This is a genomic window from Bacteroidales bacterium, from assembly GCA_012519055.1.
Classification (GTDB): domain Bacteria; phylum Bacteroidota; class Bacteroidia; order Bacteroidales; family Salinivirgaceae; genus JAAYQU01.
On sequence record JAAYQU010000014.1, the window covers coordinates 57672 to 112247 of the forward strand.

Annotated in this window: 37 protein-coding genes (1 of these 37 cut by a window edge); 25 read left to right on the forward strand and 12 right to left on the reverse strand. The window is 36.6% G+C overall.

What is annotated here, in order from left to right; translation table 11 throughout:
- The 5 genes in view from GX311_02995 to rpiB are tightly spaced (at most 17 nt apart) and all read right to left on the reverse strand, a layout consistent with a single transcriptional unit that may run on beyond the window.
- Window positions 1–812, reverse strand: the 5' portion of a protein-coding gene (locus tag GX311_02995; protein NLK15342.1) for a hypothetical protein. Its footprint begins 241 nt before the window's first position; only the first 812 of its 1053 coding nucleotides appear in the window; it begins with the start codon at window positions 810–812; the stop codon falls past the left edge of the window.
- 7 nt (window positions 813–819) lie between these two features.
- A complete protein-coding gene (locus tag GX311_03000; GenBank protein NLK15343.1) occupies window positions 820–2604 on the reverse strand; it encodes a hypothetical protein in 1785 nt (594 codons plus the stop codon).
- A 17-nt stretch (window positions 2605–2621) separates the two neighbouring features.
- Window positions 2622–3104, reverse strand: coding sequence for a hypothetical protein (locus tag GX311_03005; GenBank protein ID NLK15344.1), 483 nt, complete (start codon window positions 3102–3104; stop codon window positions 2622–2624).
- A gap of 12 nt (window positions 3105–3116) precedes the next feature.
- Window positions 3117–3557, reverse strand: coding sequence for an Rrf2 family transcriptional regulator (locus GX311_03010; protein NLK15345.1), 441 nt, complete (start codon window positions 3555–3557; stop codon window positions 3117–3119).
- Window positions 3558–3560: 3 nt separating this feature from the next.
- Window positions 3561–3995, reverse strand: a complete 435-nt coding sequence (gene rpiB / locus GX311_03015) for a ribose 5-phosphate isomerase B (protein ID NLK15346.1) — start codon at window positions 3993–3995, stop codon at window positions 3561–3563.
- A 370-nt stretch (window positions 3996–4365) separates the two neighbouring features.
- Here rpiB and rpoN point away from each other — a divergent pair, with 370 nt between their 5' ends.
- From rpoN to GX311_03060, 9 genes are all read left to right on the forward strand, one after another.
- On the forward strand, window positions 4366–5847 hold the full coding sequence (rpoN, locus tag GX311_03020; GenBank protein NLK15347.1) for an RNA polymerase factor sigma-54: 1482 nt from the start codon (window positions 4366–4368) through the stop codon (window positions 5845–5847).
- A gap of 10 nt (window positions 5848–5857) precedes the next feature.
- Entirely contained in the window at window positions 5858–6466 is a 609-nt protein-coding gene (locus GX311_03025; protein ID NLK15348.1) for a hypothetical protein, read from the forward strand.
- A 176-nt stretch (window positions 6467–6642) separates the two neighbouring features.
- On the forward strand, window positions 6643–8949 hold the full coding sequence (gene rnr / locus GX311_03030) for a ribonuclease R (protein NLK15349.1): 2307 nt from the start codon (window positions 6643–6645) through the stop codon (window positions 8947–8949).
- 156 nt (window positions 8950–9105) lie between these two features.
- Window positions 9106–9660, forward strand: a complete 555-nt coding sequence (locus GX311_03035; protein ID NLK15350.1) for a DUF3575 domain-containing protein — start codon at window positions 9106–9108, stop codon at window positions 9658–9660.
- A 300-nt stretch (window positions 9661–9960) separates the two neighbouring features.
- Window positions 9961–10800, forward strand: coding sequence for a pantoate--beta-alanine ligase (locus tag GX311_03040; GenBank protein ID NLK15351.1), 840 nt, complete (start codon window positions 9961–9963; stop codon window positions 10798–10800).
- A gap of 35 nt (window positions 10801–10835) precedes the next feature.
- On the forward strand, window positions 10836–11189 hold the full coding sequence (locus GX311_03045; GenBank protein NLK15352.1) for an aspartate 1-decarboxylase: 354 nt from the start codon (window positions 10836–10838) through the stop codon (window positions 11187–11189).
- A gap of 6 nt (window positions 11190–11195) precedes the next feature.
- Window positions 11196–12206 carry a flippase-like domain-containing protein gene (locus tag GX311_03050; protein NLK15353.1) on the forward strand — a complete coding sequence of 337 codons (1011 nt, stop codon included), beginning with the start codon at window positions 11196–11198 and terminating at the stop codon, window positions 12204–12206.
- 114 nt (window positions 12207–12320) lie between these two features.
- Complete coding sequence (gene rfaE2, locus GX311_03055; GenBank protein ID NLK15354.1) at window positions 12321–12809, forward strand: D-glycero-beta-D-manno-heptose 1-phosphate adenylyltransferase; 489 nt, start codon at window positions 12321–12323, stop codon at window positions 12807–12809.
- A gap of 13 nt (window positions 12810–12822) precedes the next feature.
- Window positions 12823–14772, forward strand: coding sequence for a sulfatase-like hydrolase/transferase (locus GX311_03060; GenBank protein ID NLK15355.1), 1950 nt, complete (start codon window positions 12823–12825; stop codon window positions 14770–14772).
- Window positions 14773–14877: 105 nt separating this feature from the next.
- On the opposite strand, the gene GX311_03065 is transcribed toward GX311_03060, so the two are convergent.
- On the reverse strand, window positions 14878–15897 hold the full coding sequence (locus tag GX311_03065; GenBank protein ID NLK15356.1) for an acid phosphatase: 1020 nt from the start codon (window positions 15895–15897) through the stop codon (window positions 14878–14880).
- Between the two features lie 45 nt (window positions 15898–15942).
- Entirely contained in the window at window positions 15943–18894 is a 2952-nt protein-coding gene (locus GX311_03070) for a TonB-dependent receptor (GenBank protein ID NLK15357.1), read from the reverse strand.
- A 324-nt stretch (window positions 18895–19218) separates the two neighbouring features.
- Between GX311_03070 and GX311_03075 the strand changes: the two genes are divergently transcribed.
- Window positions 19219–19362: a hypothetical protein gene (locus GX311_03075; protein ID NLK15358.1), complete on the forward strand. Its 144-nt coding sequence runs from the start codon at window positions 19219–19221 to the stop codon at window positions 19360–19362.
- A gap of 251 nt (window positions 19363–19613) precedes the next feature.
- Here GX311_03075 and GX311_03080 read toward each other — a convergent pair whose 3' ends face one another.
- Window positions 19614–20033 carry an OsmC family protein gene (locus GX311_03080; protein ID NLK15359.1) on the reverse strand — a complete coding sequence of 140 codons (420 nt, stop codon included), beginning with the start codon at window positions 20031–20033 and terminating at the stop codon, window positions 19614–19616.
- Between the two features lie 208 nt (window positions 20034–20241).
- Here GX311_03080 and tilS point away from each other — a divergent pair, with 208 nt between their 5' ends.
- The 10 genes from tilS (at window position 20242) to GX311_03130 (ending at window position 34181) form a co-directional block, all read left to right on the forward strand.
- Window positions 20242–21582, forward strand: a complete 1341-nt coding sequence (gene tilS, locus GX311_03085) for a tRNA lysidine(34) synthetase TilS (protein ID NLK15360.1) — start codon at window positions 20242–20244, stop codon at window positions 21580–21582.
- A gap of 330 nt (window positions 21583–21912) precedes the next feature.
- A complete protein-coding gene (locus tag GX311_03090) occupies window positions 21913–22803 on the forward strand; it encodes a M23 family metallopeptidase (protein ID NLK15361.1) in 891 nt (296 codons plus the stop codon).
- An 11-nt stretch (window positions 22804–22814) separates the two neighbouring features.
- Window positions 22815–23978 (forward strand): 1-deoxy-D-xylulose-5-phosphate reductoisomerase, encoded by a 1164-nt coding sequence (locus GX311_03095; GenBank protein NLK15362.1) that lies wholly within the window; start codon window positions 22815–22817, stop codon window positions 23976–23978.
- Between the two features lie 5 nt (window positions 23979–23983).
- A complete protein-coding gene (gene rseP, locus GX311_03100) occupies window positions 23984–25300 on the forward strand; it encodes an RIP metalloprotease RseP (GenBank protein ID NLK15363.1) in 1317 nt (438 codons plus the stop codon).
- Between the two features lie 57 nt (window positions 25301–25357).
- Entirely contained in the window at window positions 25358–27838 is a 2481-nt protein-coding gene (locus tag GX311_03105; protein NLK15364.1) for a YfhO family protein, read from the forward strand.
- Window positions 27839–27883: 45 nt separating this feature from the next.
- Window positions 27884–28909: a Holliday junction branch migration DNA helicase RuvB gene (gene ruvB / locus GX311_03110; protein NLK15365.1), complete on the forward strand. Its 1026-nt coding sequence runs from the start codon at window positions 27884–27886 to the stop codon at window positions 28907–28909.
- Window positions 28909–29835 (forward strand): tRNA epoxyqueuosine(34) reductase QueG, encoded by a 927-nt coding sequence (gene queG, locus GX311_03115; protein NLK15366.1) that lies wholly within the window; start codon window positions 28909–28911, stop codon window positions 29833–29835. Before ruvB ends, queG begins: the two co-directional genes overlap by 1 nt.
- Before the next feature lie 95 nt (window positions 29836–29930).
- Window positions 29931–31010, forward strand: a complete 1080-nt coding sequence (locus GX311_03120; GenBank protein ID NLK15367.1) for an OmpA family protein — start codon at window positions 29931–29933, stop codon at window positions 31008–31010.
- Window positions 31011–31240: 230 nt separating this feature from the next.
- Complete coding sequence (locus tag GX311_03125; GenBank protein ID NLK15368.1) at window positions 31241–31828, forward strand: non-canonical purine NTP diphosphatase; 588 nt, start codon at window positions 31241–31243, stop codon at window positions 31826–31828.
- 43 nt (window positions 31829–31871) lie between these two features.
- Complete coding sequence (locus tag GX311_03130; GenBank protein NLK15369.1) at window positions 31872–34181, forward strand: T9SS type A sorting domain-containing protein; 2310 nt, start codon at window positions 31872–31874, stop codon at window positions 34179–34181.
- Here the strand turns inward: GX311_03130 and GX311_03135 are convergent.
- Both GX311_03135 and GX311_03140 read right to left on the reverse strand, forming a co-directional pair.
- Window positions 34178–35143: a radical SAM protein gene (locus GX311_03135; GenBank protein NLK15370.1), complete on the reverse strand. Its 966-nt coding sequence runs from the start codon at window positions 35141–35143 to the stop codon at window positions 34178–34180. The genes GX311_03130 and GX311_03135 overlap by 4 nt on opposite strands.
- Window positions 35144–35229: 86 nt before the next feature.
- Entirely contained in the window at window positions 35230–38097 is a 2868-nt protein-coding gene (locus GX311_03140) for a T9SS type A sorting domain-containing protein (protein ID NLK15371.1), read from the reverse strand.
- 667 nt (window positions 38098–38764) lie between these two features.
- Between GX311_03140 and GX311_03145 the strand changes: the two genes are divergently transcribed.
- The 5 genes from GX311_03145 (at window position 38765) to radA (ending at window position 52611) form a co-directional block, all read left to right on the forward strand.
- On the forward strand, window positions 38765–49297 hold the full coding sequence (locus GX311_03145) for a T9SS type B sorting domain-containing protein (protein NLK15372.1): 10533 nt from the start codon (window positions 38765–38767) through the stop codon (window positions 49295–49297).
- 84 nt (window positions 49298–49381) lie between these two features.
- A complete protein-coding gene (locus GX311_03150) occupies window positions 49382–50314 on the forward strand; it encodes a type IX secretion system membrane protein PorP/SprF (protein NLK15373.1) in 933 nt (310 codons plus the stop codon).
- A 29-nt stretch (window positions 50315–50343) separates the two neighbouring features.
- A complete protein-coding gene (locus GX311_03155; protein ID NLK15374.1) occupies window positions 50344–50739 on the forward strand; it encodes a DUF4296 domain-containing protein in 396 nt (131 codons plus the stop codon).
- Window positions 50740–50816: 77 nt separating this feature from the next.
- The gene (locus GX311_03160; GenBank protein ID NLK15375.1) at window positions 50817–51254 is read left to right on the forward strand and encodes a hypothetical protein; all 438 of its coding nucleotides are present in this window, start codon (window positions 50817–50819) and stop codon (window positions 51252–51254) included.
- Between the two features lie 7 nt (window positions 51255–51261).
- On the forward strand, window positions 51262–52611 hold the full coding sequence (radA, locus tag GX311_03165; GenBank protein ID NLK15376.1) for a DNA repair protein RadA: 1350 nt from the start codon (window positions 51262–51264) through the stop codon (window positions 52609–52611).
- On the opposite strand, the gene hflX is transcribed toward radA, so the two are convergent.
- Together hflX and GX311_03175 are read right to left on the reverse strand one after the other, a co-directional pair.
- Complete coding sequence (gene hflX, locus GX311_03170) at window positions 52608–53837, reverse strand: GTPase HflX (protein ID NLK15377.1); 1230 nt, start codon at window positions 53835–53837, stop codon at window positions 52608–52610. The two genes, radA and hflX, sit on opposite strands and share 4 nt — an antisense overlap.
- A gap of 125 nt (window positions 53838–53962) precedes the next feature.
- On the reverse strand, window positions 53963–54576 hold a 614-nt coding region (locus GX311_03175), incomplete at its 5' end, for an energy transducer TonB (GenBank protein NLK15378.1).

The following is a 54576-nucleotide window of genomic DNA, read 5'->3' on the forward strand; positions in this document are numbered from 1 at the left end:
GCAAGCGCAACCACTATTTTTGAACATTTTACTACGCGATAAAAATCTTCGGTGTTGAGATGACCATAAATATCAATGTTTTCGTAAACGTCTGATTTTTCACGATTAGTGTAGCCTAATACTGCAAGTTTCCCGTCACATTTTGAAAGAATGTCAATAAACTTCTTTGCCAAACGGTTTCTGTAAGGCTGAGGACCCGATGTAATATAGACCATATCATACTCAAACTTAGTGTCGACACTTTTATGGCCTATTGACGTAAAACGGCTTAGTGGTCCGCAATAAAACGATTTTATTTTCAGATTTTTTGAATTGGAAAGTTTTCCTGCCAATATGCTGTTTGGAAAATCGGGAATAAGAGCGTAATCGAATTTGTTAACTATTCGCGTGTAAATTTTATTTATTAGCTTGCCCGTCAACCCTTTAACAGGGAGATTTGTTTGATGACTTAAATAACACGAGACACTATTACGTGAACGGAAAAAGGGTCTGTTATCGCTTATAATTACATCAACAGCGTTGGCTTTTGAGATTTTTTTTGCTATAAACAGTTCCCTTATAAAAACAAAGGAAATTTTAGGTAACTGTAATATAAGCGACTGAATAGGAGTTAGGTGGGGGTAATACCTTATATTATATCCAACAACTTTAATTTTCTTAAACGAATACCCTTCAAGTAAAAAAAACTGCTTTTGGGGTAATGCAAATATTATTTCATAATTCCTTTTCTGCAATTCTTCGGCAAGGGCAATCACTCTTGTTGTGTGTCCCATGCCCCAATCTAAAGGCGCAAATAAAACTTTGGTAGACAAATGCTTGTTATTTTAAGTTCCAAGTTATCTCTGTGTCCCAATTTGCTCGTATAGTAATATCTTTACCATACGTCAGAACCAATTCGGGCAATAACTTTTTATAATAGTCTCCTGTATCCCATTTTTTATTTCCATTTGAATCAACAAAAAGCCTTAGAGTGTATTTTCCGGGTTTCAAGTCGCTTATTGTTAATGTTTGAGATATTGGATAAAAACTTTGCCATACAACATTTTTTGAGTTGTCGTAAAGCTCTATTACAGAGTTGTTTTCAATCTCTCCGATAATGTTTACTGCTAAAATTCCATATTCCGACTCGTCGGGAACTCTAAATTTTAAGCTTTTTGGATGTAAGTACTGTTCGTAAATATCTGAAATGGCTAATGTGTCGAAAACCATCTCATAATTGTTGTCTTGAACAAACTGGTAATCAACAATTAATAGGCTTTTTGTTGTGTCCAATTTAGCGTTGAAGCTAACAGCCTTTTTCACTGTGTCTTCCAAAGTTAAGAGCTTGATTTTTTCATAGTCAATTGAATCAATTGGATGATTAAAGTTTAAAACAAGTTTTTTGTTTTTGTCTAAAACGTTGCTAACAACATTTGATGTGAACGTAACAATGGTATCATCATCAAACATCTTGTTTTTTTCCACTACAAGTGTTACAGTATCCTTTTGCGTTGTCAGATTTTCTAAGGAATCGAGGATACCGTATTCTATGACAGCCTTTAATGTATCAGATAGTGTCATTTCAAAACTTGGAACAGCAAACAACAGTGAGTCAGCACGTTGTGAATAAATCTGAACAAAACTAGTGTCGTCAAAAGTTCTAAGCGTTGTTTCGCAGTATGGCTCACGGTTTAGCACAATGTTAGCGAGATTTCGCCTTGGGCGTGATGAGGTTTTTACGAACTGTTTTTGATAATCAGGCTCGAACAGATTTAAACGTATCTTCTCAACAGTTGAAGCAACAATACTTTTGTGAATTACTGTATCAGCAAATATTGTGTCGCCACTCTCTGTAGATATCTCTTTTATTACTTTTAATGTATCGTATGAAATATCGGTATAGGTTTTGGGCTTTAAAGTTTTGTCAATGAATGCAACTTTTTCGTTTGGCAATTTATAAAGCATGTCGTTTGCAATATCTGAAAGTGCAAATATTTTATACTCACCCTTTTTTATATTATTAATTGTAAATTCTCCTGCTTTATTCGTAATCGAATAGTATAGCGGTTTTTCTTTGGCCACAACTGAGTCGTAAATATTGTCATATAAGCCAACTTGAACATTTTCGACTGGCAAACCTGTCGCTGCATTTTTAACTACTCCAGAGATAAAAATAGTGTCGATTTCGCCTCCTGTTGAAAACACGTACTGAAAATTATCCTTAATGTTTCCCTCAGTATAATCGCGGATTGCATCGCGAAAATTGATATTGTATGTGGTGTTTGGGCGAAGGGTGTCGTTCAGTTCCACTATAACAGTTTTACCTTTCAGTCTTACTTCGGGCTTTTTGTTGAGAGGTGGCGATATCGTAACTTTTTGTGAAGCATCTCTTAAACTCAGGAATTCGTTAAAAGTTATAGATATTTTTTTCGAATCAAAGTGTAAAGAATTAAACTTAGGACTCGCTTTTTTTACTTCGGGTGCGTAGGTATCCTTGGGTCCACCCGTAGGAGCCATCTCTTTTGCACAACCCGTTAAAATTAAGGCTGCTACAAACAATACTATTTCAATTTTTTTGTAAAAAGTCATTAAAAAGAGATATCGGGTTACTTGTATTGACTTCAAAAGCAGAGAACTTAAAGTTAATTACTATTTTGTTCGTTAACTACTATAGGGTCGCATTTGAAAGATTGTCTCGAATTGGTTATTTGTAAAATTTTCCAACCTTTATTGGTCCTGTATAGTTGATACGCGTTTATTCCGCAATATGAAATCTTTTTACCGTCATGACATACATATTTACACCATGCTGTAGCTATAATGTTATTTGTTTCAATTGTACATCCTGCCTGCTCTCTATGATATGTTTTTCCCTTTGCTAAAGAATTAATAAACATTTCCATAGTTTCTGCTGCCACAATATTTTTTCTGCCGTCATGAAAAACGGTCAGTAGTCCTAAGTTAGGATCGGTTATTTTTTTCAATAAAACGGTATCCTTGTTGTTCAATCCTTCTATAAACGCATCAATAGTTTGTTGTATGCCGTCGTGTGTTGGCGGATTTTGACCGTTTAGACCAGCGAACGAAACAAGTATTATAACAAAAGTTGCAAATTTTTTTAACATATGTATATTGTTTTATATTCTGATATTTCCTCCCGAATTGCTTATTTCAACGGCCAAAAGGCCAATTGTTTTTTTTTCAAACAGATTTTTGAGTTCTTTTCTTACTGGCGAAAAGTCATTGTGAATAGGGCAGTGAGCGTGTTCAAGAGTCTCATCACATCTGTTTAATCCTATTATACAGGTCTCAAAAAAATTGGAACCATCAATTATTGTCACAATATCCATTAAGGATATTTCTGAAGCAGGCTTTGCAAGCATAAATCCTCCGTTTGGTCCCTTGTTTGATAAAAGTAGCTTGTGTCTGGTAATTTGCTGTAAAATCTTACTTAAAAATGGTTGTGGAATATCAAGATCAGATGCAATTTGCTTAATCCCAATCATAGAGTTTTTATCTTCGTTTAAAGCAAGATAAATCATGGCTCGGATAGCGTATTTGCATGTGTTTGATATCATCGGCTACTTTATATTAATTTTATCAATTCTGTTTTGATGCCTGCCACCTTCAAAACTCGATGTTAGAAAAGCTGTTACAATTTTTTCAGCGTCTGTAAGTGATAAAAATCGTCCTGAAAGTACACAAACATTAGCGTTATTGTGTTGGCGTGAAAGAGTTGCCATTGTTTGATTCCAACACAGTGCTGCCCTAACGTTGCTGTGGCGGTTTAATGCAATGCTTATTCCAATACCACTACCACAAACGGCAATGCCAAAGGTTTGTTCATTTATATTTTTGGCTAATTTGTGCGCATAATCGGGATAATCGACAGATTGTTCTGAATCGGCACCATGATCAACAATCGAATAGCCCTCTTTTTGTAGGAAACTAATCACATGTCGCTTTAGAAGATATCCTGCATGATCTGATGCTAAGTGTATAGTTGTAAGTTTCATATCGTGGCAATTTTAATGTGCTGTTGTGGCATTTTAAATCAATAGCAAATATACTCTAATTGAGCCTAATAATAAAATGATTATATGTCTATAATTTTTTGTTTAAGGTAATGTGAGACTCACATATTTTATAGTCATCTATTTGTGTGCCAAGTTTAATGAATTATGTAAAATATTTTTTTAATAATCACATTGTAAATACGATTATTATTCATCACTCTTTGTAAATCATGAACAAAAAGTTGTAATAGTTGTTGTTTTTTAGTATTATTAAGTAGTTATAAAAAAATATTTTCAAAAAAATATAGTAACTTTACACAAATTATAACCTATAATTTATACCGTTGTTTAAACGATTGTAACGATAAAGATGTTAAAACAGAAATTACAACAGAAAATTTTACAAAAACTTTCTCCGCAGCAAATTCAACTTATCAAGCTGCTGGAAATCCCTACGTTACAGTTTGAACAGCGAGTAAAAAAAGAGATAGAAGAAAATCCCGCTCTAGAAGAAGCTGAAAACAACGGCAGTGACGATTTACAATATGAAAAAGAAGAAATCGACCACAACGACAGCTCCGATGCTGAAGACGATTACAACAGTGAAGACGAATTCAGTCTTGAAGATTACCTGCCTGATGATGATGACATTCCAGAATATCGTTTAACCGCAAACAACTATTCAAGAGACGACGAACAACGCGAAATCCCCTATTCAGGCGGAATAACATTTCATGAAAACCTTATAACCCAACTGCGACTAAAAAGAAATCTATCGCACGAAAGGCGTGAGTTAGCCGAGTATTTAATTGGCAACATTGACGAAGATGGATATCTACGACGTAAATTGTCGTCTATAGTAGATGATTTAGTCTTTACAATGAATATCCGTACGACTGAAGATGAATTGTATCAAGCACTTAAGGCAGTACATGAATTAGACCCTGCTGGTGTTGGAGCGCGCGATTTGCAAGAGTGCCTTTTACTTCAAATAGAACGACAAGACACATCAAAACCAGAGGTTGCCATTGCCGATAAAATATTAAGAAATTATTTTAACGAATTTACTCGCAAACATTACGATAAAATAATGAGTCGGTTGTCAATTGATGAAGATACACTTAAAGACTCAATTGATGAAATATTGCGATTAAATCCTAAGCCCGGCACTTCGTTTACGGATCCCACAATACGTGACACTTCGACAATAATCCCAGATTTTATTTTAGAGACAGAAGATGGAGAATTAACAGTTTCAATGAATTCGAGGAATGTTCCTGACTTACGAATTAGTCGCACTTACATTGATATGCTGGAGGAGTATTCAAACAGTAAAAACAAAACCCGCTCAGATAGAGAGACAATAGCATTTGTAAAGCAAAAATTAGATTCGGCACGTTGGTTTATTGATGCTATCAAGCAACGACAAGACACTCTGCTACTTACAATGGAAGCAATATTGGGATATCAGAGGGAATATTTCCTGACCGGAGATGAGAAAAAACTTAGACCCATGATATTAAAAGATATAGCCGACATTACAGGGCTAGATATTTCAACGATATCGAGGGTTGCAAATTCGAAATATATACAAACAGAGTATGGAATTCTCTCTCTCAAATCGTTTTTCTCAGAATCAATGACAACCGATTCTGGCAAAGAGGTCTCAACGCGTGAAATAAAACAGTATCTGCAAGAGTGTATCGATAATGAGAATAAACGTAAACCGTTAACAGATGAAAAACTCACACAATTGTTATGTGATAAGGGTTATAATATTGCGCGCCGAACAGTTGCGAAATATCGCGAGCAATTAAACATTCCGGTTGCACGTTTGCGAAAAGAAATTTAAAAATTACAGTATGCTTAAAAATTTGGCTCAGGCAGTTTCGGTTGTTTTTCACCCTATTTGGATGCCGATTATTGGCGCATTTATACTTTTAAATCATTCGCAACTTTTAATGTTGTTGCCCAATCAAGTGCATAGAGCAATATATATTATTATTGCGTCAAGCACAATAGGTTTTCCTCTGTTAATGCTTCCAATTTTTATATTCCGTAAAACCTTTAAGATGTTCCAAATGACCCAAAAACAAGAGCGTTATATACCTCTGTTTGTAATGGCAATTTTCTATTTTTTCTCTTACTATACTTTAAGTCGTCTAAATGTACCCGGAATATTGACAGGATTTATTCTAGGTGTTTTCATTTCAACCTTAATAGCTGCCGTGGTTAGTATTTGGTGGAAAATATCGTTACACGGAGTAGGACTTGGGGGAATTGTTGCCCTTTTGGTACTGATTTTATTGTTCCGTCATGGATATCCCGAAGGATTGTTTTTTCAAGCACTGATTTATACAGGTATCGTTCTATCAGCAAGAATGTACCTTCAGCAGCATTCGTTATTGCAAGTTGTTACAGGGTTTTTGTGTGGATTTTTGACGATATCGTTAACAATGTTAATTTATTAAAAACAAATATCAGCTACACCTTTGTTAAATTTAAGTTCAATAATCCTATTATGTGACAAAAATTTAACCAAAATATAGTACAAAGTAAACTTAATTTATTGATATTTACAAACTTATATGTTAATTCCAACAGGGAATATGATTAGTTTACCATCAATTAATAAACAGAAAACTAAATGAGTAATAAAAATAAAAAATCTAAAAAAGAGGTGTTAAAACCCTTTTATTTGAATCATACTATACTTGAATTTTTAAATAGTAATCCTACTAAAATATTCAATTACAAGCAAGTAGCCAGAGAACTTAAACTTAACGACAGCTCATTACGCCCAAGGATAATAGCCGCACTTGACTATCTTGCCGAAACAGAACAGATTAAAAAGGTCGATAGAGGTCGGTATAGGGCTATACGGCAGAGAAATATAATTGAGGGGAAAATCTCCATTAGTCGTAAAGGACCTGCTATACTTACTACCGATGATGGTCAAGAGTATGAAGTTTCTTATGCAAATCTTTTTCGTGCTTTTCCAAATGACCGAGTGCGCGCATATGTATACCCAGGCTCGAAACGGCGCAAGGCAAGTGTTGAGATTTTTGAAATCGTAAAACGTGCACGAACCTCATTTGTAGGGATTGTCGAAATTAGTCAGAATTTTGCATTTTTTTTGCCCGACTCGGGGACATTGCCTGTTGATATCTTTATTCCAAAATCGGAAGTAACGCGGACAAAAGTTAAGGAGAATCAAAAAGTTGTTGTCGAAATTACTGAATGGGCTGAGGATGCACACAATCCTACAGGAAAGATTGTTAAAATTTTGGGAAATATCGGCGAAAACGATACAGAAATGCATGCCATTTTGGTTGAGTTTGGACTACCATACGAGTTTCCTGCAAATGTTACAGAAGCTGCCAAAAAAATTAGGACAACTATAAGTAAACAGGAGATAGAAAAAAGACGCGATTTTAGAAATATCACAACCTTTACTATCGACCCTGCAGATGCTAAAGATTTCGACGACGCCATTTCAGTACGTAATATTGATAAAGACGTTTGGGAAATTGGCGTTCACATTGCTGATGTATCACACTATATTGAACCTGGTGATATTATTGACAAAGAGGCTTTTACGCGTGGAACAAGTGTCTATTTGGTTGACAGAACAGTGCCAATGCTACCCGAAAAACTGTCGAACAACGTCTGTTCACTTCAACCTAATACCGACAAATTAACTTACTCTGTGGTTTTTAATATCGATAAGAACGGAACTGTATTAGAGTATTGGATAGGTCGCACTGTAATTAAATCAAAACGCAGGTTTACGTATGAAGAGGCACAAGAACGAATTGAAACAACTGAAGGTGATTTTGCAAAAGAATTGATAGTATGTCACAATATCGCACAAAAATTACGTGAAAAGCGATTTGACAAGGGCGCTATTAATTTCGAGCGTTCAGAAGTCAATTTCATATTGGACGATGAAGGCAAACCTATTGACGTATATCTAAAAGAGAATAAAGAGTCAAATCAGCTTATCGAAGAGCTGATGTTGTTGGCTAACAGAACAGTAGCAACTTATATAAATACAGAAAAAGCTGTTAAAGGCAAACCCAAAACATTTGTTTACAGGATTCACGATAAGCCAAACCAGGAAAAGTTAGAACGTTTCGCGAAATTTGTGAAGCGTTTTGGACAGGAGATAAACACAGAAAACAACCTAACAATCTCAAAATCACTAAACAACCTTATTACAAACAGTAATGGTCAGGCATGGCAAAATGTGGTTGAAACCTTGGCTATCAGGTCGATGGCGCGTGCCGAATATTCAACTAAAAACATAGGTCACTACGGACTTGCTTTTGAATACTATTCGCATTTTACAAGCCCAATTCGAAGGTATCCAGACCTGATGGCACACAGGCTGTTAACACGATATATGGAAGGGAAAAGATCGGCAGTTCTTGCCGACACAGAAGCCGACTGTAAACACTGTAATGAACGTGAAATATTGGCTACATCAGCCGAAAGAGCAAGCATAAAATATAAACAGGTTGAATATCTTGCTGATAAATTAGAGCAGGAGTTCGACGGCGTAATTTCGGGAGTGACAAATTGGGGCTTTTATGTTGAATTAGAGGGGAACTCGTGCGAGGGCATGATTTCACTACAATCTCTTGAAGACGACTACTACATATTCAACGAAGATGAATACTGCCTGATAGGCGAACACAATGGACGCATATTCAGACTGGGAGATAAAGTTAGAGTACGAGTAGTAAAGGCAAATTTAATGAAAAAACAGCTTGACTATGAACTTGTAAAAACATATGTTAAACACAAAGAAGCCAAATTTGAAAACGTACTGGTAAACCCAAAAGATAAAAAGAACGATTACTCGAAAAAGAAGCCGAAAAAAACTGCAAATTACAAAAAAGGAAAGAGTAAAACTTTTGGTAAAAAGGCAAGAAAAAAAATAGAGCATTGATATTTTTCTCAGTTTTCTTTTGTTTTGATTTTTTTTTCGCCATATCTTTGAAAAGTTGTTTTATATTTAATTTTATAAAACTAATATGCAAACCTAAACTTGATAACCAAAAGCATGTGAGTTCAATATAATCAAAAACTGAAATAATTGTAAACTATGAAAAGATTAACTAAATTAAAAATTGTGCTAGTTGTATGTTCTTTCGTTATTTCTATGAACAGTTTTTCCCAAGAAGAAAAGGAAGTACAGGAAGTACGGGAAGTAATAAAAACAAATCCCATAGGATTAGCTTTTGGAAATTTCAATGCTACTTATGAAACGCTATTAAACACCAAATCTTCTATATTGTTTTCAGCGAGTTATATGTACAAATTTTTGGGAATAGATATTAGTGCAGGGGGAGTTGGAGTTGGTTATCGCTACTATTTTACCCATGCAAAACGCGTGGTACCCACAGGTTTTTGGATTATGCCAGAAGGTATTTTTTCTTTTGGAAGTGTGAAAAACTCCAACAATAATAGAGTTGGTATCAAAACTCTTTCTTGTGGAGTTCAACTAGGATACCAGTGGGCTTGGGATAGTGGCTTTACATTGGATTTAGGAATTGGACCTCGTTACACATTTTTAAGCGGAGATTTGAAAGATACCGATTTTACCGCTACAGGCTTTATTTTGCCTGCTATTACTTTGGCAATTGGATTTGCATTCTGACACAACAAAATACGCAATAATAAAGCGCCATTTGGCGCTTTATTTATTTCATTCAAATAATACATAAGATTCCACAGTTCCAACTTTCCGGGTTATTGCAGATCGTCGAGCTCTGCTCCGTCTCGTCAAATTATAATTGGGATATACCTCGATTGAAATGGGCTTCTATGTTCTAAGGACGTGTCAGCATAAAACTTACTATAAAAATATCCATCAAAAACGCTAAACGAGCATTTTATATTAAAAACTTTTTTATTGACTGAAAAACAACCCGTATATTTGTAGGCTTATTTTTTTGATATGCAGATAATAAAGAGTAAAGCAGAGATGACCTCGTTTGTTGAGAATCAAAAACGAGAAAACAGAACCATCGGTTTCGTTCCCACTATGGGTGCATTACACGAGGGGCATTTGGCATTAGTTCGTGAATCGGTACAAAACAATTCGTGTACAGTTGTTAGCATTTTTGTTAATCCCACTCAATTCAATAACAAGGAGGATTTAAGATCGTATCCGCGCAACGAACAGGCTGATTTTGAAAAACTTAGAGTTGAAAAATGCGATGCTGTATTTTTTCCCACTATAGAAGAGATGTATCCCGAACCAGATGAAAGGGTGTTTGACCTCGGTTCGCTCGCAACTGTTATGGAAGGGGAGTTTAGACCTGGACATTTCAATGGGGTTGTCCAAATTGTTACAAAACTGTTTGACACTGTTAAACCCAACAGAGCCTATTTTGGAAAAAAAGATTTTCAACAATTGGCTATAATCCAGCATATTACAAAACAGTTAAATTATAATATTGATATCGTTCCTGTACCAACGGTGCGCGAGAAAGATGGATTGGCAAAAAGCTCGCGAAACGAACTATTAACATATGAACAACGAAAAATTGCACCAAAGATTTTTGAGATAATGTCAGCAGCTGTATCGGAGAAAGATAAATATTCTGTAAAGGAGTTAAAAAATATGGTAGTTTCTAAAATCGATGTTATCGACGGATTGCGAACAGAATATTTTGATATAGTTAATTCTCAGACACTTATGTCTGTAAATTCGTGGGACGAAAAGTGCGAAAAAATTGGGTGTATTGCTGTTTATTGTGGTAAAGTTAGGTTAATTGACAACATATTGTTTTAAAAAGTTATACCTTTGCATCGAAAATAAATAGAGCTATGTTTATTGAGGTAATAAAATCAAAAATACATCAGGTTACGATTACTGAAGCAAACTTAAAGTATGTTGGCAGTATAACTATCGATGAAGATTTGATGGATGCCGCAAATATTATCGAAAACGAAAAGGTTCAGATAGTAAACATCAATAATGGTGAGCGGTTGGACACTTACGTAATAAAGGGAGAGCGCAAGTCAGGCGTTGTCTGTTTGAACGGACCTGCTGCACGCAAAGCACAAGTTGGTGATATGGTTATTATAATATCTTATGCCACAATGGATTTTGAAGAGGCTAAAAAATTTAAACCAACATTTATTTTTCCCGATTCTAATACAAATCTATTAGTTAAGTAAGCTACATTGAAGAAAAAGATAGTCAATGCATTTAAATTTTTGCTATTTATAGGTATTGGTATTTTTCTATTTTGGAAACTTTACAAAGACCAATCGATTGACGATCTTATTGAAGCCTCAAAAAACCTGAATTATTATTGGCTAATTTTAGCCGCTATTGTAAGTGTTGGCAGCCATTTGGTACGTGCCATACGTTGGGAGCTTGCTCTGACATCAATAGAGAAGAAAGCGAGCCGCAGTAATCTGTTTCACGCTGTTATGGTGGGATATCTCGTTAATCTGGCAATACCACGGTTGGGCGAAGTTACACGTGCTGCAGTTCTAAAAAAGTATGAAAAGATATCATTTACCGGAGGCTTCGGAACCATTATAGCCGAACGTATTGTAGATTTGATAATTATTATAGGTATTACAGTCGTTGTAATTTTTTATAATGACAACTTCTTTTCAAAACTTTTAGAGGACAATCCGGTACTTTCAGAAAATATCCAAAATTTGCTTTCGGTTAGAAACCTTATAATAGTTATTGCGTTAGGTGTTTTTACAGTTGTAGTATATCTTTTAATACTGAAATACAGTAAAAAAGCGCAAAATATTATTAAAAAGATTTTTGATAAGATTACAACATTAAAAGAGGGACTTCTTTCAATTTTTAAACTCAAAAATCCTGCGCTTTATATCTTCTATTCGCTGTTGATATGGGTTTTGTATTTTATAGTTATGTGCCTAACATTCAAAGCCTTTTCGTTTGCCGGTAATGTTCAGTTTACAATAAATCAAATGCTTGTAGTGTTCCTGATTGGTAGTTATGGAATGCTTGCACCCGTTCAAGGCGGTATTGGTGCTTATCACTTTATGGTTATAGCTGCGTTAACTGTTTATGGTATTGGTAGTACTGATGCGCGAATGTTTGCGCTTATAGCTCACGCTGTTAGTATGGTGGTTGTAGTAATTGTTGGATTTACAAGCCTTGTTTTGCTTCCCATATCAAACAGAAACAAATCAATTAGCAATTAGCAATGTGCAATTAACAATTTTCTTTACAATCCCTTAAATTCTACCTTCTACCTTCTGACTTCTAATTTTTAATTTTTTTAAATATCTTTACCAATATTTAAAAAATCCCGATTTATGAACAATCTCGACTTAATAATCAGCAAACTACACACTGTTGAATCAATACAAAGAGTGCTTGCATACTGGCGGTTTAAAAACCGAAAAGTGGTTTTCAGTAATGGCTGTTTTGATATTTTACATCGTGGTCATGTTGAATATTTAGCTCAGGCGGCTGATTTTGGCGACCATTTAGTTATTGGATTAAACACTGATGCCTCGGTGCGCCGTCTTAAAGGACCTGAAAGACCTTTGCAGGACGAGGTTGCCCGCTCGTTGGTTTTGGCTTCACTCAATTTTGTCGATGCTGTAATTTTGTTTGATGAGGACACACCATACAATCTTATTAAGGCAGTGCAACCTGATTTTTTGGTTAAAGGCAACGACTACAAACCCGAAGATATTGTAGGCTACGATATTGTTAAAGCTAAAGGGGGCGAGGTTGTTACAATAAATCTTGTAGAGGGTTATTCGACAACATCGGTTATAGAGCGAATGAAAAAATAGCAAATTCACAAAAATGAAAAACCCATTTTTTGAAAAATATGCAAAGACAATAACTGCAGTATACTTACTAATCTTTCTGCTTAGAGTGATTGAAACTGCTCTAATAACATATAATTATGGGTTTGATAATAAGATTGTTGTCTCTGAATGTTTTGGCCTGTTTAGGGATATTTTTGGTGTAACTTTTTTTATAGTAGCATATGGTTTTATTAGTTTTTTGCTGTCAAAGTTTAAATCAAATGTCCTACGGGTAGTCAATATAACTCTGTTAGTTGCTTTAACCCTGATTTCTCTTTTAACCATTGTATACTTTGCATACAGACTTACCACTTTAGATATATTTTTGTACCAATACTCAATTCGTGAGATACTATTTACGGTAACAACCTTTCCAATAAATATTTTTCAAATTTCGATAGGCTTAATTGTAATAGTACTGGTCGTGCTTTTATTTGCATGGCTGATCAATAAAGTCCGTTTTAATAGGATTTGTCTGAAATTTTTATACTCTTTTGTGTTGTTATCAATGCCTCTGTTTTTTCTGTTTAACAGATTGTGGAGAAGTAACTTAGACGAGTACTCACTTAATAAGCCAATCTTCTTTATCGGAGAATCAATTAGATATGCGTTAAAATCTGAAGAAGCAATAACTGTTGATACTGAAAAATTTAGAGAAATATATCCTGAAAAAGATTTTATAAGTGATGATTTTCCGTTGGCTCACAGAGCAAAACGAGAAAATGAACTTGGTAAATATTTTAACAAGTTTACTACTAAGCCCAATATTGTAATACTAATAGTGGAAGGATTGAGCGATGACTTTATTCATGAATATAAAGGCTCACAATTAATGCCTTTCTTAAGTCAGCTAAAAGATAGCAGCCTTTATTGGAAACGTTGTTTTACGTTAGGAGAAAGGTCTTTTGCCGTTGTCCCCTCTGTTTTGGGAGGGTTACCATACGGAAATAAGGGATTTACGCAGCAAAAAAAGCTTCCACGTCATTTGTCGCTTATCTCAATATTAAGTGTGAATGACTATTATACATCTTTTTACTACGGATTAGGTGCATGGTTTTACTCAAAGAGCAGGTTTTTCAGATATAATAATATCGACTTAATTTTCGATAAAAGCAGGTTCTCAGATAGTTATTCTAAAATAATTGTTGGAGAAGATAAGTTCTTTTGGGGTTATAATGACAGGGATTTATTTATGCAATCGTTGGAGGTTATTGATACTTTAAAACAGTCGCCACGACTGGATATTTATTTTACGGGAACAAGCCACTCTCCATTTGTTATAGACAACGAAGAGTATTATGACAGTATATATAAACAGCTCACCAAACAACCATACGAGAAGTTTTTTCAAACATATTCAACGTTTTTAAAAACATTGTTGTTCGTTGACGATGCTATAAAAGAGTACTTTGAAGAGTACAAAAAACGGCAAGATTATGAAAACACTATTTTTATAATCACAGGCGACCATCCAATGAATGAGATTCCGGTAAAGAACCCGTTAAAAAGATATCATGTTCCACTGCTGATCTTTTCTGATAAATTAAAAGAGTCACAATCTTTTACCAATACAGTAAGTCATTTGGATATTCCGGAGGCAATACTATCGTTTCTGCAGGATTATTTAACACATATTCCAACAATTAGCACATCTCTAGGAGGGCAGTTAATATATAACGAAAATGAGTTTCCAAAAAACATCGCTTTCATGAATGATAAACGCCAGGTTGTGGAATTTTTATCGGGCAACTACTACTTATCAGGCGACAAGCTATACCGTGTTGATTCTTTGTTAAATATTGAAGAAATTGATAACATATCCATCAAGTCAAATCTTGAAAAGAAGCTGAGTGTTTTTAAGAATATGAGTCTTTATGTTACCCGAGAGGATAAGATTATATCGAAAGAGGATTATAACAAAGAACTTAAAATTAATGAAAAATGATTATCTGCATTTATGCAGCGGGTTATGTACTCAATAAAAAACCTCTGTCCCACCACAATAAAGCGATAGGACAGAGGCAAAAAAATGTCTAGAAAACTATTTACACTATCTTTTTTCCCTAAAAATAATCTCTGCCTGATTATTGAGAAAATAAACTGCTATGTCATTTTTGCCAACTGAAACTACAGCAAAGCCTTGTTCTTTACTGCAAAACTGTGTACCTTCAATAGGTTTCACCTTGCGAGTGCTGGCAATTGACGAAATGGTAAAGTAACCAACAGGGCTATCTTGCTTACGAATTGCTTGAAAATTGTGGATATGTCCACTAAAATAGTAGTCCACCTTGTGCTTGCGAAGCAATGGATCTACATAACGTTGCATGTCATCGCGCTCGCATATATCCTTATTTGTTTCTGCATATACAGGATGATGTCCAAGCACTATCTTGTACTTAGCCTTACTACTTGCAAGTGCGTTGTCCAACCATTTTAGTTGAGCATCCCTATCTTGCTTACAAGCGTCGGGATATTCTCCCGGATTGTTGCGATACTTGTCTATAATTGGTGGCGTGTCAATATAAAACATGTCAATTGTGACTCCCTCGTGCGTGTAGCTTTTGCTATAGTAGCGAGCGGGAACCTCCCATCGGCGACTTACCTGCGAATAATCAATAATAGCCTGCGTGTTGCCCCGATACTCATGGTTTCCAAGGGTAATATGCCATGGAATTTGTAGCTCAGGGTGGGTGTACATCTCCTCAAAACAACTGATAAAAATGTGGTCATTAACACTTTGAACACCCAAATAGTGAAAAATGTCGCCTGTTACAGCAATAAACTCAGCATCAGCTGCATCTGCCACATCACCCATTACATAGCCCATTTCACGCTGCCCAAAATGTCCATAACGATTCATGTCCGTAGCAATAAGGAAAGTAAAACGGTCTTCGGTAAGCTTCTTAAGCGTATCGAGCGCAGTAACAGGAGTAAAATCATCGTACTGAGTGAAAGCCTGCATCACCGGTTGGGTAGCTACACCACGCGATTTCTGTGCTGTAGCTACGTTTACGGCAAATACTGAAACTGACAGAAGTAATAAAAATTGAATTAATCTGACTTTTTTCATTTCGTTATGTTGTTTTTATATCTCTAAGTTAAACGTAAAAAGTTTTTAAAAATTCCATTTTAACCCAAGAATAAACGATGGTAAATAATATTCGATCTGCATCAAGCGGTCACTTTGTCCTTGGTAGTAGTAGAGAGGCTGATTAAGCAAATTGTTTGCCTGTGCGTAAATTTGTATACCTTTAGGAAGATTTACAGAGGCATTCACATCAAGAAAACTTTGTGTGCCGTAGTAGCGATCTTCAAAGGAACTTCCACCCAACTCATCAAGATAGTCATTAGTGAAGTTGAAAGACACACGCACTGAAACAAGCTTATCCTCATATGCAAGCGATGCATTAATGGTGTGAGGAGCTGTTCCCGGCAAAGGCATATCTTCGCGCACTTCGCCATCTTCATTGGTTATACCATTGGCAATAGAGTGTGTATAAGTGTAATTTGCGTTAACTACAAGATTACGTAAAATCCACGGTAGGAACTCGAGTTTGTGAGTATATGATACCTCTAAACCATACAGGTCTACATTGTCGCCATTGCGATATTGGCTATATCTCCATGTAACGCTATCTGCAATAGGATTGGTCAATTCTGGGAAATCCTGAGCAAAATGATTACGAGAATAGGCTTCGGTAGCGTATTTGTAAATAAAATTATTTAACCTCTTATAAAAAAATCCGCACGAGATTTGACTGATACCCGCTGGGTAGTAACTTGCAATTAGGTCATAGTTGTAAGCATAAGTGCTTTTAAGATGAGCATTACCGGTGCTTATCTCTTCGTCGTCACTGTTAATAAGTGTATATGGAACAAGCCAATAGTAGTTAGGACGAGCAATAGAGGTGCTAAATGCTCCGCGAAGTGTAAATTTTTGGGTTGGCTGATATCTGAAAGTTAGGTTTGGGAACCAATTTGTGTAACTATTGCGGTCGCGCACATCTTCTCCCTTTGTGTCGTCTATGAGCGTATGTCCTAGATAGTCAATTTTTGTATGTTCCATGCGCACACCTGTAATGATTACAAAATCCTTTGTAATATTCTGATCCCAACGTACAAAGGCTGCATAAATATCTTCTCGTGCGTTATAATTTCCTGCATAATACTCTGCAAGAACATCTTCTGGCTTGTAAAGTGAAGTGTCGCTCAGAGGAATTTGACCAAGAAACTCATGAGAAGCAAAACGTCCGGGTACATAACCTCTTCCTCCAAGAAAACGTTCGTCATCATAATAATTGGTAGGAATAGCATTAAATAGATATTGGTTTGCATCACCTAAGAACTCATATGCGAAATAGTTATTATCACGCACTTTCTCTTTAAATCGCAATTTTGTACCGAAACGTAGTCGTCCTTTTTGCTCTTTAATTATGCTAAGAGGTGCGCGGAAATGAAGTTTCGCGGTGTACTCATCTTCGTGTGTGTGCTGTTTCTCTTCAGCTACTTCGTCAAACGAATAGCCATCATCAGTTTCGTCTAACGTGTTGATTTTGGGGAACATACCATCTGAAAGATCTTGTGTAAAGTTGTGCTTTTTACTTTTATAAGTAATATACCGTTCATTAGGACGATCCTCTGAAGCCCGAGCAAAGCTACCCGACCATCTTGCTTCAAGCCATGGGGCTAAAAGGTGTTCACCGCCCATTCCCACGCTCAACACTCTTTGATCCTCAAGACGACGGTTCTTGTTTCGATCGTTGTCGATACCTCCCTTAGTTTGTCTGTCAAGTTCACCCTTGTAACCAATGATACTGTTATCTACAGAATCATAGACAGGTGACATTTTACGTTGGCGATGACGAAAACGATTTTCGCGGTCGTCTCTCCAGTTATACATTGTGTTAAATTCAATTTTATGCTCAGGGTTAAAAACGTAGTCTAAATTAAGCGAACCACTTCTACGGATACGTTGCACGTCGTACTTACGTATTTCGAACTGTTTAATATAAGCGTTATCAAATTTGTCTTTCGCCCATTCAGCTTCAATGTTATCTGAACCATAGTCTTTATCTTGATAACTTAGTGAAAGTACAGCTCCAAGACGGTCATTGAAATAGCGGTCGCCATAAACCAACCCTCCAACATAGGTCATTCCCTGGCGGATTGGGTTGTAACCAGTGGCAAGATTGGCAGAGATTACGCGCTTTTTGGGAGCAGCCTTGGTTACTAAATTCACAGAACCTCCAATGGCATCAGCTTCCATATCTGGCAGCAAGGTTTTGTTTACTTCAATGGTAGAAATCATGTCGCTCGGAATAAGGTCCATTTGCACATTACGATTGTCGCCTTCGGCACTTGGCACACGTCCGCCGTTGAGTGTTACTGAGTTCAGAGCAGCTGAAAGCCCGCGCACCACAATGTTTCGAGCCTCTCCTTGATCAGCCTGCATTGTTATACCGGGAATTCGTTTAAGAGCATCGCCGACATTGGAATCTGGGAAACGACCAATATGGTCTGCTGCTACCATATTGGTAATATTGCTGTTATTCTTTTCAATGCTGAGTGCTCGCGCCTGACCTTTGATTGCCTCACCTACAATAACTACCTCTCCAATTGTGTAAACTTCTTCCTTTAGTTGGATATTTAAAACGGTTTCCTTGCCTGCAATTACTTGGACAGGGGCTGTAAACTCCTCATAACCAAGATATTTAACACTTAACACATATTCCCCAACAGGAACATCAAGAAAACGATAACGCCCTGTCAATTCGCTTAACGTGTAACGGTTATCCTTGTCAAGCACAAGCAAAGCACTTGGAACACCAAGACCCATCTCATCTACTATTGTTCCGGCTATAGTTCCGGTATTTCTCTCAGCTGAGCCTCCTGGTGTATACGCAAAAAGTTGTACGGGCAATAGCAAAAGTGCCGCTACAATTGTTACAATCAAGTGTTGAAGTATATTTTTTCTTCTATCCACTTTAATTTCATTTGAGTTGTTACAACAACCTTGTATTAACAAGTTGTCGTGTTGTTTTTTTTCAAAGTTTTTAATTGATGTCATTGCAAAGTAAATTAGTTAGTTACATTTTATTTTAATTAGCTTTGTCCTTATTTTGTAAGTTCTGTTTACTTTTCAACAAAATCCCGTAAAATCAGAACCTTAGCAAAGTTGAGTAAATAAAAGAAGCTATCCTATACCATTACAAAAAGTTATTAATAACTTAACATTAAGGTTTCAAAAACTTAATCTTATCTTAATCATAAACACCAAGTTCTAAAGCGACATGTTAAACTAAACCTCTGTTTTATAATGCTTTGCGCTCAAGTGTCTGTTCGTTTTGTTATTATATATTCAGTATTTAAGTTAAATAACTAAACATCAAATATGAAGCTGAAACACATATTTATAATCTCACTACTATTAGTAGTTGCAGGAACTACAATGAAAGTCTATAAAGTGGGAAATGAAGTACCTGCGTTAATAACACTATTACTGGGGTCATTGGGTTTTTTGGTAACGCATTTTTAGTTTATGCACAAGATGACGAACAAATAGTTACATTTACAATTAAACCATTGAGGCTATATATTTTAATTAACAATGTGTTTTACTGGAAAAGAGAAGATTTTTATCCAAACGAAAATTTTAAAGTATGGATTAGCCATTAACTATGCTTAGCATATCTAAGTTGCTATATCTGATGAGTTCAGTAACGTTGGTTGAGCTTGTCGAAACCAACGTGCCTACGGTCACTGAGTCTAATCAAAGCGACCTAATATTTAACTTTCAATAATTTTTATCTCGTGTGTTAATTTTAAAAACTCTTTGTACATCGCACTAACACCACAGTAGCGTTCCTGGCTAAGAGAAATCGCTTTATTTATTTTTTCCGGATCTAAGTTTTTTCCCTTAAACTCATAAATAATATGCATGGTTGAATAAATCATTGGATGCTCTTTTGTCAAATTGGCAGATACTTTAATATTAAAGTCATTTAAATCTACACGCATTTTTTTGAGAATGGAAACTACATCCATGCCAGTGCAACCAGCTAAAGCTAGCAACATTAGTGGTTTTGGACGAGGCCCCTTATCTTCTCCTCCTGCGGCTGAGTCAGTATCTAACATTAGTTTATGTCCGTTTACTTCTCCCTCGAAAGACATATTGCCTTTCCAATTCATTGATACTTCATTTTTCATTTTATGTTTGATTAATTGTTTTCTACAGTCGGTATTGAAAATACCGTGCCAAATATCCATACATCTAAATATGTTTATATTATTTTATCTTCTTTTTAAATCTGTGGATTTGTTAACAATCTATAAAACAAATAGTTTTAAAGGTTATAAAGCTAAGAAATATAAATCATTTAGATAAAAACTCTATTTTTGCTAAAAAATTAGAAAAGTGTATCTACAGATTTTAAAACAGATAAAAAACGGAATACTTCCCTCTACCGATAAGCGCATTTTAGTTGCTACAAGTGGAGGAGCAGATAGTATGGTTTTATTATCGTTAATGCATAGGGTTGGATACAAAATTACCGTTGCACACTGCAACTTTAATCTGCGCCCCGGTGATTGCGATCTTGACCAGCAATTAGTTGAATCGTTTTGTAAGAAATTGGGAATAGAGTGTTTTGTAGAATCTTTTGATACAGTTGGTTATGCAAAATCGCAAAAAATATCTGTCGAGATGGCAGCACGCGATCTGCGCTACAGTTGGTTTGCACAATTAAAAAGCGAACTTAATATTGATTTTATCGCTATCGGACACCATTTGAACGACAATATCGAAACTGTTTTGCTGAATATGACTCGCGGTACAGGTTTGCGAGGTTTAACAGCGATGACAGCGGTACACTCTGATATTATTAGACCGCTACTTTTTGCCGAAAGAGAACATATCGTGCAATATGCTGTTGCCAACGATATTCCTTTCCGTGAGGATTATACCAATAGCGACAACTCAATACCGAGAAATCGTTTTAGAAATGTAGTAATTCCGGAATTTGAGAAAATCAATCCCTCGTTTCTCGAAACAATGAAGAAAAATATTGATGTTTGGAACGATTGGTATCAATTTTCAATTAAACAACTTCAAACCATTCGTGACAAGATAGTAAGCCAAAATAACAATGGTGTTTTTGTCAGATTAGATAAAAATATGGATAAATCAACCTTGAATCTTGTTCTGTTTGAACTTTTGTCAGATATGGGATATAGCGGAAATCGTACCCACGAATATCTGAAAATAGTTGATTCTCAGGTGGGTGTATATATCAAAACAGAAAATCATTATATTGTACGGGAGCGAAACGGCGTGTTAATTACCGACTTAGATATGATTGACGATTTTCAGACTGTTTCTATTGAATCTATACCGTTTTATGGCTCCGAAAAAATTAGTTTAACAATAGAGCATAGCGATATAGACCAAACCAATCAGTATAAAAATAACAGTTTTGTTGAGTGCATTGACTTTGAAAAAATCACACTACCATTAACAATTAGAAGATGGCAAAAAGGCGACAAATTTTTCCCAATCGGAATGAACGGTTCAAAGAAAGTAAGTGACTATCTGACAGATATAAAGAAAAAGTCGGTCGAAAAACAACAACAACTTGTTCTGACCGACAAAAGTGGAATTATTTGGGTAATAGGGTTACGTTTGGACAAACGCTATGCAATTACTAATCAAACGACAAAATTTTTGATATTGAAATGGAACACAGAGCACACCGATTAAACTGATTGGCACAGATTTGTTTTTCATTTTTCGATTAATCATCTGAATGTTATGGCGTTGTAGAGACGTCACATTGTGGCGTCTCTACCCTAAATTTTTCTTAATTTCTTAATGGTTTAATATTAATAATTTTAATGCGCAGAAAATCAATTGTTTAAAAAGATAAATAAATCAAACATCACGTTTTCACCCCCTTTGTCGTTAACTTCGATTTGAATAAATGAAAACAAACCGTTACTTTTACAAGTTAAAATTAATTGAAATTATTGTTGATTTAGGGTTAAAAACATTGAAATGGTATTCGACCATTGATAATTGACATGTTAAATTATGTGTTTCAAAAAGAAAAAAGAGACAAAAGAGAAAAAAAAGAGAGCCAGACCTTTTAAACGCCGTTTTCGTCTTGTTATGATGGATGACGGTAACTTTAAAGAGGTTTGGTCGTTTAGGTTAACATTGGGTAACATTGTTTATAGTTTATCAATAATTATATTAGTTTTTATTCTGTTTGGTGGTATTTTAATGACATTTACACCACTAAAACATTGGATACCAGATTATCCCGATGCCAAAATCAGACAGGGAATTATCGATAACTCGATTAAAGTTGACAGTCTCGCACAACTAATTGACATTCAGGATCAATATATTGTCAATTTGAAACAGATATTGGTTGGAGATATAAAAACGGAAACACCATCATTGAAAAGTTTGAGCGAAAATCGCTCCGAAATAATTGATTCTTTGAACCAACGGGAGTTTGATTCAATTATTCGCGAAAAGGTTGAGTTCGACAGACAAACAAGTGTTTCTGTTTTGCAAACGCCTGTAAATCAGTCAAACATTTCTACATTGCAATTTTTCCCGCCAGTAAAAGGAGTTGTTTCCAGTACTTTTAATTCAAAGGAACAACATTTTGGTATTGATATAGTAACCAAACCATCGTCTCCTGTTTGTGCAACACTCTCGGGCACAGTAATATACAAGGGCTGGACACTCGAAGGAGGAAACGTTGTACAGATACAGCATACAAACAATGTAATATCCGTATATAAACACAATGCTGTAATCTTGAAAGACCAAGGCGACTACGTGCTTGTGGGCGAGCCTATTGGCGTTGTTGGCAATACCGGAGAATATAGCACAGGACCACATTTACACTTCGAGATATGGCATAATGGCGTTCCTGTCAATCCGGCTGATTATGTCTCTTTTAATTAAATTGTTGGGCGTTGAAAAAAATAATCTTATTTGGGAGTACAGGTTCCATTGGAACGCAAACGCTTGAGGTTGTCAGAGAGTCAGGCGATAAATTTGAGGTTGTAGCCATTACAGCCAATAATTCAGCTGACACTCTGATAGAACAGGCGCGAGAATTCAACCCCAAATATGTTGTTATTGGGAACAAGTCGTTGTATGAATATGTTCGAGCTGCTTTGTATGGACTGGATATCAAAGTCCTGGCAGGACAAGAGTCAATAAACAATCTCCCAACAATAGTTAAAGCCGATACGGTTGTTACAGCAGTGGTCGGATTTTCAGGGCTAATCCCAACAATGAAAGCTATTGAGGAGGGAATGAATATTGCTTTGGCAAATAAAGAGACATTGGTTGTTGCGGGTGACAAGGTAATTCCAGCAGCCAAAAAGCATGGAGTAACAATCCTCCCTGTTGATTCTGAGCACTCTGCAATATTTCAATGTCTTGTAGGAGAAAGCCACGAATCAATTGAAAAGCTGATACTTACCGCATCAGGGGGACCTTTCCGAAATTACACAATCGAGCAGCTTGAAAAAGTCACACCCGCCGATGCATTAAAACACCCAAATTGGAATATGGGTGCCAAAATCACTATAGACTCGGCAACCATGATGAACAAAGGGCTTGAAGTTATTGAGGCACACTGGCTTTTCGATATTCAACCCGAGAACATAGATGTTGTGGTTCATCCTCAATCTATAATACATAGTATGGTTCAGTTTGTTGATGGCAATATAAAAGCCCATCTAAGCCTGCCCGACATGCGGTTGCCGATACAATATGCTTTGAATTATCCAGAAAGGACAAAAAATAATTTTGAGAGATATATATTTGATCCCATTGATACTCTTACATTTGAAAAGCCTGATACAGAGAAGTTTCCATGCTTGCAAATTGCTTACGATACTTTAAAACAAGGAGGGAACTATGCTTGTATCGTTAACGCAGCAAACGAAGTAGCTGTAGCAGCTTTTTTGAAAGAGAGAATAGGATTTATGCAGATAACCGAAATAATTACAGAAACTCTTTCGCGCGTAATAAAAATAAGTAATCCCTCGTTAAACGACTATATTTATTCCGATCAGGAAGCACGTTTAAGAGCTGAACAAATAATAGAAAAAATTAAAACAAAATAGACATAATGGAGATATTAATAAGAGTAGGACAATTGTTGCTAAGCTTGTCATTATTAGTAATATTGCACGAGTTTGGTCACTTCTTTTTTGCACGTCTTTTTAAAACGCGGGTCGAGAAATTTTATCTCTTTTTTAACCCTTGGTTTTCGATATTCAAGAAAAAAATCGGCGAAACAACATACGGAATAGGTTGGCTTCCATTGGGAGGATACGTTAAAATTGCAGGTATGATTGACGAATCGATGGATAAAGATCAGATGTCGAAACCCCCACAGCCTTATGAGTTTAGATCAAAGCCAGCTTGGCAGCGACTGCTTATTATGCTGGGCGGTGTTTTGGCAAATTTCATTACCGCATTGGTGATTTATGTTTTGATACTGTTTACATGGGGCGAAGAGTATATACCGCTTTCTAAGATGGAGCACGGTATTATGCCCGACAGTACTGCAATGATGGTTGGGTTTCAGCCCGGCGACAGAATCTTGTCTGTTGACAACGAACCAATAGAGAGATTTAATGAGCTGACAACCACCATTTTACTCAATGATTCAAAAACGGTTCAGGTTGAACGTAATGGAGAAAAAGTTACCGTTGATATTCCCGAATGGCTCGCTAAGAGTGTTATAAAAAATAACTCTATGCTATTTGCTCCACGATTTAAATTCGTGATTGCAGATTTTGTTGACAGCTCAACCGCACAACAAGCAGGGTTGCAAAAAGGAGATTATGTTGTTGGTATTGACACAATAGCAACGCCTTACGCAGATATTTTAACATCAGCATTACCAAATTATGCAGGACAAACAATTGATGTTAAAGTTGTGCGTGACAACGAAACAATAACAATGCCTGTTACTATTGATCAAAACGGAAAAATGGGGATAATGGCCGATATAATGGCCTCGATTCCTGTAGCTGTTGCCGAATATGGCTTTTTAGAATCAATACCCGCAGGCATAAACAAGGGATTTAAAACGGCGGGCGACTATTTGAAACAGTTGAAACTGATATTTTCGCCTAAAACAAAGGCTTATGAGTCTCTTGGTGGATTTATCGCCATAGGCAAAATATTCCCCGGCACATGGGATTGGCAAAGCTTTTGGCGACTTACAGCTTTCCTTTCAATTATGCTTGCAATACTTAACCTACTTCCAATACCTGCCTTAGATGGAGGTCACGTTCTGTTTACAATCTTTGAGATGATTACAGGACAAAAGCCATCGGATAGGTTTCTGGAGGTTGCACAAATTACAGGAATGTTGCTTCTGTTTGCACTTATAATTTATGCCAATGGTAACGATATTGTTAAATTGTTTAGATGATAATTTGTTTATTTTAAGCGCCTTAAAAGAGTTGATTTTATTAAAAACCACAATCATATGAAGAGTCGGATAGATTTTCAAACCATTAAACCACACTTAGTAGCAATAGTTTTATTTGTTATTGTAAGTTTCGGTTATTTCCACCCTGTTTTAGAGGGGAAGATGTTGCGTCAAGGAGATATGATGGCATATGCCGGTGCTGCTCAAGAGTTAAAAGAACTTAAAGCAGAAACAGGCGAGTATGCCCTTTGGACTGACAGAATGTTCGGCGGTATGCCCACATTTTTAATACATAACCCCGGACATGCAAACTTAACCAGATACGTTCATAATGTATTGAATTTGAACCATGCGCGCCCAGCAAACCACCTCTTTTTATATATGTTGGGCTTCTATATGGCTCTTTTGCTTTTTGGAGTATCGCCGTCTCGGAGTATTGCGGGAGCAATAGCTTACGCCTTTTCTACTTATTTTATAATAATAATTTACGCCGGACATATTACAAAAGTAATGGCACTTGGATATATGCCGTTGGTCGTAGCTTCGGTCTATCACGCCTTTAAGTCCGATAGGTTGAGGGGAGGGGTGTTGTTGGGCTTGTTTTTATCTATCCAAATATATGTAAACCACCTTCAAATAACATATTACACCTTTATTATAGTCGCTTTATTGGGGCTTTTCGAATTGATATCAGCCATTAAAAAGCGAAAATTAGCAGATTTCGGAAAAACATTTGCCTGTTTGGTAATAGGAGCGACATTAGCATTAGCAGCTAACCTAACAACCCTTTGGACAGTATATGAATACAGCGCATTTTCAAGAGGAAAACCAAATTTAGAGAAACCAGATCAAAATCAGACAACCGGACTTGATATTGATTATATCACCGCGTGGAGCTACGGCAAAGGCGAAACGCTTAACTTACTTGTACCCAATCTGAAAGGTGGTTCAAGCCATATGGATTTGGGGAAAAATAGCCAAACTTACAAGGTAGTAGAGCAAAATTACGGAAGACAAACAGCCGACCAATTTATAAAGTATTCAGACACCTATTGGGGAGATCAGCCATTTACTTCAGGACCTGTTTATATTGGGGCTACCGTAATATTCCTGTTCATTTTGGCAATGTTTCTACTGAAAGGGAACCTAAAATGGTGGCTACTTATAGCAACAATCTTAGCAATTATATTAGCTTGGGGACGACACTTTATGTGGTTCAACGAGCTTATTATCAATTATTTGCCCGGATATAACAAGTTCCGTACTGTAAGCATGACATTGGTAATAGCGCAATTTACTTTGCCGCTGCTTGCTATCATTGCATTCGACAAAATTGCAAAGAATAAATATACGTTTGCTCAAATTAAAAAGCCTCTGATATATTCAACGTCTATCGTTGCTGGTTTGCTTTTACTGATACTCATTGCAAACAGCTCAAGTTCAGAAATGATAGGAAGATCGGATGTTAGAATACCTGATATAATTCAAAAATCATTACAAGCCGATCGTCTAAGTATGTTACAATCAGATGTTTTTCGTTCACTATTGTTTATGTTAGTCACATCGGGTTTGATATGGTTCTTATCAAAAGCTAAAATCAAAGCAACAGTTGCAACCGTGGCATTAGGTTTATTGTTTGCTGCAGATTTAATTCCTGTATCTTTAAGATATGCTCAAAACGACAGTTGGGTATCACGTACAGAGTTGAAGCAACAGCCATTTAAGCCCACAGTAGCCGACATGGAAATCCTGAAAGATAAGGAGCATTACAGAGTTTTAAATTTCGCGTCAAACACATTTAACGATGCTGCAACATCATATTTCCACAATAGTGTTGGAGGCTACCATGGTGCGAAAATGCGACGCTATCAAGAACTTATAGATGAGCAGATTATCCCCGAAATGAATAAAGTAAAAGATATTTTACAGGTAAGTCCAACCTATCAGAAAGTTGACAGCGTAATGCGAGAGCTTAATGTTTTAAATATGTTGAATACACGATATTATATACTTTCGCCTGATAATCAGCCAATAGTTAATCCTTATGCTCTTGGTCAAGCGTGGTTTGTCGATAGTATTGTTTGGGCATCGGGAGCAAATGACGAAATGGCACTGTTGTCAACAACAAAACTCGAAAATACAGCTGTTGTAGATAAGCAATATGAGAATATTTTAGGTGATAATTTAAACAACTCTAATGAAAAGAGTATAACAATGAAAAGCTATTCAGCTAATCGTTTAGAATATTCATTCCAGTCGGAGACAGAAGCTTTGGCACTGTTTTCAGAAATGTACTATCCAAAAGGGTGGAGAGCTTTTGTTAACGGTGAGCCAGCTGAAATCATAAGAGCAAACTATCTGTTACGCGGATTGGTGTTACCGGCAGGCGAGGGCGAAGTGTTGTTTGAGTTTCATCCAAAATCCTATTTTGTCGGGAATGTTGTCTCATATGCAAGTTCGGCTCTGATCTTGTTATTGAGTGTGTGGGTTTTGATTGTGCCAATATTTAGAAAGCCAAAAAAAGAGGTTGAGTCGTAGAATTTAAAATGTTTACCTTTGCAAAAAGTAAAAGAAACTTAATAAGTGTCCGAAGAGTTTAACATACGCAATCCAAAGCAGTCGCCAAGCGACATTGAAATCGACCAGCAGTTACGTCCGCTGACGTTCGACGATTTTCAGGGACAAAAACAGATTTTGGAAAATCTGAAAATATTTGTCGAAGCTGCACGTATGCGTGGCGATGCTCTAGATCATGTTTTGTTGCATGGACCTCCCGGACTAGGCAAAACTACGCTCTCCAATATCATTGCCAATGAACTGGGCGTAAAAATGAGGATCACTTCGGGACCTGTTCTTGAAAAACCCGGCGATCTTGCAGGCATATTAACAAGTTTAGAAGAAAACGACGTTCTTTTTATTGATGAGATACACCGTTTAAACCCTGTGATTGAGGAGTATCTCTATTCTGCAATGGAGGATTTTCGTATTGATATCGTTATTGACAAAGGACCCTCGGCAAGAACAGTGCAAATAGGGTTGAGCCCCTTTACTATGATTGGAGCCACAACACGAAGCGGATTGTTAACAGCACCCTTAAGAGCGAGATTCGGAATTAACTGTCATCTAGAGTATTACGATAACGAAGTAATATCGGGCATTGTAAAACGGTCGGCAAGAATTTTGAATATTCCCATAGAAGAAGATGCAGCAACGGAAATATCGTTACGCAGTCGTGGTACTCCGCGCGTTGCTAACGCTCTGCTTCGACGTGTTCGCGATTTCGCGCAGGTAAAAGGCAGTGGTGTTATAGATAAAGAGATTTCGATTTATGCTTTAGAAGCTCTAAATATCGATCAGCACGGACTTGACGAAATGGATAATCGTATATTGACAACAATTATCGATAAATTTAGCGGGGGTCCGGTGGGGTTATCTACAATCGCAACTGCTTTGAGCGAAGACCCGGGAACTATTGAAGAGGTTTACGAGCCGTTCCTTATCAAAGAGGGATTTTTGAAACGCACACCACGCGGTAGAGAGGCTACAGAGCTAACATATAAACACCTAAACAGAGCTTCGGGATATAGGCAACAATCACTGTTCGACTGATGCTTGAACACGAAACAATATCTACAAAAATTAAAAGGCAAGCCATTGCACTTGGCTTCGACGATGTTGGAATTGCCAAAGTGCAAAATACCGGCAAGTTGCATGAACATCTAGAGTCGTGGATACAAAAAGGGTATCACGGCAGCATGGAGTATATGCGAAATAATATTGAAACACGCTCTAAGCCAATATTATATGTCCCTGAAGCGAAATCGGTAATTGTTGTTATTGTAAATTATTATCAAGAGAATATCAAAAGCAAATCGAAATATAAGATAGCACAATTTGCTCATGTTCAAGATTATCACTATGTTTTGAAAGAAAAATTAAATCAGTTACTCTCTTTCATTGTTGATATAGAGCCTAAAACAGTAGGGAAAATTAGTGTTGATGCACAACCCGTCGCCGAACGATATTGGGCGGTGCAGGCAGGATTAGGGTTTATTGGACAAAACACAATGTTTATCCACCCGAAACTTGGTTCTTTCAATTTTATTGGCTCCATTGTAACAAATTTAGAGCTTGATAGCGACACTCCGAGCAACGAAACCTGCCTTGGTTGCGGAAAATGTATCAGCAGTTGTCCAAATGGAGCAATTGTAGAGCCTTATACTTTAGATTCGCAACGCTGTATATCGTATCAAACAATAGAATCGCGTTCAGAATCAATATTTAATGAGAGAATAAAATTTGAAAACTATATTTTTGGTTGCGATATTTGTAACCTTGTTTGTCCGCATAACGAAAATATTCCGTTGGCTAATAAAAACAACTTCGCGGCAAAGCCTGAAATTACAAATATGACAGATGATGATTGGAACACATTGGGTTCGAGCCAATTTAAACGCCGATTTTCGCATTCGCCCTTAAGACGAGCGGGATTACGCGGAATTAGGAGAAATATTTTGTGGTGTAATAAAAAATAAGAAACTTGCAGTTTGGATATTATGACATTTTAGGGTATTTTCGTAACGGTTTTTTTCGTTAATAAACATCATTAACAGACCAAAAAAATTTAGATATGATAAAGAGAAGTAAGCAAATCTCAGTTCTTGTATTAGCAACACTTTTAGCGTTTGCAGTTTCGTGTGTCCCAAAAAGACAATTCGTGGAACTAGAGATGAAAACCGAGCGATCTATTCGCGATAGAGACTCACTTAAAGCCAAAAATGCCGACCTGACAGTAGAAAAAACTGAGTTACAATCTGAGCTTGACCTAATGAAACGTGAAGTGCAACAGTCACGTAATGAGCTAGCAGGACAGCTAGACTCAATGAGATACTATAAAAGTCAATATAATATTTTACAAGCTGCGAACAACGATTTAACAAGACGGTTAGACGAAATGGTATACGGCGTTGAGAGTGAAAACAAACAAATGCTGGTTGAGTTACATCAGTTGCGTGAAGATTTGCAAAGACGTGAAGAAAATTTGCGTAAACTGCGCGACAGTTTATCAGCAGAAAGGAACAATTTGGACTTAATGCAACTTAGATTAGAAGACAGAAACCAAATTTTAGCTTCGTTAGACTCAATGCTGCAAGAAAAAGAGAGGAACCTTGAAGAGCAAAGCAGACAGATGGCTAGACTACAGGAAATGCTTAAACAGAAAGATAATGCAGTAAGGGAACTTAAAGATAAAGTTTCTAAAGCGCTGCTTGGATTCCAAAATGATGGACTTACTGTTGAGCATCGCAATGGGAAAGTTTATGTTAGCTTAGACGAAAAACTGCTTTTCAAATCGGGGCGTTATACCATTGACTCACGAGGTAGAATGGCACTTCAAAAGCTGTCAGATGTTTTGGCAGAAAACAAGGATATTAATATTCTTATAGAAGGACACACAGACGATGTTCCACTTCAGGGCAGAGGTGAAATTCAGGACAACTGGGATTTAAGTGTTAAAAGAGCTACGACAGTTGTTAAAGTTTTGTTGGAGAACAAGAGACTTAATCCCGACAGGCTAATGGCTGCAGGACGTTCTGAGTATCACCCGGTAGAAAAGTCTAAAACAACCGAAGCAAGAGCTAAAAACAGAAGAACAGAAATAATCCTGACTCCAAAATTAGACGAATTGCTAAAAATCCTCGAGAACAATTAGCAATTAACAATGAACAATGTGCAATTACGAATTGATAGGGATTGTTATATCAATAGCAACGACTTTTAAGTCGTTGGTTAGTAGGTTGACACACGTATTTTGAGCTTTAGCCCAAACTTAATGTTTATTAACTTCTTAATGGTTAATTGTGAATTAATAAACACTTTTGTACAGACAGCGCATGCGCTGTCTGTACTTTCAACTTTAAAACTTTATAAACTTTCAACTCAATGAAACTACTATTTGTAACTAACAACCAGCATAAAATATCTGAAATTTCGGCACTATTACCACAAGAAGTAGAATTATTGAGCTTGTCGGAAGTGGGCATTTATGAAGATATTCCAGAAACAGGAGACACGCTGAAAGCCAATGCTTTACAAAAAGCCGAATATGCCTTTTCCAAGACCAATAAATGGTGCTTCGCTGATGACACAGGGCTTGAAGTTGAGGCTCTTGGAGGAGCACCCGGCATACATTCTGCAAGATATGCGGGTGATGCAAAAAACTCGGTAGATAATGTCAACCTTTTGCTAAAGAAATTAAAAGACATAAAAAACAGAAATGCTCGCTTTAAAACCGTCATTGCACTGATTTTTGACAACAAAAGATATTTTTTTGAAGGGATTGTAGAAGGTAAAATTATCGACACGCCTATTGGAACCGAAGGCTTTGGATACGATCCTGTATTTATTCCAAATGGATATAACGAAACATTTGCTCAAATGCCATTAAGCCTTAAAAACACTATTAGTCACAGAGCTAAGGCTATCAATAAACTCATTGAATTTTTCACAACTTACACTATTAAACAATAAATTGCTGAAAAAAGTGTTCTTAAATAGTTAAAAACTATTGTAAATGCGAAGAATAATTTTAGTCTCGATAATAACATTTTGCTGCTTGAACTTATTAGCACAAGATGAATTTAAAATGGGGAATTGGCGTGCTCATTTTCCTTATCATCAAGTTCAATTTTTAGCTTACGATCACCCTGTAATCTGGGGCGCAAGTTTTTCGAGTCTTTTTTCTTATAATCTCGAAGACTATTATATCGAAAGATATAACAAAATAACAGACCTTTCGGATATTGGAATTACTGCGATGAGGATGCATCATAAGAGTAAATCCCTTATTATTGGTTATCAAAATGGAAATATTGACATACTTGTTGACGGAAGAGTTACAAACGTTTCTGCTATTAAGCGTGCAGAGATAATTGGAGACAAAACCATCAAAAACTTAAAAATCAGTGGTGATACGGTTTTTGTTGTCACATCATTCGGTATAAACTTACTTGATATCAAAAGTCATTTAATATTAGCAACTTATAGATTTGGAACATCACAAAGCTCCATAATAGTTAACGATGTTACTGTTTTGGGTGATAGCATATTTGCAGCAACCGATAGAGGTATATATTGTGCTCCACGTCAGGGTTTGAACCTGTTAGATTTTGGCAACTGGAAAAGATTGAGAAATTTACCTAACGCCTTTGCTGATTATAGCTTTTGTGAAGGATGGGCGGATACACTATGGATAGGCCGTCAAATACCGGGTTATCAGAATGATGAGATGATTTTATATCGAAAAGGGAATTATCGTCAATTTCAATTTCCACAATTTGGTTGTGATATAAGAGGTATACATTCAGATAATAAATATTTATATTTTGTGTCTAACAACGATGTTCGTTGGTTTGAAGCAGATGGTCGAGAAGGATATCGTGAACCCTTCTTCGGGACAGAACTAAATGGTCCTAGTGATTTGGTTACCTTAAATGATTGGGATTATTATGTTGCAGATCGTATGGTTGGATTGTTGAAAATGGTAAAATATCAAGGTATGCGTGATACAATTAGACCAAATGGTCCGGCTTTCTACAAAAGTTTTCATGTAAATGTTGCCGAAGATGAGGTTTGGATTTCCGGAGGTAGTCATGGAGAACCATGGAGTCATTACGGAATATATCGTTTTAAAAATAATGAATGGAAAAATTATAATAGACGAACAACCGATTCTTTAGAGAGTGTCGCAAATATTTCAATATCAATAACTAATCCTTGGAATCCACAGCATATTATTGCAGGTTCATACGGATATGGTATGGTTGAATTTCTTAACGGAGAAGTTGTAAAAACATGGAATATGTCTAATAGTCTTTTGGAACCTGTTTCAGGGTACGGTGAGGGTTATGTACGTGTCACAGGTTTGGCTTACGATAATAGTAAAAATCTATGGATTTCACAGTGGGGAGCAAATCATCCCATTGCAGTCAAGAAAAATAATGGAGAGTGGCAGGTTTTTGATTTAGGAGGGCTAATTGTTAAAGATTATGCTTCGAAAATGGTGTCAACTCCATGGGGAGATATTTGGGTAATTTTAGAGGGGAAAGGAATAGCCGTGTTTAATCCTGAAAAATTGTTAAATAATCAGCCAAATGCATATAAAGTGTTTGAAGTAATACGCTCAGATGGTACTATTTTTAGAGATCTGCGTTCAATAGTACTCGATAAAGATGAAACAATGTGGGTGGGTATGAAAACTGGAGGTGTTTTTGTTTACTATAATCCTCAAAGAGCTTTACATTCTAACATAGTAGCATCTCAATTGATTATGGAGGTTGACGATGAAATTGATTATCTGTTAAGAAGTGAAAACATTGCTGACATCAAAGTTGATGGCGGCAACAGAAAGTGGATAGCAACTCAAGGCGGAGGAGTTTTTTTACTTAATGAAGGTGGGAACAAGCAAATATTGAACTTAACGACTGAAAATAGTCCTCTAATTTCAAACAATGTTTTTTCAATTGGTATAAATGAAAAAAGTGGCGAGGTGTTTTTTGCAACTGATCTTGGCACTATCTCTTACGTTGGAAGTGCAACCGAAGGTAACAATGATTTTTCCGAATTAGTTGTATATCCAAGTCCTGTGCACAAAGATTACCACGGTTCTGTAATAATACGCGGGCTGGTTGAGAACACAACGATAAAAATAACTGATTTGTCAGGCAGACTTGTGTATGAAACATATTCAAATGGAGGAACAGGTGTTTGGAATGTTCGTGATTTTGATGGTAATCGCGTTCCAAGTGGTGTTTATCTTATCTTTTGTGCGTCTTTAGATGGCTCTTTTTCTGCAAATACAAAAATTTTTGTTGCAGGTTATTAATAGTTACAATTTTTACAAATGACAGGATAAATTTTTCCGTTTGAGAGTTTTTTTAGAAATGTTTTACGCCTCTCGCTTCCCCATGCGTTTTTGGCAATTGTCCCAAAAGTATGTTCAGCAAGCTTATCAAAACAACATGGTACAAGGGCTCCATCGGTTGTGTAAACTGCATTAGTTAAAGCACGCCAACAAATAATTCTACTATCATTTTTGTTGATTTTGTTTACCCGCCGATATGCTTTTGTTTTAGGCTGCCATTTTGCCAAATTTTCTTTCGATTGATCATATATCTGCATTGTTTTAAACACAACTTTATTGGCTCCCCATTTTAAAGCACTTTGTTTTATGTTTTTTGTGTTAAATTCGGTATGTTTTGATAAAAGTGTTTGATATATAACTTTAGGAGTTTTCGATCTCTTAGACTCTTTTAATGTCTTTAAATTTATGAGAGTATCTGTTATTTTAGAGAAATTACCACCCACCCTATACTGTTCATAAACAGCCTGTTCTGCACCGTCTGCTGAAATAATTAGTTGGTCAAGTCCAGATTCAATTATTTTTTCACAATCATGAAGGCTTATAGACTGGGCATTTGTACTGATTAATGTGTAAAGTCGTTTTGTATGGGCGTATGATATTATATCGAACCAATGTGGATTTAGAAAAGGTTCGCCCTGAAAATATAAAATAGCAACCATAGTGCTTTTGGAGTGGGCGTCTATAATAGTTTTTGCCATTTCAAAACTCATAAACTGGCTATCTCTTTTCACTTTCCCCATACCAGTGGGACATTCGGGGCACGCTAAATCGCAAATTGATGATAGCTCAAGAGTAATTGTTATAGGTTGATTATTAGGGTTGGGCAAAACTTTAACTTTTAGAAAAAAATAGTTTATAATTGAATATGCAAAGTTGATAATCCTTTTAAAGGAAAATGTTCTAACAATGGAAAAAAACATCATTATAATATGTTTTTGTTATGAACTTTAACTGTAAGGTATAAAAAAGGCATCCATAAGGATGCCTTTTTTGTGTTTATTGAAATAAACTATTGAATTACAATTGTTTTTGTAATAACATTGTCGATGCCAATAACTTTAACTGAATAGACACCAGCTTTATAAGCAGATGTGTTAACTTCATAAGAATCGCTATCAGCTACAGAATTGTGAATTAAGCGGCCTTCAATAGAGTATATCTCTATTTTTGCTCCGTTAACGTTAGCAATAACAAGTTTCTCATTAGCTGGGTTTGGATATATTAACAACTCATTCAATCCAGTCTCTTCAATTGATAAAGTGTTGTCAACAGGCTTTGTTATTGAGTTTGAACATCCACCGGGAATGTTTTCTATCGTTAGAGTCACATTATAGACATCTTGTCCTGTATATATATACTGCATTTCTGGCACAAGTTTTTCAACAATCTTTCCGTTACCCATGTCCCAAACATACTTGGCTCCTGTAACAACCCCTGCTGATGAGCTTGCATTAAAATTAACCAATTTTGGGAAGCTTTGATTTACTTCGTAAGTAAAATCAGGAGTAGGTAAACCAACTATTTCAACTAAATTGTTTTTAGTTTCAGTCAATGTTGTATTACCGTCAGAAGCACTTATGGAAATTGTTTTATTCCCAGGTGTAGAATATGTTACAGTATGTGGTCCGTCAGTATCTGCTGTGGCAGGAGTGGCTCCTTCTCCAAAATCCCAGCTAATAGTTGTGTGTCCGAAAGACAGGTTTGTAAAAGTAACCTCTTGTTCAACGCACGCTTTTGTTATGTCAACCTCGAAGTCTGCATTGAATGTTGCAGTTTCTCCTAAAACCCACATGCCTCCAGTATATTCACCCTGGAAAGAACCTGCAAAGCCTTTTGTTTCGCTAATCATACCAACACTTACAAATTGGCTTGCGGTGTAGTATTGACTATAATCTTCCCAAGTATCACCACCATCCCTGGTAAACGAGATACCCATTTTTGGTGTTTGATAATCAGCTCCCACAGAAACAAACATACCTGTTTCGCCGGGAACAGCAGAGATATCAGATTCGTAAAAGTTAGAGGGGGCGCTTGTAAGCTCTTGCCATGTTTCGCCACCGTCAGTTGTTTTAAACTTTCTATATGGACTGCCTTGAACGTATGCAAGTAATAGTCCAGTTAAGGCATCATCAGAAAAAGCAATCGATGCATTTACTGTTGCGCCGGCGTTATCGAATACAAAATGTTTAGTCCAATTATGTCCTTTGTCAGTTGTTTTGTAAACATATCCGTTGTTGGTTGTCCACCATAAAGTATTGCCAACAGCTGTGTAGTGTCCAACTATACCATATTCACTAGTATTAACAGGAGAAGGGATATTTGCAGCAGCAACACGTGTCCAGTTTTCGCCACCATCAGAGGTAACGAAGATTTCGTGATAGCCTCCTGTTTGGTCTCCTTGAACTACACCATTATCATAGTCAAAAAAGTGTACTGTATTAAAGAAACTATTAGCATCAGATCCTGTTAATATTGGAGTCCAAGTTACACCTCGGTCTGTAGTTTTAAGTATTGTGTTTCCACTTCCTGTACCATATGCTGCTATAAATGCAGTATTTGCATCAAGGCCTTGTATCATAGAAAAAGCTGTTCCATAGTTAACTTGCCCTGATGTCCAAGTAGCACCACCATCAGTAGTTAAGCAATAAACGCGATAGTTTGCACCTCCACCGCTACCGTCACGGCCTGTTGCCCATGCTACTGATTCATTTACAGCTGAAAGATGACCTGGATATGTACTATTATTTGGGAAACTAGTAAATTTTTCAGTCCAAAGAAATTTTTCTTCCCCTGGAGCCGCTGGTTTAATATTTATTACAGCAGAATTATTTGAGTTAAAGGCGTAACCGGATGGATTTAGTGCACCTATTGTAAAATATCCGTTGCTACTACCTTCCCAGCCCCAGTTAAAGTAAAACTGGTTGTTGTCATTATAGCCTAAGCATAAGAAAGCGTGTCCGCCATAATTAGCATCACTTCCTGAATAAAGAATAGGACGAGCATTATCAAGCTCATTTTTCAAAAGAGCAATCCACGTATCATTAGTATATTGCGTTTTTTGAACATACATAATACTTTGATCATACTTAAAATAGTTAGCCATAACAGCCGGAACATCTTGACTATATGCCCCTGATCCAGATGGAGTGTAATTCATGTTAACGGCAACGCCTAAATGGTAACTTAAAGTTGCTGCAGCTGGACTACCTGCACTTGTTGTAGGCATGTTAGCATAATCATAAGTGGTTGAAAAGAAGTAAGCGGTTTGAGGTCCATAAGTTGGATGTACGTATTTGTGCCAACCCGCTCCTGTAGTAGGATATTCGTAGTGACGCATAATCATTGCCATGGATGTGGCAACACATCCGACAGGACAACCTGCAGGACAATATGTGTTAAATCCAGTACCTTGACCCCAATTAATGTTAAAAATAGGATTCACTGCACGATCGTTCTTTGGGAAACTGTTTCCCAAAATGCTATTCCACTCTATAAGAGTCTCTGTGTTTGAGAGTTTTTGGGACACAATATCAACAATGTTTTTGTCGTATTGTTCCATCCATAGATCAGCGATTGGGTTTAATTTATTCCCATCTATTTCTCCTTCGTGAGAATAGCCTAAAACAGGAACGATAGCATTATCTGCAGATACGATAACAAAACCACCGGCATTGAAAACAAACGTATAATATGTATTAATACCATTGTGACTTTTAGTGTGGACACTTTTAATGCTGAAATCTGTTATGCTTTCAGGAGCATAATGTTTATAATAGTTCTCAGCTACTTGTTTTGCTGTGGGAATGTCCACAGGCTCGGCTTTTGTAAAGGCAACTATTAGTGTTACCATTGCAATTAATGATAGAATTTTTTTCATAGTTAATAAGATTAGTTAATTAATTATTTTCATAATACCAGGGTCAAATTTACGATTTGCAAACCAAAAAAAGAAAAAAATCAAGTGGTTTTTACTGTACCACAATATATTTTTTAAAGCATAAATGAAGAAAAGTTTACATAAATTGCTGGGAATCAGTGAGTTTTCCAACAGAAAAAGAAAGGGATGAGCCTGTTAAAGTAAACATTAACAGGTCATGATTGTGTATAAGGTTGCTTCAACAAATTCAGTGAACAAGTGATCCGTTTTTGATAGAACCCATCAAATTATTGATTAACTGTTAAACGTATATCAACTTTTCGCTGTAATATTACAAGCGCAAATATTAGCATAAAATCAGGTTCCTTGTAAATACAATAATCAGACATTTTAAGGTTTTCACCTCTCAAAATAATGAGATAATCAAAACTGTAGACCGTATTGTAGTAATGTTCAACATTTTGGTATATATTTGTCAAAATGTTTATAACTTGTTGAAAACGTACTGTGAGGCAGATTCAAAGTTATTTGTGGTAAATAATAATTAATTGAATACGACAATTTGAGCCCGATACATAGGGATATATGCATGAAACTAACTTAAACTAAAGATATTAAAAAGGGGACATAAGTCCTATATGATCTCAAACCGAAAAAATACAGACATATGAAAAATTTTAATCCTAATAATATGAGACGTTTGTTAATTATCCTATCATTAGCCTTGATCCCTATGACAGGCTTGATGGCACGAGATTTTTACTGGAAAGGAGGAACAGGAAGATGGAATGATCCATCTATGTGGGAACTCCGAGCAGCAAAATCTGTTGAAGGATTAGTTCCGTCAAAAACTGACAATGTCTTTATTGATAATTATGATAGCAATATCATTATTGACAATGACGTTGAAGTTGAAAACCTATATTGGAGATCCGGCAAGATAAGTGGGAACCCCGAAACTAAAATTTCATCATATGGAGTGATTGAAGTCAGGTCATCTGTTGTTGATGAATTTGAAGGTGTGTGGGTTTTGAAAACGGACAGTAGAGGTACTATAAACTCTGACATCAAATTAAAAGGCTCAGTTTATATAGATGCTACTGGGGAAGTTGTTTTGGATACGCCAGTAAAAACATTTGCTGATTTTATAATTATAAAAGGAGATGTTACTGTTAGTAGTTTAATAGAGTGTAATGTTTTAGTTTTAGAAGGAAATGAAGCATACAGCATTTTAGTAAACGATGCAACCGTTCGCAAAGACCATTTGGTTATCCGAGAAAATCCAAATCGTAAATTAAAAATAAATGGAATAAAGCTAGAAAGAGTAACTCCAAGAAACATTACAGGAAAAGGTGAGTTGGCCAAAGGAGGAGTCTATCATTTCTGCAACGAAACAGATGCTAAATTAGTTTTAAAAGCTGCAAAAGCACCAGTTGTCACAAAATCTTACGTTAGGTTTTTTGTGATTTGGTTTGATCAAGAAACTACAGAAAAGGGAACATTCTCTAGCATTTATCCTACTAGTGGTTCAGGGGCAGTTGATTCTGTAATTGTCCACTCTTCTCATCCTCATAGTACTGATACAATAATACGTTCTTTTTGGCAGGTAACTTATCACGATAATGCAGATGCTAGCGATTTACCTCTAGCTATTTATGAAATAGAAGGTGTAGATAACCGTCATTACTCAACTGACTACGCGTTAGGAACTGTATATGATAGTGTGGCAGGAGTATCAACACCTGGAGCAAGTGATGGTAGCATATTTATTAAAAAGATTGGCTCTGCACCATTTACATATACAATTACTGGAGGTTCTAGTAATCAAGATGGTGTGTTTACAGGACTATCGGAAGGTTATTATAATGTTACAGTATCAAGTGACAGCTCAACATGTAATAAGAGTACCGTATTGAGCAATATCGAAGTTAGTGTAAGAGCCCCACTTAGTTATGATAGTTTATTTACAAGAAGAGTAACCTGTACGGACGACTCTGATGGTATTATTCGTTTGTATGCTTCGGGTGGTTCTGGCTCTTATGAATATAGGATGTCTTTTTCAACTGATGAAGGTTACCCACTTTATAATGTTTGGCAGCCGAGCAATGAGTATTTGAATCTTAAATCAGGTACTTACGAGTTTGTTATACGTGATGCAATGCAACATTTAGATTCGGTTGATTGTGGTAAGATTAGCTTAATTAATCCAAAACAACTTACTATTAATCAAGTGATAAGAACTCACGTAGTAGGATGCTATGGACCAACAGGAGCAATGGAAATTATAGCTTCTGGAGGACATCCACGTTTACAATATTCTATAGATAGTGGAGACACGTGGTCGTTCTCCAAATTATTTGAACATCTTTATCCAAAAAGCTATAAGGTCCATGTCAAAGATAGTTTAGGGTGCGAGGTTAATCGAGAAGGTTATGATATTATTTCAGGACCGGTTGAGCTTATTATTAAAAAAGTAACGCCACAACCCGTGACACTTTGTTACGAGAACAATAATGGTTCTATAGCAATTATGGCAGAAGGGGGATGGGGTAATATAGAATATTTTATAGAGAATAGTACTATTGGAACAAGAAATAACAGTAGTGGTAATTTTTTAGGTTTACCAGTAGGAAAATATGCTGTTTGGGTAAAAGACGACAATGATTGTGAAACACTATATGCTGATAGTGTTGAAGTAACAGGACCTCCTAAACTTGAAATTACAGGAATAGACATAACACACATTACCGGTTGTTATGGAGATGTAACAGGCAGTATTACTGTCAACGCGACGGGAGGCACTGGAATACTGCAATATTCTATAGATGGAGGTACGAGCTGGCACTCTTCTAACGTGTTTGGACCTTTAAGTGCCGGAATATACCAAATTAGAGTTAAAGATGAAAATGAATGTACAAAAGGTGATGTGGTTGAAATTTTACAACCTGATCCTATTTCTATTACTAGTGAAAGTTACACCAATATCACATGTCATAATGCAGACGATGGTACAGTCACTATAGAGGCTGAAGGTGGTACAGCTCCCTTAACATATACTATAACAGGTGGTGCAAGCAACAACACCGGAGTTTTCACCGGTTTATCTGCTGGTACTTATAAAGTAACAGTAAGTGATGCTAATGGTTGTGCTGAAGCTATTAGTAGTGACTTTACAATTATCAATCCCGATGTTATTACTATCGACAGTGAGTCATATACCGATGTTAATTGTTTTGGAGAAGTTGATGGTACAGTAACTATAGTTGCTTCAGGTGGTACAGCACCATTAACCTATACAATAACCGGTGGTGCAAGCAACAACACCGGAGTTTTCACTGGTTTATCAGCTGGCACATATAGTGTAACAGTAAGTGATATTAATGGTTGTCCGCCAGCAATAAGTTCCACTTTTGTTATTATCGAACCTGCCGCTATCACTATTGACAGTGAGTCATATACTGATATTAGCTGTTTTGGCGAGGTTGATGGTACAGTAACTATAGTTGCATCTGGTGGTACAGCACCTTTAACCTATACAATAACAGGCGGTGCAAGCAACAACACCGGAGTTTTCACTGGTTTATCTGCTGGCACTTATAGTGTGACAGTAAGTGATATTAATGGTTGTCCACCAGCAGTTAGTTCCTCTTTTACAATTATCGAACCTGCTGTGATTACTATTGACAGTGAGTCATATACCGATGTTAGTTGTTTTGGCGAGGTTGATGGTACAGTAACCATAGTTGCATCTGGTGGCACAGCACCTTTAACCTATACAATAACCGGTGGTGCAAGCAACAACACCGGAGTTTTCACTGGTTTATCAGCTGGCACTTATAGTGTGACAGTAAGTGATATTAATGGTTGTCCGCCGGCAATAAGTTCTACTTTTGTCATTATCGAACCTGCCGCTATCACTATTGACAGTGAGTCATATACTGATATTAGCTGTTTTGGCGCGGTTGATGGTACAGTAACTATAGTTGCTTCAGGTGGTACAGCACCATTAACATATACAATAACCGGAGGTGCAAGTAACAACACCGGAGTTTTCACTGGTTTATCTGCTGGCACATATAGTGTAACAGTAAGTGATATTAATGGTTGTCCACCAGCAGTTAGTTCCTCTTTTACAATTATCGAACCTGCTGTGATTACCATTGACAGTGAGTCCTTTACAGATATTGCTTGTTATAATGATAATAATGGTACAGTAACCATAGTCGCATCTGGTGGTACAGCACCTTTAACTTATACTATTACAGGTGGGGTTAGCAACAATACTGGAATTTTCACCGGTTTATCTGCTGGCACATATAGTGTGACAGTAAGTGATATTAATGGTTGTCCCCCGGCAATTAGTTCCTCTTTTACAATTACCAATCCTGATGAGATTGTGATTACAGAAGAGACGTTTACAAATATTACTTGCCATGGTGCTAACGATGGTGCAATAACATTTAAAGCTACGGGTGGCACACCTCCCTTAATTTATACCATTACTGGAGGAGATACCAATAGCACAGGAGAGTTTACAGGATTAGGTGAAGGTACATATCAAGTAACCGTTACAGACAATAATGGGTGTATAAAAACAAGTGCTATTTACACAGTAATAGATCCCGATCCGATAGTTATTACTTTAATTGATTCACTATATTCGTGTGGTAGCTTACCAGTAATTGAAGCTGATACAACGTTCTTGCCTGACGGAGATGGAGATATATATACATCTACTATTACGCACGTTGATTTTGCCGATGGTGCTGTCGTACAAAGCACAGCAGATATTGAATCAATAGCAATCAATATGGAGCACTCTTACTTAAGAGACTTAACAATAAAATTAATTTGTCCTAATGGTAGTTCGTTAATGTTTACAGACGAAGTTGGAGGTGGTAGGTACTTAGGCAAACCTGTTCGTGATCCCGGAGATGATGATTTGACCCCGGGTGAAGGTTTTACTTATATCTTTACTGAAGATTCAGAAGCCTTATATACTTGGGCAAATGTTCCTGAAGCAAGATATACCTATACTGATTTAGGGGGCAATGAACATGTAAACAAACTATATGTACCTGCAGGCCCATATAAACCTATGGGAAACTTCTCATCTTTAGTTGGTTGTCCACTTAATGGAGACTGGACATTAGAAGTAACAGACAATAATCCTGTAGATAATGGATATATATTCAAATGGTACTTAAATTTTGCTCCGAGTACTTTCCCAGAAGGTTACTGTAATGGTATGGCTACTGTGGAAGCGACAGGAGGTGTAGGTGAACTAAGCTATATGTGGAGTAATGGAAACACAACAAACACAATACAAGATTTGTGTGCCGATACATATACATTAACAGTTACTGATGAAAACGGCTGCTATGCTACTCACACTGTAGTTATAGAAGACGTTGACATACAATTAACTATTACCGATACAGTTCATGTAACATGTTCAGGAGAATCTACTGGATCAGTGACAGTTGAAGCTACTGGAGGCAATCCGCCTTACACATATATATGGGAAGATGGTACAATTAGTCAAACAATTGACGGATTGGCAGCTGGTTGGTATTTCTTAACAGTAGTAGATCGTAATTTGTGCGAACACTACGATTCTGTTGAAATAAAAACATTAAATGAAATAACAGTACTTTTCTCAAATATTGTTTCTCCTCTGTGTCATACCGATAACGGAGGTTCACACACAGGTTCGGCAACAGCAACTGCATCAGGAGGAGTTGGCAGCTATTTATACGAATGGTCTTCAGGAGAGATAGGACAAACAGCCAGCAATTTGGTTGCCGGATGGAATTGGGTTACAGTTACTGATGAAGCCAATTGTACTAAAATTGATAGTGTGGAAATTACAGAACCACCATTGCTTGAAATAACAGATGTAAGTATTACAGATGTTTCATGTAACGGTGGAACAGATGGTAAAATAACCATTACAATTGCCGGAGGCAATCCTCCTTATACTATTGAATGGTATTCGCCTGAACATCATCTTATTGGAATAGAAAGCTCTTTGACTTTCCGTCCGGCAGGCGATTATACTGTTAAAGTTAAAGATGCCAATGGTTGTACAATACCAGATTCTGTTATTACTATAGGTGAACCTGAAATCCTCGACTTTGATATAGATGTTACAGCAAGTGCATGTAATAATCCTACAGGTTCCGCAACTGTAATAAACATTACGGGAGGTAACGGTGGTGAAACTATTACATGGTATAATAGTGCAAACGTAAATATTGGAACAGGAGTCTCAATAGGTTCATTAGCAGTTGGAAACTATTCTGTTAAAGTCGAAGACTCAAAAGGATGTTCTGAAACAAAAGAGTTTGAACTAGAAGATAACTCTGATTTACAAATTGATGGATTTACTTGGCTAAGCCCAGTAAGTTGTTATGGTGAATGTGATGGAATTGCTCAAGTCAATGTTTCAGGTTCAGGTGCAATAGTTAGCTATATCTGGTCAACAGGTTCAACCACCGATACAGAAACATCACTTTGTGGAGGCTCAACAGTTAGTGTTACCGTAACTGATGAAAATGGTTGTACAGCCGATACTACAATAATAGTTCCACAACCAGAAGAGCTTCAATTTAGCGACTTTACAATTACCCATAATCAGTGTTATGGCAACAATGATGGCTCAATAACAGCAATTGTTGAAGGAGGAACACCAACATATACTTTTGAATGGAGAGACGAAGACAACAATATACTTCCTTTCACCGGTGCAGTAGCTTCAGATCTATATGCTGGTAAGTATTTTGTTACCGTATCTGATATTAATGGATGTCAGGCTAACGATAGTGTGGTCATTAATCCTGCAGTACAAATTGTTGTACATGTTTCTACAACTCAAGCAGACTGTGGTTTAAGCAATGGAACTGCAACATTAACTCCGGAAAATGGAATACCTCCATATACTTATCACTGGCCCGATCCAATAGGTAGTGTTACAACGTCAACCGTGGGTTCACTAGGCATAGGCATATACTACGTTACAGTAGAAGATGCTCTTGGCTGTGAGACAGTAGCACGTGTAGAAATTACCGACGTTGGAGGAATGTCTATTGTTGTTGATGTAACAGATGCTACATGCTATAATGGCAACGACGGAGAAGCAACAGTTGTCAGTGTTATAGGAGGAACAGGACTTGTTACAATAACTTGGGAAGATGCATTTGGCAATATAATACCTGGAGGAAACACAGCATCAGGGCTTAATGGAGGAATGTATTATTACGTAACAGTAACAGATGAAAATGGCTGTGGAGTTGTGGAAGAAATATTTATAGGTCAACCCGCAGAGTTTGTGCTTACAGTTTCAGGTATCCTAGACGCGTCATGTTTTGGATACAACGATGGAGCGGCAACAATTAGTGCGGCAGGCGGTAATGGATCTCCATATACTTATCTATGGCCAGACGGAGATACAAATAGCAGTCGTATAGATCTTGCTGCTGGCTCATACACTGTTACAGTGTTCGATAACTTAGGTTGCGAACAAACAACTGATTTTACTATTGGTGAACCAAGTTTAATTGAGTATGAATTAACTACAACCAAACCTTCATGTGGTCAAAATAATGGTAGTTTGACTGTGTCAAATATCACAGGAGGTTCTGGAAGTGGTTATGTGGTTACCTGGTCAAATGACAATTGGAGTGTCGACTCTGTTGGTTTTGCAGTAACCAATCTTGTTGCAGGCATATACGACTTAGTTATCACTGATGACACAGGATGTTCAGTTTCAGAAACAATAACACTAGAAAGCGATACAGATATGTATGCTGAGGTTATTGATATTACCCACGTAAACTGTGCTGGAGAGGTGACAGGTTCTGCAACCATAGGAATTATTGGAGGAACTGCGCCATACACTGTAAACTGGAGCAACGGACAAACAGGAATGACAATTTCTAATGTTGCAGCAGGCACTTATACGGCTACAATTACAGACGCAAATTTATGTGTAATTTACTTCGACGTTAATATAGAAGAGAATGCACCATTAGTAACAGACTTTGTGTTCACTCAACCGATAGTTTGTGCAGGTGACTCAATAGCATCTTTCTATGTTACAGTAACTGGTGGTGTTGCACCATACATATACCATTGGGAAGATGGTCTTGGAAATACTATTGGAAGTGATTCTGCACTTGTAGATATGACTGCGGGAACATACAATATTACAGTAACTGACAACTTGGGTTGTACAACGACTAACAGTATAACAATTGCATCCTCTGATCCGATAGCAGTTACTTTTGTAATTACTGAAACAGACTGTAGTGCATCAACAGGTAGTGTCAAAGCCAATGTTTCTGGAGGAGTTGCACCTTACAATTATAACTGGGCAAAATATTTAGAACCAGGTGTTGTTATTGATGGCAACGGCACAGACTTTATTTATAACCTTGGAGTGGGTTATTACACACTTTCATTAACCGATGCCTTAGGATGTGTTTACAGAGACACTGTTTTAGTTGAATCAACAACAGACATGGAAATATCTGTAATCAATACAGTTAGTGTTACTTGTCTTGGACGTAATGATGGACAAGCCGAAGTGACAATTGTAAATGGACAAAGTCCATACACAATAATATGGGCAAACGGAGATATCAACAATACCACAGAAACATCATTTATTAATACTCAACTGTATCAAGGAAATCAGATAGTTAGAGTTATTGATGCAAACGGTTGTGAACAGGTAACTAGTTTCACTGTGCCAACAGGCAACGCTTTATATGTTTCATTAAGGTCATATCCTGACGTTGGTGGAGATGTGGCAGATTTCGGATTTGTTGAAGCCGGAGCAGTTGGTGGTATTCCTCCATATTCATACAATTGGGAAGATGCTGAAGGAAACAACATTGGAACTAGTTATGTAATAACAAACTTGAATTATGGTTGGTATTATGTTACTGTAACCGATGCTAATCCAAATCCATGTCAATGGATAGACTCAATTGAAGTGTTGAATAAAACAATATCTTACGATACAATATTTATCAACCATGTTACATGTCACGGGTTTAATGACGGTTCGATAAGTATACAAGGAACAGGTGGTGAAGAACCATACCAGTACCGTTGGAGACACGACTCTTGGAGTACAGATTCTATTGGTAATACTATTACCAATCTAATAGCCGGTACTTATTATTTAACACTTACCGATAAGTATGGATTTGTTGAAATTACTGACTCAATAGAAATAACCCAACCCGAACCGCTTGGCTTGAATGCCATATTAGTACAAAAAACCGCGTGTAGCGAACCTACAGGTATAGTAAAAGCAGAATTACCTGAAAGTACAGGAGCTATCGCACCAATTACATATTATTGGACAAGCAGCGAGTGGCAAGACACGATAGTTAAAGTTGATAACCCAATACTTGATAGCGTTGGAATAGGAATGTACTACGTTACAATCGTTGATGCCAAAGGCTGTACTGACACCGATACGGTAGAAATGATTGATAATAGCGATATGGTTGTCAGACTCATAACCTTCAGTCCACGTTGTTATGGAGATAATGACGGTGTAATCGAAGCAATTGTAACTGATGCAATAGGAGATATAATTTATATATGGTCGCATGATTCTACATTAAATGGTCCAAGAGCTGAGAATCTTGCCCCAGGCACTTATTATGTCACTGTTACAGACAGTTCAACCTGTTATCGAACCGCTGAAGCAACACTAACAGAACCAGCACTACTTGAATTTAATGTTATTGACTCAGTTATGCCAATATGTTATTCTGACGTTAATGGCTCTGTAACCGCTGAAATATTTGGAGGAACTGCACCATATGTATTCAATGCATACCAGTACTCAAGCGGTATTTCATATCAAGAATCTTCCACTGAACAATCTGATACTGTCACAATCGAAGGATTAAGTGGAGGTATATATAGACTACAAGTAGAAGACTCTTACGGCTGTTGGTCAGAACAAAAGGCACTAAATCTACGAAGTGTTGTACCATACATGACGGTTAGTATAGATATTGACAATCATCCATCTTGTAATAATCATACCGATGATGGACAATTGACAGCAAACGTGACGGCTTACGAACATCCGCATATTGAATTGCCAACACAGCCAAACGTAAATGACTATAACTTTATCTGGAATGATTCAATAACAGGACAAACAATCAGTAATATTGGAGTAGGAGAACACACAGTTACTGTGACCTACAAAGACTATGGTTGTCCAGTCGAAAATTCAATATATCTCTTTGCTTTAACCAATATCACTGCTAATCCGGGATTTAGGTTTAAAGGAGAACTTTATGATGATAATTCAACATATTGTGTTGGCGATACCGTAGAATTGATAAGTTACTACAGCGTTCATGACCTTGATTATATCGACATAGGCTGCGATTCAATTACTTGGGAAAGCGTAAATAATATCATAGAAACGTACGATTCAACTTTCTATACAACTGTTAGCAGAAATAATGGAGACAACTATTATTATCTAACAGTATATAAAGATGGATGTTATGATACCGATTCTATAAAAGCTAACAACTTTGATTTTGCTGACGTTAAAGTATCAGCATACAAAATTGACCCCGATTTAGGTGGATTTAACGGTAACGAGCCGCTTGTATCGATATTTGTAGGCAACTCTGCTTTAGTGAAGATAGATCAAGAGGTAGAAGGAGCAGAATATACATGGAGTGAACAACTTTATACTACTGTTCAAGGCTTAACACAAACAGGAAGTTTTGTACTTAACGAATCTAAAACACGTGCAATAGTTACGCCTATAGATAGTACATTCTATAAAGTTTTAGCTAAAACTCCTGCATTCGAACTCAGCGAGACAGAAATGCACTACTGTTACAGTAAAGACTCAGTACTTGTAAGAGTATTAGGTGAATTTAATCCGCCAAATGCTTTCTCACCAAACGGAGATGGTTTCAACGACACATGGAAAATGGAAGGATTCAAGCTCTTTAATACTGTTTCAGTGAAAATATTCAATCGTTGGGGACAACTTGTTTTTGAATCATCAGATCCAAATGCAGAATGGGATGGAACTAACAAAAAAGGCAAAGATTTGCCTGTAGGAACATACTATTACATAATTGACTACTCAACTGATAGTTATTCGAAGAAAATATCAGGACCAATAACAATTATACGATAGTCTGGCATATTTCTGAATCCGAGGAAAACCTCGGATTCATGGAAAAGCCAAAACATTATTTTAAAAATGAAAAAACAGCAAGCGATGAAAAAGATAAAAACCCTATTATTAATTGCAGCTCTCGGAATCAACTTTTCTCAGGCTCAACAAATGTACCAGTTATCGCAGTACATGTTTAATGACTATGTGTTTAATCCGGCTATTGGTGGTATTCATGACTATTACCAGGTTCGAACTAATTATCGTTATCAATGGGCTGGAATAAAAGATGCACCAAGAACATATCTTTTAAGTGCATATGGACCACACAAATCTATGCCTATGGGCTATGGTGGATTTATTTTTAGTGATGTTACAGGTCCAACAAATCAACTTGGAATATATGGCTCATATGCATACAATGTGTTGGTTTATAGAGACATAAGAATTTCAGGAGGAGCCTTTTTGGGTCTTAAACAATTTAAAATAGATATGTCATCTTTAAGGTTTGATGTAGAGGAACCGGCTGTCTCTCTAAATCCTGACTACTATGTCAGGTACCTTCCCGATGCCAGTCTTGGTGTATATGCTTATAATTCACAATTCTACTTTGGAATTAGCATGAATCAACTTTTTGGAAACAAATTGGAAGTTTTAGAAGAGTATAGTGGTAAGGTAATGTCTAAACTCAATAATCACATATTTATCAACGGAGGATACCGCTACAATATCAACAGAGACATTGATATTGAAGGGGCTACTATGTTTAAGATAGTACGAGCAGCTCCTTTACAAATGGACTTAAATGTGAAAGGAATATGGCGTAAAATGGCCTGGGCAGGTGTATCATGGCGAACAGGAGATGCTATTGCAATTATTGGTGGATACAATTATCAAGATATGTTGTATATAGGTTATTCGTACGACATAATGATAAGCAAGTTGCGTAATTTTGGCTCAGGTAGTCACGAAGTTATGATTGGTGTTAAGTTTAATAGAATTAAGGATACAGGAGGAATACGTCGTAAAATTCGTTAACTGTAGGATATATAATAGACGTACAAATAATGAATACAGATAAAAAGAGCAGGTCGTTATCTCTTTGTCAAAATATTTTGTTAAGCCTTGTTGCTCTTTTAATAATTAATTCATGTTCAGGAGTTAGAGACAAATCAACAAATTTGCTGATAATTCCAAGAGATACAATGATTCATGTGATTTCTGATATTCATATTGTTGATGCAGTCCTTATTAACGCATTAAATAACAGACGTATTGAAGTAAATACGGTACCGAATTATTATGTAGATATTCTTGAACGGTACAATATTTCAAAAGAGAGATTTGATGTATCTTTGCGTTATTATTGTGACAACTTAGACGAATTTGATAAGATGTATGACGAAATAATCGAAATACTTAGTACCAAACAAGCAGAATACGAAACTAAAACAGAACATTAAAAAGTACAAGTATTTATATAGTTTTTTTTAGATCTCCTAAAAAAACCATATATTGCAATCGTAAAATTTAAACTGCAATGAGACAAAAAACAATTTTCTTAATCATAGGTATAGCAATTATAGCTGTAGTCGGATGTAAAAAAAATAAAGAGAATAATATTATCGGAACTTGGAAACAAATGGATTTTAGAGTACCCGACTCCACAACAAAAATAGCCAGATGGACCTTTTATGATGATAAAACTGTTAAAGCTCGAATTTACAATCAAAAAGATAGTCTTTTAAGTTCTGTTGATGGAGATTACTCAATATTTAGAAAAAAATTTAAGCTAAGATTACAAATATCTGACACCATTCGCTTTGAAGTAAATCAGGTAGATTATCGTGGAAATTACGTTATTGAAGTCATTTCACGAGATGTTTTACGCCTTGTTAGAGTAGAAGGATATAATGATAAAGCTGAGTGGAGTGATGGAGGGGATGTTTTTGCTCAACTTGAATTTTTGAAGGACTAAAACAGTTGTGTCCAAAGTTAAGACTTTATATGTCTGTCAAAACTGTTCTGCTACTTTTCCAAAATGGATGGGAAAGTGTACTCAGTGTGATTCATGGAATACCATTGAGGAGCAAGTAGTTGAACAACGAAGAGGCTCTTTATCAAAAAAATCGCAAGCTTCTATAAAAGAGCCAACCAAGCTCAATATGGTAAAACAGGAAAAGCATGCACGTCAATTAACCAAAATAGGTGAATTTGATCGTGTGTTGGGAGGAGGATTTATGCCTGGTTCCGTAGTTTTAATAGGTGGCGAACCTGGTATAGGTAAATCAACTCTTTTATTACAATTAGCTTTAAAAAATAAACAGTGGAAAACACTGTATGTAGCAGGTGAAGAGAGCGAAGCCCAAATAAAAGATCGTGCCGACAGGCTCGGAGTAGCACACGAAAACATATTAATAACCACCCAACTTGTTGTTGAGGACCTGTGTCAATTGTTTCAAGATATTAAACCCGATATTGTTATTGTTGACTCAATTCAAGCAATCCAAAGTCGCAATCTTGAATCAATCCCAGGTACAATAAGTCAAATCAGGGAATCGGCATATCAGCTAATTAACTCCGCAAAATTTCTCAACTTTCCGTTAATACTTGTCGGTCATATTACTAAAATAGGCAATATTGCTGGTCCAAAAGTCCTTGAACATCTGGTTGATACAGTTTTACAATTCGAGGGTGATCAAAGTAGCGGACTTAGAATTCTTAGAACTTCAAAAAACAGATTTGGTAACACCTCTGAAATTGGGATTTTTGAGATGCAGCAAACGGGACTTAAAGAGATACCAAATCCATCAGAAATATTGGTTGATTTTCATACAGAACCACTTCCTGGAGTTGCCTTAGCCCTTGTTTATGAAGGGATTAGGCCATTGGTTGTTGAGGTTCAAGCGTTAGTAAGCACCGCAAGTTTTGGCACTCCGCAACGTTCTTCAACTGGATACGACCCAAAAAGACTAAATATGTTGCTTGCTGTTTTAGAGAAGCGTGCGGGGATTAAACTAAGTACTCGAGATGTTTTCGTGAATGTAACAGGAGGAATAAAAATAACTGACACAGCTGCCGATACGGCATTGGCTGCAGCAATTATTTCAAGCTACCTAGATTTAGTCATTGATTTAGACACCTGCTTTGCGGGAGAAATTGGACTTTCAGGTGAAATACGACCAATAAGATCTATCGTACAGAGAATTGAAGAGGCTAAACGGCTGGGTTTTAAAAGAATAATTACTTCAACCCATAAAAAGGAAATTCAAATAAGCGAAAATATTATAGTTGATGAAATTAGGTCTTTGGTCAAGCTTTTGACAAAAGGCTAGTCGGTTTTTTCGTCATCCATAAATTTTGTTTGATATAAGAAGTCGTCGTATGGGTAGCGTTGTTTATGTATCTGTTTTGCACAGTCGTAAAGTACACTTTTAAACTCCTCGATATTATATTTCTCTGTTGCCGAAATAAAAACACACTTATTATTAATTTTCGCTAACCACATTTTCTTAAGATCCTCTAAAGTGTAGTTCTTTTTTTCAATCGGAGTAAGGTCATCTTCTTCCTTCGGGACAAATGAATAAGCATCAACTTTGTTAAAAACTACAATTTCAGTTTTATCACCTGCACCTATATCAGTTAAAGTTTGTTTAACGACTGACATATGTTCTTGATGGTTTGGATGCGAAATATCAACAACATGAATAAGGATATCTGCTTCCCTCACCTCATCAAGTGTTGATTTAAACGATTCAACCAAGTGTACAGGAAGTTTTCTGATAAAACCGACAGTATCAGTAAGTAAAAAGGGAAGATTTTCGATAACCACTTTTCTAACAGTAGTATCGAGAGTGGCAAACAACTTATTTTCGGCAAAAATTTCCGATTTGCTTATCAGATTCATAATTGTTGATTTGCCTACGTTTGTGTATCCAACTAATGCAACCCGAACCAGGTTTCCACGATTTTTTCGTTGGGTTTCCATTTGTCGGTCAATTTTTTTTAGTTGCTCCTTGCATCTAGAAATTTTGTCCCTAATAATCCGCCTGTCTGTTTCTATTTCAGTTTCACCCGGACCACGAAGTCCAATACCTCCTTGTTGGCGTTCTAAGTGTGTCCACATGCGGGTAAGCCTTGGCAAAAGATACTCGTACTGTGCTAACTCAACCTGAACCTTTGCGTGTGCTGAACGTGCTCGCTGTGCAAAAATATCGAGAATAAGGTTTGTTCTGTCAAGAATGCGGCAATTAACAATTTTTTCTATATTCCGAAGTTGTGAAGGAGAAAGTTCGTCATCAAAGATTATTAAATCAATTTCGTTTTCGGATATAAACTCTTTTATTTCATCAAGTTTACCCGTTCCTACAAATGTTTTTGGGTTGGGGGAGTCTAATTTTTGGGTAAAATGCTTAACTGTCTTTGCACCTGCTGTATAGGATAAAAATTCTAATTCATCGAGATATTCCTTAACGCGTTCTTCACTTTGTTCATTGGTAATAAGTCCAACCAATACAGCTCTTTCGATTTTTTTTGATGTGGAAAATATTGTTTTTGTCATCTGTTTTAAAAATCCAGTTTTTGTAACATTGTCCCATTTATGATTATTAATCTGATAAAAAAGCCCCGAATATAATAAATTCGGAGCTTCAACTTAAAAACTTAAATTTTAAAATGAAAAAATAATTATTGTAGAACAAATCTAACGGGTAGGTTGAAACTAACATGTACAGCCCTGCCACTTTGTTTTCCAGGCTTCCACTGAGGCATGCTTTGAACAACTCTTATTGCTTCAGCGTCTAATAAAGGGTCGACGCTTCTTAGAACTTTTATTTTACCAACCTTGCCTTTACTGTCAATAACAAAGTTGACGTAAACAACACCAGTGATACCATTCTCTTTCGCAATTTGAGGATATTTCGTGTTTGATGCAAGATATTCGTTCAATGCTTGCATTCCGCCAGGAAACTCTGGTTCTTCTTCAACCACTAAAAATATTTCAGGTTCATCTTCTATAATTTCCTCTGCTTGTACCTTTATTTCGGTTTGAGTAATCATAGTATGTTCAGTAGCCTCTGTGTCGATATTGATACTGGCAACCTCTTCTGTGTTATCAACAACGATCAATTCTTCAATTACATCTTGTTGCTGTTGCTGCTCTTCTGGTGGTGGTGGAGGTTCGGGTTCATCTTCTCTTTCTGTAGCTATCATTTCCTCTTCTAAGTCAATAGCCACAACAACACCTAAATCACCAACAGAACGCTCTTTAGTTGTCCAGTTGAAAGCAACTAGCATAAAAC

Excerpts from the sequence above, each read along its gene's own strand:
- GX311_03150 (NLK15373.1), top strand. The coding sequence starts at position 49,382 with ATGAAAAAGATAAAAACCCTATTATTAATTGCAGCTCTCGGAATCAAC.
- GX311_03065 (NLK15356.1), bottom strand. The coding sequence starts at position 15,897 with ATGAAAAAAGTCAGATTAATTCAATTTTTATTACTTCTGTCAGTTTCA.
- hflX (NLK15377.1), bottom strand. The coding sequence starts at position 53,837 with ATGACAAAAACAATATTTTCCACATCAAAAAAAATCGAAAGAGCTGTA.
- GX311_03135 (NLK15370.1), bottom strand. The coding sequence starts at position 35,143 with ATGATGTTTTTTTCCATTGTTAGAACATTTTCCTTTAAAAGGATTATC.
- rnr (NLK15349.1), top strand. The coding sequence starts at position 6,643 with ATGAGTAATAAAAATAAAAAATCTAAAAAAGAGGTGTTAAAACCCTTT.
- GX311_03005 (NLK15344.1), bottom strand. The coding sequence starts at position 3,104 with ATGTTAAAAAAATTTGCAACTTTTGTTATAATACTTGTTTCGTTCGCT.
- GX311_03125 (NLK15368.1), top strand. The coding sequence starts at position 31,241 with ATGAAACTACTATTTGTAACTAACAACCAGCATAAAATATCTGAAATT.
- rpoN (NLK15347.1), top strand. The coding sequence starts at position 4,366 with ATGTTAAAACAGAAATTACAACAGAAAATTTTACAAAAACTTTCTCCG.
- GX311_03025 (NLK15348.1), top strand. The coding sequence starts at position 5,858 with ATGCTTAAAAATTTGGCTCAGGCAGTTTCGGTTGTTTTTCACCCTATT.
- GX311_03040 (NLK15351.1), top strand. The coding sequence starts at position 9,961 with ATGCAGATAATAAAGAGTAAAGCAGAGATGACCTCGTTTGTTGAGAAT.
- GX311_03075 (NLK15358.1), top strand. The coding sequence starts at position 19,219 with ATGAAGCTGAAACACATATTTATAATCTCACTACTATTAGTAGTTGCA.
- GX311_03090 (NLK15361.1), top strand. The coding sequence starts at position 21,913 with ATGTGTTTCAAAAAGAAAAAAGAGACAAAAGAGAAAAAAAAGAGAGCC.
- GX311_03010 (NLK15345.1), bottom strand. The coding sequence starts at position 3,557 with ATGATATCAAACACATGCAAATACGCTATCCGAGCCATGATTTATCTT.
- GX311_03120 (NLK15367.1), top strand. The coding sequence starts at position 29,931 with ATGATAAAGAGAAGTAAGCAAATCTCAGTTCTTGTATTAGCAACACTT.
- GX311_03045 (NLK15352.1), top strand. The coding sequence starts at position 10,836 with ATGTTTATTGAGGTAATAAAATCAAAAATACATCAGGTTACGATTACT.
- GX311_03070 (NLK15357.1), bottom strand. The coding sequence starts at position 18,894 with ATGACATCAATTAAAAACTTTGAAAAAAAACAACACGACAACTTGTTA.
- GX311_03035 (NLK15350.1), top strand. The coding sequence starts at position 9,106 with ATGAAAAGATTAACTAAATTAAAAATTGTGCTAGTTGTATGTTCTTTC.
- GX311_03060 (NLK15355.1), top strand. The coding sequence starts at position 12,823 with ATGAAAAACCCATTTTTTGAAAAATATGCAAAGACAATAACTGCAGTA.
- GX311_03080 (NLK15359.1), bottom strand. The coding sequence starts at position 20,033 with ATGAAAAATGAAGTATCAATGAATTGGAAAGGCAATATGTCTTTCGAG.
- GX311_03145 (NLK15372.1), top strand. The coding sequence starts at position 38,765 with ATGAAAAATTTTAATCCTAATAATATGAGACGTTTGTTAATTATCCTA.
- GX311_03140 (NLK15371.1), bottom strand. The coding sequence starts at position 38,097 with ATGAAAAAAATTCTATCATTAATTGCAATGGTAACACTAATAGTTGCC.
- rseP (NLK15363.1), top strand. The coding sequence starts at position 23,984 with ATGGAGATATTAATAAGAGTAGGACAATTGTTGCTAAGCTTGTCATTA.
- GX311_03130 (NLK15369.1), top strand. The coding sequence starts at position 31,872 with ATGCGAAGAATAATTTTAGTCTCGATAATAACATTTTGCTGCTTGAAC.
- rpiB (NLK15346.1), bottom strand. The coding sequence starts at position 3,995 with ATGAAACTTACAACTATACACTTAGCATCAGATCATGCAGGATATCTT.
- queG (NLK15366.1), top strand. The coding sequence starts at position 28,909 with ATGCTTGAACACGAAACAATATCTACAAAAATTAAAAGGCAAGCCATT.
- GX311_03155 (NLK15374.1), top strand. The coding sequence starts at position 50,344 with ATGAATACAGATAAAAAGAGCAGGTCGTTATCTCTTTGTCAAAATATT.
- GX311_03160 (NLK15375.1), top strand. The coding sequence starts at position 50,817 with ATGAGACAAAAAACAATTTTCTTAATCATAGGTATAGCAATTATAGCT.
- rfaE2 (NLK15354.1), top strand. The coding sequence starts at position 12,321 with ATGAACAATCTCGACTTAATAATCAGCAAACTACACACTGTTGAATCA.
- GX311_03105 (NLK15364.1), top strand. The coding sequence starts at position 25,358 with ATGAAGAGTCGGATAGATTTTCAAACCATTAAACCACACTTAGTAGCA.